The organism is Bradyrhizobium sp. ARR65 (assembly GCF_000472385.1).
Lineage (GTDB): Bacteria > Pseudomonadota > Alphaproteobacteria > Rhizobiales > Xanthobacteraceae > Bradyrhizobium.
The window spans coordinates 1-57671 of sequence record NZ_AWZU01000046.1; the positions used below are offsets into that span (position 1 = coordinate 1).

General features: G+C 57.0%; 46 protein-coding genes and 2 pseudogenes (1 of these 48 running past the window's edge). 27 read left to right on the plus strand and 21 right to left on the minus strand.

Annotated features, from left to right (window positions below; genetic code table 11):
• Together F758_RS52230 and F758_RS48445 are read left to right on the plus strand one after the other, a co-directional pair.
• Positions 1 to 153: pseudogene (locus F758_RS52230) on the plus strand (IS110 family transposase); the annotation flags it as partial.
• Between the two features lie 309 nt (positions 154 to 462).
• Positions 463 to 735 (plus strand): annotated as a pseudogene (locus tag F758_RS48445) (transposase); the annotation flags it as partial.
• Positions 736 to 839: 104 nt separating this feature from the next.
• On the opposite strand, the gene F758_RS0133760 reads toward F758_RS48445, so the two are convergent.
• On the minus strand, positions 840 to 1265 hold the full coding sequence (locus F758_RS0133760) for a GFA family protein (protein ID WP_024512013.1): 426 nt from the start codon (positions 1263 to 1265) through the stop codon (positions 840 to 842).
• A 384-nt stretch (positions 1266 to 1649) separates the two neighbouring features.
• Here F758_RS0133760 and F758_RS0133765 point away from each other — a divergent pair, with 384 nt between their 5' ends.
• Positions 1650 to 2081 carry a hypothetical protein gene (locus tag F758_RS0133765; RefSeq protein WP_024512014.1) on the plus strand — a complete coding sequence of 144 codons (432 nt, stop codon included), beginning with the start codon at positions 1650 to 1652 and terminating at the stop codon, positions 2079 to 2081.
• 285 nt (positions 2082 to 2366) lie between these two features.
• Here the strand turns inward: F758_RS0133765 and F758_RS0133770 are convergent, their stop codons facing one another.
• Positions 2367 to 3026, minus strand: a complete 660-nt coding sequence (locus tag F758_RS0133770; RefSeq protein WP_024512015.1) for a methyltransferase family protein — start codon at positions 3024 to 3026, stop codon at positions 2367 to 2369.
• A 144-nt stretch (positions 3027 to 3170) separates the two neighbouring features.
• Between F758_RS0133770 and F758_RS0133775 the strand changes: the two genes are divergently transcribed.
• From F758_RS0133775 to F758_RS50060, 9 genes are all read left to right on the plus strand, one after another.
• The gene (locus tag F758_RS0133775) at positions 3171 to 3563 is read left to right on the plus strand and encodes a GbsR/MarR family transcriptional regulator (protein ID WP_245286667.1); all 393 of its coding nucleotides are present in this window, start codon (positions 3171 to 3173) and stop codon (positions 3561 to 3563) included.
• A gap of 342 nt (positions 3564 to 3905) precedes the next feature.
• The gene (locus F758_RS0133780) at positions 3906 to 4766 is read left to right on the plus strand and encodes an aldo/keto reductase (protein ID WP_035724054.1); all 861 of its coding nucleotides are present in this window, start codon (positions 3906 to 3908) and stop codon (positions 4764 to 4766) included.
• Positions 4767 to 5385: 619 nt separating this feature from the next.
• Complete coding sequence (locus F758_RS48450; RefSeq protein WP_084305860.1) at positions 5386 to 5907, plus strand: thermonuclease family protein; 522 nt, start codon at positions 5386 to 5388, stop codon at positions 5905 to 5907.
• Between the two features lie 252 nt (positions 5908 to 6159).
• On the plus strand, positions 6160 to 9336 hold the full coding sequence (locus tag F758_RS0133790) for an AAA domain-containing protein (RefSeq protein ID WP_157450267.1): 3177 nt from the start codon (positions 6160 to 6162) through the stop codon (positions 9334 to 9336).
• Positions 9302 to 10675: a hypothetical protein gene (locus tag F758_RS0133795; protein WP_157450268.1), complete on the plus strand. Its 1374-nt coding sequence runs from the start codon at positions 9302 to 9304 to the stop codon at positions 10673 to 10675. The genes F758_RS0133790 and F758_RS0133795 overlap by 35 nt, the downstream gene beginning before the upstream one ends.
• Positions 10676 to 10688: 13 nt before the next feature.
• Positions 10689 to 12647 (plus strand): DUF8727 domain-containing protein, encoded by a 1959-nt coding sequence (locus F758_RS0133800; protein ID WP_024512021.1) that lies wholly within the window; start codon positions 10689 to 10691, stop codon positions 12645 to 12647.
• Positions 12648 to 13144: 497 nt separating this feature from the next.
• Positions 13145 to 14230: a DUF2357 domain-containing protein gene (locus F758_RS46780; protein WP_245286668.1), complete on the plus strand. Its 1086-nt coding sequence runs from the start codon at positions 13145 to 13147 to the stop codon at positions 14228 to 14230.
• Between the two features lie 80 nt (positions 14231 to 14310).
• Positions 14311 to 16638 (plus strand): hypothetical protein, encoded by a 2328-nt coding sequence (locus F758_RS0133810; protein WP_157450269.1) that lies wholly within the window; start codon positions 14311 to 14313, stop codon positions 16636 to 16638.
• Positions 16639 to 16795: 157 nt separating this feature from the next.
• Positions 16796 to 17269 carry a hypothetical protein gene (locus F758_RS50060; RefSeq protein ID WP_157450270.1) on the plus strand — a complete coding sequence of 158 codons (474 nt, stop codon included), beginning with the start codon at positions 16796 to 16798 and terminating at the stop codon, positions 17267 to 17269.
• A 103-nt stretch (positions 17270 to 17372) separates the two neighbouring features.
• Here F758_RS50060 and F758_RS0133820 read toward each other — a convergent pair whose 3' ends face one another.
• The 4 genes from F758_RS0133820 to F758_RS0133840 all read right to left on the minus strand — a co-directional run bounded on the left by F758_RS0133820 (position 17373) and on the right by F758_RS0133840 (position 24940).
• Positions 17373 to 18212: an HAD family hydrolase gene (locus tag F758_RS0133820; RefSeq protein ID WP_024512025.1), complete on the minus strand. Its 840-nt coding sequence runs from the start codon at positions 18210 to 18212 to the stop codon at positions 17373 to 17375.
• A 366-nt stretch (positions 18213 to 18578) separates the two neighbouring features.
• Positions 18579 to 21017 (minus strand): SNF2-related protein, encoded by a 2439-nt coding sequence (locus F758_RS51090; protein ID WP_198026626.1) that lies wholly within the window; start codon positions 21015 to 21017, stop codon positions 18579 to 18581.
• Positions 21004 to 23055, minus strand: a complete 2052-nt coding sequence (locus F758_RS0133835; RefSeq protein WP_024512028.1) for a phospholipase D family protein — start codon at positions 23053 to 23055, stop codon at positions 21004 to 21006. The genes F758_RS51090 and F758_RS0133835 overlap by 14 nt, the downstream gene beginning before the upstream one ends.
• Positions 23045 to 24940 carry a hypothetical protein gene (locus F758_RS0133840; RefSeq protein ID WP_051387121.1) on the minus strand — a complete coding sequence of 632 codons (1896 nt, stop codon included), beginning with the start codon at positions 24938 to 24940 and terminating at the stop codon, positions 23045 to 23047. Before F758_RS0133840 ends, F758_RS0133835 begins: the two co-directional genes overlap by 11 nt.
• A 305-nt stretch (positions 24941 to 25245) precedes the next feature.
• On the opposite strand from F758_RS0133840, the gene F758_RS0133850 reads away from it, so the two are divergent.
• The gene (locus F758_RS0133850) at positions 25246 to 25803 is read left to right on the plus strand and encodes an HD domain-containing protein (protein ID WP_024512030.1); all 558 of its coding nucleotides are present in this window, start codon (positions 25246 to 25248) and stop codon (positions 25801 to 25803) included.
• A 27-nt stretch (positions 25804 to 25830) separates the two neighbouring features.
• Here the strand turns inward: F758_RS0133850 and F758_RS50070 are convergent, their stop codons facing one another.
• The 5 genes from F758_RS50070 to F758_RS0133875 all read right to left on the minus strand — a co-directional run bounded on the left by F758_RS50070 (position 25831) and on the right by F758_RS0133875 (position 28655).
• Positions 25831 to 26004: a hypothetical protein gene (locus F758_RS50070; protein ID WP_157450271.1), complete on the minus strand. Its 174-nt coding sequence runs from the start codon at positions 26002 to 26004 to the stop codon at positions 25831 to 25833.
• Between the two features lie 113 nt (positions 26005 to 26117).
• Entirely contained in the window at positions 26118 to 26597 is a 480-nt protein-coding gene (locus F758_RS0133860) for a hypothetical protein (protein WP_157450272.1), read from the minus strand.
• Positions 26598 to 26667: 70 nt separating this feature from the next.
• The gene (locus F758_RS0133865; protein ID WP_157450273.1) at positions 26668 to 26949 is read right to left on the minus strand and encodes a hypothetical protein; all 282 of its coding nucleotides are present in this window, start codon (positions 26947 to 26949) and stop codon (positions 26668 to 26670) included.
• Between the two features lie 443 nt (positions 26950 to 27392).
• Positions 27393 to 27836: a hypothetical protein gene (locus F758_RS0133870; RefSeq protein WP_024512033.1), complete on the minus strand. Its 444-nt coding sequence runs from the start codon at positions 27834 to 27836 to the stop codon at positions 27393 to 27395.
• A 180-nt stretch (positions 27837 to 28016) separates the two neighbouring features.
• Entirely contained in the window at positions 28017 to 28655 is a 639-nt protein-coding gene (locus F758_RS0133875; RefSeq protein WP_024512034.1) for a hypothetical protein, read from the minus strand.
• Positions 28656 to 29573: 918 nt separating this feature from the next.
• Between F758_RS0133875 and F758_RS0133880 the strand changes: the two genes are divergently transcribed.
• The 6 genes from F758_RS0133880 to F758_RS0133905 all read left to right on the plus strand — a co-directional run bounded on the left by F758_RS0133880 (position 29574) and on the right by F758_RS0133905 (position 39390).
• Complete coding sequence (locus tag F758_RS0133880; RefSeq protein WP_024512035.1) at positions 29574 to 29945, plus strand: TIR domain-containing protein; 372 nt, start codon at positions 29574 to 29576, stop codon at positions 29943 to 29945.
• 257 nt (positions 29946 to 30202) lie between these two features.
• Complete coding sequence (locus F758_RS0133885) at positions 30203 to 31381, plus strand: toll/interleukin-1 receptor domain-containing protein (RefSeq protein ID WP_024512036.1); 1179 nt, start codon at positions 30203 to 30205, stop codon at positions 31379 to 31381.
• A 69-nt stretch (positions 31382 to 31450) separates the two neighbouring features.
• On the plus strand, positions 31451 to 33214 hold the full coding sequence (locus tag F758_RS0133890; protein ID WP_157450274.1) for a hypothetical protein: 1764 nt from the start codon (positions 31451 to 31453) through the stop codon (positions 33212 to 33214).
• A 70-nt stretch (positions 33215 to 33284) separates the two neighbouring features.
• Positions 33285 to 34703, plus strand: a complete 1419-nt coding sequence (locus F758_RS0133895) for a TIR domain-containing protein (RefSeq protein ID WP_157450275.1) — start codon at positions 33285 to 33287, stop codon at positions 34701 to 34703.
• A 183-nt stretch (positions 34704 to 34886) separates the two neighbouring features.
• Positions 34887 to 37997: a CHAT domain-containing protein gene (locus F758_RS46785; protein ID WP_198026629.1), complete on the plus strand. Its 3111-nt coding sequence runs from the start codon at positions 34887 to 34889 to the stop codon at positions 37995 to 37997.
• Between the two features lie 337 nt (positions 37998 to 38334).
• A complete protein-coding gene (locus F758_RS0133905) occupies positions 38335 to 39390 on the plus strand; it encodes a hypothetical protein (RefSeq protein ID WP_157450276.1) in 1056 nt (351 codons plus the stop codon).
• Positions 39391 to 39664: 274 nt separating this feature from the next.
• Here F758_RS0133905 and F758_RS0133915 read toward each other — a convergent pair whose 3' ends face one another.
• Positions 39665 to 40555 carry a ComEC/Rec2 family competence protein gene (locus tag F758_RS0133915; RefSeq protein ID WP_051387122.1) on the minus strand — a complete coding sequence of 297 codons (891 nt, stop codon included), beginning with the start codon at positions 40553 to 40555 and terminating at the stop codon, positions 39665 to 39667.
• A gap of 215 nt (positions 40556 to 40770) precedes the next feature.
• On the opposite strand from F758_RS0133915, the gene F758_RS0133920 reads away from it, so the two are divergent.
• The 3 genes from F758_RS0133920 (at position 40771) to F758_RS0133925 (ending at position 43107) form a co-directional block, all read left to right on the plus strand.
• Entirely contained in the window at positions 40771 to 41973 is a 1203-nt protein-coding gene (locus F758_RS0133920; RefSeq protein ID WP_024512042.1) for a CHAT domain-containing protein, read from the plus strand.
• Between the two features lie 226 nt (positions 41974 to 42199).
• On the plus strand, positions 42200 to 42673 hold the full coding sequence (locus F758_RS50075; RefSeq protein ID WP_157450277.1) for a hypothetical protein: 474 nt from the start codon (positions 42200 to 42202) through the stop codon (positions 42671 to 42673).
• Entirely contained in the window at positions 42631 to 43107 is a 477-nt protein-coding gene (locus F758_RS0133925; protein WP_157450278.1) for a hypothetical protein, read from the plus strand. The genes F758_RS50075 and F758_RS0133925 overlap by 43 nt, the downstream gene beginning before the upstream one ends.
• Here F758_RS0133925 and F758_RS0133930 read toward each other — a convergent pair.
• Together F758_RS0133930 and F758_RS50080 are read right to left on the minus strand one after the other, a co-directional pair.
• Positions 43104 to 43673 carry a hypothetical protein gene (locus F758_RS0133930; protein WP_024512044.1) on the minus strand — a complete coding sequence of 190 codons (570 nt, stop codon included), beginning with the start codon at positions 43671 to 43673 and terminating at the stop codon, positions 43104 to 43106. The two genes, F758_RS0133925 and F758_RS0133930, sit on opposite strands and share 4 nt — an antisense overlap.
• A gap of 898 nt (positions 43674 to 44571) precedes the next feature.
• Positions 44572 to 46023 carry a ComEC/Rec2 family competence protein gene (locus F758_RS50080; protein WP_157450279.1) on the minus strand — a complete coding sequence of 484 codons (1452 nt, stop codon included), beginning with the start codon at positions 46021 to 46023 and terminating at the stop codon, positions 44572 to 44574.
• A gap of 460 nt (positions 46024 to 46483) precedes the next feature.
• Here F758_RS50080 and F758_RS0133950 point away from each other — a divergent pair, with 460 nt between their 5' ends.
• The 3 genes from F758_RS0133950 to F758_RS0133960 all read left to right on the plus strand — a co-directional run bounded on the left by F758_RS0133950 (position 46484) and on the right by F758_RS0133960 (position 50966).
• The gene (locus F758_RS0133950; RefSeq protein ID WP_024512047.1) at positions 46484 to 48391 is read left to right on the plus strand and encodes a gluzincin family metallopeptidase; all 1908 of its coding nucleotides are present in this window, start codon (positions 46484 to 46486) and stop codon (positions 48389 to 48391) included.
• Entirely contained in the window at positions 48373 to 49707 is a 1335-nt protein-coding gene (locus tag F758_RS45185) for a ComEC/Rec2 family competence protein (protein WP_035724074.1), read from the plus strand. The genes F758_RS0133950 and F758_RS45185 overlap by 19 nt, the downstream gene beginning before the upstream one ends.
• A 104-nt stretch (positions 49708 to 49811) precedes the next feature.
• Positions 49812 to 50966 (plus strand): patatin-like phospholipase family protein, encoded by a 1155-nt coding sequence (locus tag F758_RS0133960; RefSeq protein ID WP_024512048.1) that lies wholly within the window; start codon positions 49812 to 49814, stop codon positions 50964 to 50966.
• Positions 50967 to 51050: 84 nt separating this feature from the next.
• Here F758_RS0133960 and F758_RS0133965 read toward each other — a convergent pair whose 3' ends face one another.
• Positions 51051 to 52190, minus strand: a complete 1140-nt coding sequence (locus F758_RS0133965; protein ID WP_024512049.1) for a hypothetical protein — start codon at positions 52188 to 52190, stop codon at positions 51051 to 51053.
• A gap of 623 nt (positions 52191 to 52813) precedes the next feature.
• Here F758_RS0133965 and F758_RS53500 point away from each other — a divergent pair.
• The gene (locus F758_RS53500; protein WP_157450284.1) at positions 52814 to 53152 is read left to right on the plus strand and encodes a helix-turn-helix domain-containing protein; all 339 of its coding nucleotides are present in this window, start codon (positions 52814 to 52816) and stop codon (positions 53150 to 53152) included.
• 60 nt (positions 53153 to 53212) lie between these two features.
• On the opposite strand, the gene F758_RS0133980 is transcribed toward F758_RS53500, so the two are convergent.
• From F758_RS0133980 to F758_RS0134005, 6 genes are all read right to left on the minus strand, one after another.
• On the minus strand, positions 53213 to 54109 hold the full coding sequence (locus F758_RS0133980) for a 3'-5' exonuclease (RefSeq protein ID WP_024512051.1): 897 nt from the start codon (positions 54107 to 54109) through the stop codon (positions 53213 to 53215).
• Between the two features lie 66 nt (positions 54110 to 54175).
• On the minus strand, positions 54176 to 55279 hold the full coding sequence (gene dinB / locus F758_RS0133985) for a DNA polymerase IV (protein WP_024512052.1): 1104 nt from the start codon (positions 55277 to 55279) through the stop codon (positions 54176 to 54178).
• 38 nt (positions 55280 to 55317) lie between these two features.
• A complete protein-coding gene (locus tag F758_RS0133990; RefSeq protein ID WP_024512053.1) occupies positions 55318 to 55590 on the minus strand; it encodes a hypothetical protein in 273 nt (90 codons plus the stop codon).
• 167 nt (positions 55591 to 55757) lie between these two features.
• A complete protein-coding gene (locus F758_RS0133995) occupies positions 55758 to 56486 on the minus strand; it encodes an SOS response-associated peptidase (protein WP_024512054.1) in 729 nt (242 codons plus the stop codon).
• Between the two features lie 2 nt (positions 56487 to 56488).
• Positions 56489 to 56938 (minus strand): hypothetical protein, encoded by a 450-nt coding sequence (locus F758_RS0134000; RefSeq protein WP_024512055.1) that lies wholly within the window; start codon positions 56936 to 56938, stop codon positions 56489 to 56491.
• Between the two features lie 28 nt (positions 56939 to 56966).
• Positions 56967 to 57365: a hypothetical protein gene (locus tag F758_RS0134005; protein WP_084305864.1), complete on the minus strand. Its 399-nt coding sequence runs from the start codon at positions 57363 to 57365 to the stop codon at positions 56967 to 56969.
• Between the two features lie 139 nt (positions 57366 to 57504).
• Between F758_RS0134005 and ku the strand changes: the two genes are divergently transcribed.
• On the plus strand, positions 57505 to 57671 hold the 5' portion of the coding sequence (gene ku, locus F758_RS0134010; protein WP_024512057.1) for a non-homologous end joining protein Ku. It continues 757 nt past the right edge of the window; 167 of the gene's 924 nt are visible here — the first part of the coding sequence; the start codon lies at positions 57505 to 57507; its stop codon lies off the right edge, out of view.

The window sequence follows — 57671 nt, forward strand, 5'->3', positions numbered from 1 at the left end:
CCGGTGATCAGGGCCTACTATCAACGCCTGATTGCCAGGGGCAAGCCGCCGCGGCTTGTCTTCATCGCCTGCATGCGCAAGCTGATCGTCATCCTCAACACGATGCTCGCCCGCGGCGAGACATGGNATCCCAGCCGCTACGCGCTCAGCTGAGGGAGCGCATCTGATCGCGCTCGGTCTGCGACCGAGCGCATGCCAAGCCGACAGACCGGTGAGCGGACGGGGTCAAGGCCGTCAGCCGCCGAAGGCGGTGGCGCGTCTCGCGCCAGCCTTGAGGCCGGCCGATCGCCGGGCTACTCACAGCATAGTTGCTCTCCATCGGCAGCGGAACGGGCGGAAGGATGCGACTGATTTGGGGTGTTCGCAAAGCGATTTATTTTTCGCCGGCTATCTGGACGATACTGATCAGCTTGATTCCGCTCGGCAAAATTCAGCTTTACGCGCACACGATTTCTGTATCCTGGCCCCCGCCGCATCCGCGGCCTGACCGCCGAGAAGGGCTACGCCGCCGACTGGCTGCGCACCGACCTGCGGGCCAAGCGCATCACGCCGATCATCCCGCAAGCGCGGCCGCAAGCGGACGATCCGCTACGACAGGTCCCGCTACCGCGAGCGCTGGCGCATCGAGGCCACCTTCTGCCGTCTGAAGGACCTCCGCCGCCTCGCTACGACAAGCTGGCACGGAACTACGCCTCGGCGGTCGCGCTGGCCGCCGTCATCGCCTTCTGGTGCTGACCGCGCACCGCCGTTCCACGGCATCAAAGTCTGCAACAGATGGTTGGAGACGGTCAGCTTCTAGGCGAGAGCATTGCCGAGCGGTCGTCGGCTGACAGCGATAGTTAGTCAGCCGGGATGAAGCAGAGCGTGCCTGCTCGACGCGTTGGCCTGCCGGTGTCGTTCGTGTGATTGACGCCATCCATGACAGGCACCTCAGAGAAATCGAACGGGCTTACCCCGTCCAGGCAAGCCACGTTGACGGCATAAAGATTCTGGTTAGATCGTCGTTGATGATGCGTGTATATTCCGCAGCGAGAACAGAAGAAGTGCTGCGCTGATCCGGTATGGAAGCGGTAGCTTGTTAACGCATCCTCGCCCTGCAGGACCTTGATCCCACCCAGTTCCGCCATGACAACGACGGCGCCTCGCATTCGGCAGTAAGAGCAAGTGCAGCGGCGGATCGAATTGAAGCCATCGCTGAGCGTCACCTCGAAACGCACCGCACCGCAATGGCACTGGCCAGCCCGAACGTTCGTGTCGCCCACCACGTTGCCTGTGTCTCCTGTTCAGATCACTTCTACGCCGGTCTTGGCGGGCGGACGAGAACGTCTTGGTGACGTCAACCGGCAGGTTCGCTTATAACCGTGCAGCTATCATTATATTTGCTGACCGAGACCGCTCTCAACACGGACGTATCTCTAAAATTTGAGCCGGACAATTCAAAAGAAATCGCGCATAACGTGAGAAAAACTCAAGCAACTCAAGCGAAGGCTCGGTGCAAACTTTCACCGGTGCTGTGTGCACGAGGTGGTGTCACCCGCCTCAGGGATGATGCGAGTCGCGAACGGGCGATAGTTTCGCTTGATATCTCGTGATCGGCCGGAAACGATCCGAGCGCCGCACGCCGACAGAAAGACTTGGGAGCGTTCGCAATGCCCGTCAACTTCAAGGAACTGCTCGACGCCTATGAACTCTTCGGCATGGCCGGCCCGCCTGGTACGTGCCAGATGGTTTTGTGCAAGGAGACGGGCAAGATCTACTACCGGTCCCATTTCGAGGAGATCGCCACGCCCGACGAGGAACTGCCCGACGACATCGACGACGAGGAAAAGTACATCACCCTGCCGGACCGGCGGGAGCTCGATCTGGGCAACCAACTGGCGTTCGACTTTGCGCGCGAGTACCTGCCGGATGATTTCGATGAGGTCAGATCTATCTTCGGCAGGAGGGGCGCCTATCAGAGCTTCAAGGCCCTGCTCAACCGCCGAGGCGTTCGCGAGAAGTGGTATGATTTCGAGGCGAAAGCGATCGAGGAAGCCTTGCGCGAATGGTGCGAGGTGAATGAAATCGCGCTGACGGAGTAGAGCATCGGCCGGACGAGCGCTGTCAACCAGCCCCGTCATTGCGAGGAGCGGAAGCGACGACCCGCCGTCGCTCGCTGCGCGAGCTATGGCGAGGCGTCGCTTGCGCTCGCAATGACGCCGGAGGTTGAGTGCACGTCCTCTCGATTCGCTCAGCTCGGCGACTCTAGCTGCGAACGTCCAATTATGGGCAGGCGAGGATTGCTTGGTCCTCGGCAGCACGACCGCCTATCTGCCGGCGGGCAAGCTCGGGTTGTGGCGAATGCCGCCAGCGGCGGGCGCATACCGTCAGTAAACGAACGGGACCAGCCGCCAGGTGCGTGCACGATAAGCATCGTATTCGGCGCCGAATTGGGATTGCAGCAGCCGCTCTTCCGAGAGGATGCGGGCGAGGAGCGGCACGAGCATGACAGCGGTGAGCAAGATGCCGACTCCCGAGCGGAAGACAAGCGCCCAGCCAATCATGAACACCAGCGCGCCTAGATAGCTCGGATGACGGATCCTGCTGTAGATGCCGGTGGTGACCAACGAATGTCCCGGCTGAATTGCGACCAGGCCGCTGAAGCGGCGGCCGAGCACAAAGACCGGCCATAAACGCAGGATGCCGCCCGCGACGAAGAGCACCAAGCCGAGCCAGCGAACGCCATCACCGCCGAATGTCCAAAAGCCGATCCGGTCCGTGTAGGCGGGAAGATAGCCATGGAGCAGGCCGATCACCGTGAAGACCGCAAGAACCCAGCGATTGCCGCGATCTTCGCGCATCCCGCGCCTGATGCCGGCTTGGCTGGCGAGCCCCGCGACCGCAAGGGCGAGGGTGACGACCGCGAGCGCCACGAATTGTGGACGTGCGAGAAAGACGCCTAGGCCGCCGGCGCCCACGACAGCAAGGGCGAGATAGAGCAGCGTGAGCACGATGACCAGAACTGCCATCACCAATGAGGTCTTCATCGCCGTCTCCTGTTCCTGCCGGCATCTCTGCCGGCGCGGCTTAGGATCGTTGCCTTTGATCAGAATATTCGATATGTACCGAATATGTCAAATAAGAAGCAAACGGAACTCAGGGCCCGCTTCATCGAGGATGTAGCCCGGCTCATGACAGCCTGGGGTGTGCCGCAGACGGCCGCGCGGCTCTATGGGTATCTGCTGCTGAGCGCCGAGCCGGTGGGACTCGATCGCATTGCCGCCGATCTCGAAATGAGCAAGAGCAGCGCCAGCGTGGCCGCGCGGCTCCTGGAAAAGTACCGCCTGGTTCGCTGCCAGGGCGAGCGGGGCAGTAAGCGGGTCTTGTACGATGCGTCCGATAATTACGAAGGCATGCTCGTCGAGCAGGAACGGATGCTCGAGGCGTTGTCGAAACTGCTGCAGACGGGGAGAGCCGTTGCCGACGCCGGACCAGCCCGCGCACGGCTGGAAGAGATGGCGGAGTTCTACCGTGTCATCCGCGAGTCCATGAAATCAGCTCTCGACAATTGGCGTGGCCGATAGACTGCCGGTAAGCGCCGATCTGGTGGAAGCGCTGATAGGCAGGGTTGAGAGCGCGTCGGGCGCGTTAGCGCGGCATAGCCCACCGGCCTCTCGAATGAGATGGCACATTGCGCTATGCTAATCCGCTTTACGGTCCTGCCGAGCCTCGCCCGACTGCGGCCGTATCGGCCCGACACCATCCGCGCGATCTCGGGGGTCCGGGGTCCTGGCCGCAGAAGGTGATGCGGCCAGAGTCGCTATGGCGTATTCTTGAAACGTCAGCGCCTCGCATCGACCAGCCAACGGCGCTTTCGCCTTGTGAAAGGTCCAGCGATGCCCGCAGATCATGAAATGCCCCATGATATGCGCCCCTTGGGTCGAACCGGCATCCATGTGCTGCCCCTGGGCATCGGCACGAACAAGTGGCGGCGTGCCGATCGTGGGGCGGTGTTAGAGACATACAGGACGATTGGTGAGGCCGGCCCGTGCATGATCGACACGGCCGAGATCTATTTCTCGGAGCGCGTCGTGGGTGACTGCTTGCGGGCCGGTCCCACCCGCGCGGTGATAGCATCGAAGTTCCTCCCCTTTCCGGGTCGAACTTCTCCCCGCCGCCTGATGCGCGCGCTTGACGGTTCGCTCGCACGCCTGGGCCTCAAGACGATCGATCTCTACTATGTCCATTATCCGCTGCCCTTTATCGACGTGGGAGTGTTCGCCGAAGGCCTCATCGAAGCGGTGAAGTCCGGCAAGGCACGCGCGATCGGCGTGGCCAATTTCAATGCGGACAAGATGCGCCGCATCGCCGATCACCTCGCAAGGGCCGGCGTCCCGCTCGCCGCCAATCAGGTTAACTACAGCCTGCTCCGACGAGCAGCGGAAACAAATGGCGTGCTCGAAGCCTGCCGTGAGCTCGATGTGGCGCTGGTCGCGTATTTTCCTCTTGCGTCCGGCCGCCTCACGCAGCCGTCGGACGACATGGGCACGAAAGCGATGGGCACGAAAGCGCTGCTGACATGCCTCGCCGACATTGCCCGCGCGCACGACGCCAGCATCAGCCAGGTCGCCCTGAACTGGCTGTTGGCGCGCGACAGTCACGTGATTCCCATCCCAGGCGCAACCAAGCCTCATCACGCCAGGGCCAATCTCGATGCACTCAGTTGGCGCTTGAGTAAGACCGAGTACGACGCGATCGACCAAGCATCAGCGCCTAGAATGGCTTGAACCACCGGATCGCGCGAACGCGCGCGTCCGAGCGTCGGACCCCCCGGCCAAAAGCGAGGCCGCACCAGTCAAAGCGTGAACGGAGCCGTATCCCACCGACGGGCCCGGTGGAACCTTTTGTCGACTTTATGCAGCGATTTCAAACGCTTGATTTTGGGTGGTGCCCAGGGGCGGACTGTGGTCCGCGCTCAACAACTATAGCAAAATCAATGGCTTAACGCCACCCTCAATGCAGTGCTTGTACCACTCAAATGTGCTCCTGTCGACGGCAAGGCATTGCACAGTGACAAAGCGTCTCGCCTTATCCGCCAGCCCTCGAAAGCCGACCCGAGGGAAGGAATGTTCGAGTCGCAAAAGCGGAATCGAAACAGCGGGAGCTCCAGGCGACTCATTCGGCCTTGCCCCGCCCGGCGAGGACGCCCATCCCTAGCTAGCGATCGGCGGATGATCAGGCGTACTAGCGGCTGGGTGAATTGCCGTGCTCGTGTCGGCGTCGATAGTCGACTTTAGACTTAGTTCGTGGGCCGGGATAATACACCAAACGGATTGTCTGGCACGTTGATCCCTTATCCCCGCAACCCGTAAATCTAGGGCGCTCATCACCGGATAATCCAAGTCCATGCGCCTCCCAGCCACCGTCGTCCTATGTTTCGGCGCAGCTGGCGCCGCCCTAGCAACCGACTTGATTGGGGAAGCCAGCATCATCGATGGCGACACGATCGAAGTCCACGGCACCCGTATCCGCCTCTGGGGCATTGATGCGCCGGAGACCACGCAGCTCTGCCGAGGCGAAGACAGCGAACTTTACCGGTGCGGCGCAAAAGCCGCGAACGATCTCGACGCCCTCATCGGGCGACGACCTGTGATTTGTGTGCCGATGTCGCTGGATCAGTATGGCCGCACGGTGGCGATCTGCTCGATAGATGGCGTTGAACTCGGCGAATGGCTTGTCCGCAATGGCGACGCGCTGGATTGGCCGCGCTATTCCAAGGGGAAATACGATGCGGCCCAGCGCGATGCCGAGCATGTGGGGCGAGGGGTATGGGCGGGCTCCTATGTAGAGCCGTGGCTATACCGGGCGTGCATCCGCGCAGGCGGAACTCCCGGCGCATGTTCGGATGACGCAAATGTCCACCCGTGATGGTGCTCACGCCGACACACTGGGAACTGCAGCGCGAAATGTCCCCAGCCAAAACCAGTTGACGGCCACGAGAATGGGGGCCCGTCGTTTACAGACAACCCGGAATTGTGTACGCCTTTCTGGTACTTAGGCCATTGGCGGGCTTGCGGGGACGGTATCGACGCTGACCTGGGAAGTTCGACTTCTTCCGGCCTGCACCAGCTAGTTGATTTACCCGTCGTTTGATTTTCGGATGCTGAGCGAGAGGTCATAGTGTTCGACCAGACAATTCGCCGGCTGCTTTCACTTTTTCCTAAGGGGGCGACGGATGATCAGCTTGTTTGGCGCCTCAGCGCATCCGGCATTCGGTTGAATGCGTCGGAACTGTTAGCTGGGCTTAGTACTCTGGCCCAGCGCGGAGAAATTGTTCGCGATTCAGCTGGACGGTGGCAAGTGTCTCGTTCGGAGGCCAAGCCAAAGCAAACGACAGCCGAAGGTAAGCCCAACAGAAATGCTGGAACAGCTTTCGCGACACTGACTGCGGTTGAGGCTACCTGGTATCCTCTGCGGCAATCTCTCCCAGACCTTGCTTCGGCCGGACCGGAGACCTCAGGTTCTCTGCCGGATTGGGGGCCGCTCCTGGGATACTACGCGGCGACCCAGCGTAAGGACCCTCGCGGGCGCATCGAAACGTTTGCAGATCGCCACGGGTCGATTTGGCAGCTCTTTCGACTCACAGGCACCTGGTGGTCCGGAGCCTCGATTCGTATCAGCACCGAGCTTCTGCCAGAGGCGTTTGTCCAGGCATTATCGAGGCGAAATCTCTCATCTCCGGCCATCGGTTGGCCTGTGTCGATTTTCCCTTCATCTCAAGGCCACTTATTCATACCGACCCTCATCCTGCCGGTAGACTTCCGCATAGAAGGGACCGAGCTCTTTCTCGATATCGAAGCCGCGGAGCCCGCACTCAATCCTGCGTGGACCCGGGAGATTTGCCGGCACACGTCGTGGAAAGCTGCAGAATTGACCGAGCAGCTTTTCCCGGAAGGAGAGGACAACACGATCGGTACTGTCAGCGATCGCATGCGTCACTCCCTTGCGACGGTCGGTGGCATGACGTTACGCCCCGGCGACTTGGCTTCCGAGATCTCATTGTCTGGCAGCGGCCTTAGAAACGCGGCCGCTTTGTTCCTTCCGGAAGAGGGAAGCTTCACCAAAGCCGTTGCGGAGGATCTCGAGTCAATTCGCGAGTGGCCCATGGACAAGCTGGCGAACACCGCCCTTGCAACGGTCCTGTCCAACACCGCGCCCAGTTTCGGAGCCGACGACAATGTCAACGTGGTCCCTCTCGCCCAGAACGGGACCTTGACCGATCACCAGCTGGATGCGGCGGAGGCCGCGCTTGAACATGGTCTGACGGTTATTCAGGGACCACCGGGGTCAGGCAAGAGCGAAGTCATCTTCGCGTTGCTTGTTTCGGCAGTGATGGCCGGAAAATCCGTTCTCTTCTCAGCGCGGAACCATCAAGCTGTCGATGAAGTCGAGAAGCGTCTAAAGGCGGTCGTTCCTGATCTTCCTCTTCTGACCCGAGCCCGAGATGCTGATGGCGAGCGTGACATCAGCTTTTTGGATGCACTTCGTGAAATTGCTCACGCAGATGCGCGCAATTCGGCCGAACGGCGAGATATAGACACGGTAACGAGCTCACTTCGCACCAGAGCGCGTGAACATCACGCTTGGCGTCGAAAAGGCAGGGATGAAACTGCTCTGCATCTTGCGCTTTCTGAACTGGTAGAGCGTCGCGACTTGATAGGCGGGTACAAAACGCCTTCGGCCCGCAAAGGTGCACGAGCGAGCTTACTTCATCGACTCCGCACGGCGCTCAGGCGTCTCACCAGAAGATCCGGCGCCGCACGAGATCCCTTGCCGGAGAATGCATCACTTCGACAGATCGAAAACCGCATCGCGGACCTAAAGTATCAACTGCAACAGGCCGCTGGCTCTTCCCAGGGTACGGCTCCAACCGATTCTGACTACACGTCGCTAGGTAAGGATGTCGCAGCATTTCTGCCTAAACTTGCGGAGAGTCTGACGAAGCCAGCACACGAAGAACGTCTGCAAATTGCTACGAGAGTAAAGGAGCTCGAATTCAACAATGTAAAGAGCGCGCGCCGCATGCCCCTGGAGGATGCGCAAGTGGTGCTGCGCCACCGTCCGATCTGGGCAGTGAGCACCCTTTCTGTGCCCTCACGCATTCCCCCTGCGCCTGGGCTTTTTGATTACGTCATTTTCGACGAAACGAGCCAAAGCGATATTGCGTCCGCTCTGCCGGTGTTGGCTCGAGCAAAAAGGGCAGTTGTTGTCGGGGATCCGATGCAGCTCAACTTCGTTCGACCGCTCGGCTCCGGTACCGAACATGCGCTCATGGATGCTGCCGGGCTTCCCAAACAGGGGCGATCGTCATTCGCTCAAAGCATCAACTCCCTCTTCGATTTCTGCGCCAGTCGCCCGGCTGCGAAGCGCTTCCTGCTAGCCGATCAATTTCGCTCGGCACCAGCCATTGTCGATTATCTCAATGAGGACTTCTATAACGGCCAACTCATTGGCCGAAGGTGGGAAGAACAGTACCGGCCTCCAAAGGGCTACCGCCCTGGTCTCGCCTGGGAGGATGTGATTGGACACGAGACAAGAGGAGAAGGTGGTCCAATTAATAAGGCAGAGGCCGAGCGTATTTCGCAATTGCTCAAGAAGTTTGCGGTCGACGAGTCCTTCGACGGATCCGTCGGCGTGATCTCACCATTTAACGCTCAAGTGGGGGCAATTCAGAAAACCGTCGCATCGCACCTGTCTCAAGCCGAGCGCGATCGACTTTCGTTACGAATTTCGACCGTCGACAAGTTTCAGGGCGGAGAGGCCGACATCGTTCTTCTGTCTCTCGTGGTAGCGGCAAACTCTTCTCAATCGACTCTGGCGTTTCTGAAGAAAGAACGACGTCGGCTTAACGTGGCTGTAAGCCGTGCGAGGGCACTCTGCATCGTGTTGGGTGACCTGTCCAACGCCAAGACATGCCGAATTCGGCACATCGAATTTCTGGCAGACCGTGCGAGCAGGCCATGGTCGCCCCCCAAACCGCAGCAATTCGACAGTAGTTGGGAACGTAGGCTTTACAGCGCGATGCGGGCGCGTGGTCTTAAGCCACATCCTCAGTATCCCCTGGGTACACGCTATCTAGATTTCGCGCTCTTTGCCGGGAAGACAAGACTCGACGTCGAAGTTGATGGAGTGCGTTGGCACACGGATGTGACCGGAAATCGAAAGACCGCCGATCGGTTGAGGGACAAAGAAGTCTTTGCCCGCGGCTGGAAAGTGCTGCGCTTCTGGGTCCATCAGCTCGCAGAAGACATGGAGGGATGCCTTGACGACATTGAACGAGAGCTCGCCGGTCAGTAACGGACCGGCACTTCAGATCCCCCCAGCTTCATGGAAGTGGATAGGCCTGATCGGCGGCCTGAGCTTTCTCGTTATCTGCCTCAACGCAATGCTGTTCCTCCTTGTACAACAACAAGAGCGCGGAATTGCGAGACGGGAGGACGAGGTACGTCGAAAAGTTGTCGAAGCAGAAGCCAAAGAAGCTCAGTTGGGCGCGATCAACCTCGAGCTAGCCTCACTTGAGGGAAAACGCACTATAGCGGTGCGCCGAAAAGATGATGCAGAGAAGGCGGCCGCTGACGCTGAGCAAGTTCAGGCCGAACGCAACCGGCTCTTTGCCGACAAGCGCACCGCCGAAGCTGATTTGTCCAAGCTCGCTGCTGAACTCGACCGTCAAAAACGAGAGAATGACGCTCTCAAATCAGAAAATGCGGCCGCAATCAAAACGGTTGCGGCCCGATCTGACGAAATTGAGGCACTAGAGACCAGGCGCGACGCATTAGCGGCTGACGTAAAGAAGCTGGGAGATCAAAAGGTCGCGGCTGATCGGGACGCAGACAGCGCCCGCAAGGACGCTTCCGACGCAGCGAAGCTAAAAGCCGACCGAGACAATGCATATCGGGAACGGCAGGAACAATCGGCCGAGGTCCAGCGCTTAGGAGTTCAGGTCGAACGTCTGAAAGCGATGCAAACTACTATCGCCGTAAACGAGGCCGCTGCCAAAAAAGCAGATGAGTTGCGGGCGGCAGCAGAACAATCTCTGGCCAAAACACAGGACGACGTCCAATCCGCACAACAACGGCTGGTCCAGATCAAAGCTGACGTCTCCCGATACGAGCAGCTTCGAACTACTCAGGCCGTTGATGAAGCCGCGGCTCAACGGGCTGCGTCCGCCCGCAAAGAGGCAGAGACATCTCTTGCTGTTAAACGCGACGAATTAACCACCGCAGAGAAGAGATTGGCGGCGATCCAGACGGAGCTCGGTGCGCTGGAACAACGAAGACAGCAAATCGCAATTGACGAGACAGCCGCGAGACGCGCCGAGGAGGATCGGTCAGAAAAAGAAAAAAGCCTCTCTGTTGTACAGGTACAGCTCGCCGATCTTGAGCAGCGCCGCGACAACACTTCAGCGCAACTCGATGACTTGAGACGTCAATTGAATGACGAAAACCGGCATCTTCAGGAGCTGTGCGTAGCAAGCGATACACCGGCCGCCCCTGCGTCCGGTCAACCAACCCCGCCTTTGCGACGTCCAGCACCAGCGCTAACGAATTCGGGTCAACACCCGATCGCGAGCCCGACCCGACTAGTTCCGCGACAGCCTGTCAACACCGCTCCAAGAGCCTCGACACAGCCGTAAGAAAGAAACCACCGTGGAAGCCTCGCAACTCGTCCTTCCTGCAATCATCATGGTAACGGCATTGGCGCTCGTCATGAGCGGCATAGCAATCATGTTTCAGATCCGGCGAGATCGCCTCCCAGATGCGACGCGCTACGAACATATACGTGAGCTGAGAGCCCAGGAAGAAGGCCTTCTTGCCGAGAGGCGGGCGGAACTGAGTCTTGTCGAACAGAAGATCCAGCAGCGGGACCGGCTGATCGCCGAAGTTGCCAGCCTCGAAGAGCGATTGGCGGCGATCAAAGCTGAGCTTGCAACCTTGCAGGATGCGCGGCACGAAATTGAGGAGGTCAAATCTCAAGCGGCGGAGGCAGCTGGCGAACTCGCCAAGGTGTCGCAACAGCTGAATGAAAAGAAGGGCGAGCTTGAACGGATCACCGAGGAATGCCGCCCCGAGAGGCTCGACTCTTTGAGACGGGAGCTGGACCAGGTCAAAAAAGAATACGATTCCATTTCATCGCAACTACCCGCACTTCGTACCGAACGCGACGTTGCTCTTAAGCACATCGAGGAGGCCAAAACGATCATTGCGCTCGAGGCATTGCGGAACGAGGAACTGCACAAGTTAGAGGAAGAGATTGAGGATCTGAAGCGCCAAAAGGAGCCCCTTGAGGCTCAAAAAAAGGAGGCTGAGCGTATCAGAACGGCCCGCGACGCGCTCGCGGAGGAGATAGCGCAACTGGAAGCTCGCAAGGCACGACTGGAGATCGACACAGGCGGCGGAATCACGGAAATCGACAAGGACAAGCTGCTTGATGATTTGATCAAGGTGCCCGTCAGCCTCGGGTTTCCTGCAATCAAGCAAGGAGCGCCTCGCACGGAGATCGAAGCACTGCACTCCGTCGATGAGTACCTCAAAGCCTATAATCTTAAATACAGCACTCGAACAGTTCGCGCTTTTCATACTGCGCTCAAAATCAATGATCACTCGCAGCTCACGGTCCTTGCGGGCGTTTCCGGTACAGGCAAGAGCCTCTTGCCGAGACGGTATGCCGAAGCGATGGGCATTCACTTCCTGCAAATCGCAGTCGAGCCGCGTTGGGATAGCCCGCAGGATCTTCTAGGGTTCTACAACTATATCGAGAAGAATTATCGAGCCACCGATCTAGCGCGTCTTTTGGTCCACATGGATCCGTACGAGTCTGTCCCGGTAGCTACGCCGAATATGGACCGCCACGATCACATATCGCTGGTCCTTTTGGACGAAATGAATCTGGCTCGCGTCGAGTATTACTTCTCCGAATTTTTGAGCCGTCTTGAAGCACGGCCCCGCTTTGATGACGCGGGCGACGAACGCAAACGGGCAGACGCGATGATCCCGATCGATATTCGGGGACTGAAGGAGCCAATCTCGCTATTTCCCGCGCACAATGTGCTGTTTGTGGGTACCATGAACGATGATGAAAGCACTCAGTCGCTATCGGACAAGGTGCTGGACAGGAGCAATATCCTGCAGTTTGCGGCTCCTCATGAGTTCCACAACCTGAAGAGCATGAACGGGGGCGGTCGTCCCATACACGCCCAGTCGTTCAAGTCCTGGCGGACCTGGGTTCGGCCAGCAGCCGGATTCAATGGCGCTGCGCGAAACGCTGTTGACGCTGCGATCAACAAGCTGGCCGAGATCATGGAAGACTGTGGCCGCCCGTTTGGTCATCGCCTGCGGGATTCAATAATCGCATATGTCGCTAACTATCCTAAACCTCAGGGCGATGACTACCGGCTCCCTCTCGCCGATCAGATCGAGTTTCGCATTCTGCCGAAACTTCGGGGCCTCGAGATCGACAGCCACCGCGCGGCTTTCGATCAACTCGATCGACTGGTGCGTGACGAGCTAAACGACGTGCTGATGGCGGAACGAGTCGCAGAACTGCGCGAGCGGCAAGCCAGAGGGACCGGTCTATTCGTCTGGCGCGGCCTAACGCGTGAAGGATGAGCGCCGCCGTGCTGGAAATCTGGCTGAGACCTTGGGCCCTTGTTCAACCTGAGCGGTCTCACCGAATTGTATTGCGCGGTCAGGACCTTGAAATCCGAGACGACCACGCAGCCGCGCTCTGGCTCTACGAGGCCAACGGCGAACGAGCGACCGTAAATGGGAAGCAGGATGCGACCGAACCCGTTTCCGGCTTTGAGTCTGCAGATGAACAGCGGCGTCTCTCGCTGATCCCACTGCCGATCAGGAGCGCGCCAGGCATATCCGCCTCGACCTCCAGCCTTAACATCAGGATTCACTGGCCGAGCGCACCGGAACGTCCGCCCACCAAATTCGACCCTCAGACGGAAAAAGAAAAAGAGGCGCACCGTCTTATGCTAAGAGCCCAGGCCGTCTGGGGGCGGCTCAGAGACGTAGAGACCGCTCTGGGCGACCCAGCAAGGCTTTGGCAGGAATTGCGCCGACGATGGACCGAAGAGGGTGATAGCGTCCCCCCAAGCATGGATGTCATAGCCCAGCACGCTTTCGTGCTCTGGCGAACGCTCGAGGAGCTTGCCCGATCACCTCGGCGTATCTTGCGACGAACCCACCGGCAAATCCCAATATCAAGGGTCCAAGAGCTCGACCGTCGAGCGATGACGTGGCTCGTCCGCCAGCCGGGGGAAACCCTCGCCGAGCGGGCTGGTGACCAGCAGCGAATATTGGCGGTTGCGCGAGAGGAAAATTTCGACACCCTCGAGAACCGAGTGCTTCGTGCCTATTGCGAGCTGGCTTCCCACGCCGCAAGAGACTACCTCGAACTGAACAGAGCGAAGAGTCTAACGACCCGTGCACGCAAGGTCGATTCCTTCGGCCGGTCAAGTCGTCGGCTGGCGCGATACCTGGCCGATCATGGGGTAAGACTTGCCGAACCCGGCGTGACGCCGAATTTCGTGCTTCAGCACAATGTCAATTACCACCGGATCTGGACCTCTTGGCAGGAATTGCTCGACCGCGACCGGGTTCTTGACGAACTCTGGCGCTGGCAAGCTCGGTCGTGGGAAGAGTTCTGTACGCTGGGGGTGGTGGTTGCATTGGCGGGCATCCCAGGAGCTGAGCTGGTAGCTGCGGCCCCGCTCGAATTCCTCAGCGAACAGAAGCGCGGGTCCTGGATCTCTCATGACAATCCACTCGCCACCTTCTACTTGCCGCAGCAAAAGCTGATTGTGGAGGTCCGCTACAGGATGCGCAAACCAGATAGGTATCTGGCGGACTTCGCGGCTCCCATATGGATACGGTTCGGACGAGTTGGCGACACGACGGGATTTCTGGGGAACGTCGTTGTCTGGCCGATTTGGGCTATCCAGGGCGGCCTGGTCGATGGAGAACTGGCTGAACTGGAGCGGGTTCTGGCAATCGGAGCGAGAGCAAATATTGTTGCCGCCGCCGTTCTCCGACCCTCGCGCAGCGATGAAGATTCAAACTGCGAAAGGAGCAAGAGCGTGCTCTGCCTTACGCTCGGAAGCCAAGGCGCAGCGTTGTGGGGTAGCCTAAGCAAGTTAACGCTCTTGTTCACTTCGACGTTGACGCCGGGGGATCGTCGATGAGACGTGTTTCAGGGCTCGACGTCAACGGATGGAGAGATATTGCTGCGCGCGACTGGGACACGGAGGAGCCTGACGTCCAATTGGAAGCAGCTCGAATTGTCAACGGTGGTCTCGGTGCCGTTACGGTCAAGCAAAATTCAGGCGATTGGATGGGGGGACCACAGGCGCTGCTTGCACCTCATGGCCGAGGACAAGGCTGGGGCGAGATTGGAAGCCCAGAACGCCGACTCTCGCTCGCTCCGATGCTCGACGATTTACGGCCCGACAACACCCTAGTGGTCAATGAGATCTATGGCGCAACGGTGAACGCGCTCGCACGAGGGACCGACGAAGTCATCCTAAGCGTGCCTGACGTGCCGAATTACGACGAAGCAGCCCAGTTTCGGACGCTGTCAATCTTCCATCGCGATCGGAGACAGTTTCGGCTTCTTTGGAAGCCGGTCGCAGCATTTCTTCACGCACTCGATTGCCATGCGATCCCGCCGAACGCCGATGGAGCATTGTTCTGCTTTCTGATTCATTCCGGGACGGGCATTGAAGTCCAGACGCTTCGACTTCGTCGCGATTCAGAACATCCCTACCATGTCGCTCCCGAACGTGACGGTTACGGCTCTCGGATACTGCGCAATCTAGGCCTGAAGCAGCTTACGAATCGGGCTCATGCCAGCGTTTTAGGAGCCAATCCGATCCTAGCCGAGGGCTTTTGTGAGAAAAGCACTCTTGCTCTGAAACTGATCTGCGGCGAGCGCAGAACGGGCGATGTCGAAATACTTCGACTGAACAATGGGAACTGGATCGAGATTATCGCGCCCGAAATAGCTGAGGGCGCCATTTTTTCAAACACCGACTTCACCAAAGATCTGGATTTTGCGACATCGGAAACGATCACCGCTACCTTCCTGCTGACGCCCTTGGCTGCCCCTTTCGCTTCTATCCTCTCCAGGCGGCTTCAGGCTTTTTTTCCGAATATGAGGACCCTAGATTGGGACGCCACGGCGCGCGGCAGCCTGCGCGCCGGCCGACTAATTGAGAGGGGATTGCCCCATTACTTTGATCGGCTCACCCCAATAAGCCTTGCTGTCATGAGGAAGGACGAACCGCAATTTGATGACCTCATCGGAAGCAACGCCACCTTGCCAGCAAACAGGGAGTACGTCTCGCCTCCTTATCGCGATTTGAAGTGGATCGCCGGAAAACACGATATCGAATTTTACGTAGTCAAAGGAGACGATGAAATTCGCTTCTGGAGTGTGCATCTGGACGAGGCTCCGAAAAGCGACGTTGCCGTCGAGTTGCGCATTCGACAGACGCCCGGTCAAAGCTGGGCAAAGCTTTCTCTGACCTCGCCGGAATGGGAGCCGCTCCAGAGAGCTCCAATCTTTCTCGACTGGACTACTCTCGATCCAATTGAGGCCTCACCTGAAGAAATACTCGAGAAGCTGAGAACACCACCACCAACGATACCGCTCCGTATTGTCGAGCTCCCCTCGATCGAGTTTTGGACAGGGAGCGACCGCCTGAAGGGCATGAATTCGGTGCTGGCGCAAATGCATCGTGTGGCAAGCTATAATCCTGCCGTCCTCGCGCCACTCCTCTCCCGAACGCTGCGAGACCCCTCGTCTCAGGTCCTGGTCCGACCTGTGGGGACCGACGGTGTATTGCCCAACGAACTATCAGAAGAGGCCCAGAGGTACCTAACCGCTGCCCTAGAGCGATGCGCCAAACAAATTGCTGATGCCTCTCGACGTCCTCTATCCGACAACGGTCCTCTCCGATGCCTGACCTGGACTTTCACTCGATGTCCAGAAAACATACAGGAGATGATCGTGGAAGCCCTGGAGGCAGATTTAAATCAAAGAGAACACCCGCTTCTAGCGCCTCGATCCGCCAGAAAGGTTTTGATACAGGGTGCCGGTCGTGCGGTAACGAGTGTACCGCGATTGCGTCGCGTATTGCAGTCCCTAGTTTCGCGCCCCGCAAACGTAGACACGATGAATGCTTTCGCAATGATCCTTGCGCGGAGAGAGGAGGGACCGCGGGCACTGACGGCGGCGCTGGTCGACAAGATCGTTGATCTCGCATCGAACGAGCTCGTCTATCTTACTGAGACACTCTCCTTCCAAACTCGATTCAAGAATGCGCTATCTGCAACGGCGGGATTGTTTCGATATCGCGAAGTCGAGCCGTTTGCTCTTCTCGCGGGACGAGACGCGGCGGCTCAGATACTTCGCGACAATCTCGAAAGGGCACAGACCATCCTAAAACGTGATCGAAACAGAGTTCCACGATTCGACGAAAAGCTCGGTCTCATTTCAAGCATCAGAGATTTTCTCGATGGCGCTGGCGATCCTGCTATCCTTGTCCGGATCGAAGATCTGGGGGACGGCGAAGCTAACGGCGAAGATTAGCTCCCCCATACCGAGCATCAGACGGCAATATGCGCTCACCGGAATATCAGACTAGGTTCATGCTCAGGCTGAAGAGGATCTCCTTGGCTGTCCCGATGAATTTATCCTAAGTATTCGTAGAGACGTTTCCGTTAGACGAAGAAAGGACGAGCTTCGAATGAGCGCAAGCCAGAATTCTCAACACAAGGACGAGGTATATATCCTCAGATGCGAATTTGGTCAGGAAGAGACCCAGAGGATTTGCATCGGGCACTTACACGAAAAAAGGTCTAATGACGGCGAACTCATCGAGATGTTCATCGAGCCATTCCAGGGTGAGCAGGACAATCTCGTTGGAGACAACCTTCAGTATGTCAAGAAAATCGCTTCCGAACGCTATCGTTTTTCGAACTTTCAAATGTATCCGGACTGCGAGGAGATCGTGGTAGAACCAGATGATTCTCGCAATGATCAGCGGGTATTGGAGCTCAAAGCCACTCTGAAAGAGGCTGAAGAGACAATCCGTCTCGTCCGAGAAAGAAAGCCCATTCAAAAGATAGATCGTAGGGGCACCACCTCTGGACCTAAGATTCAGAATCTAACTAAACCCCTGAGGTCTTTACCTTTTGGTTTCAGGCCGCATTGGAAATAGGAAAGCACGTCAAAGCACCAGCCCGCGGGGAGTGCCGAGCGCCTAGTACCCGCCGTACCTCACGTGGAGGGCGAATGATGTCGAGCGTCACATCATGTTAAGGTCACGCGCGCGCGCTTGCTCGGACGGTGTCATTTGCGACCACCTTGTCGACAATCGCACACACGATCTCGTCAAGGCGCCCGCCTTCTCGATAGTCTGCAGGCGCAATGAAATCAGCGCGTTTGTCTGTAATGAGTTTCTCGGCCCGCGCTTTCTTTTTTGGGCTGCCAGGCTGATAAACAGCAACCGAGTGACCGCCCTGGTCTCTGACCAATCGCATACAGGGAATATCTGTTTCCCCATCGCCGACAAAGATCATGTTGGTAAAGTGAACTGGACGATCTTCGTGTGGCACGAAATCGTTAATCAATCCGTTATCATTTACGCTAAGCGCGCCCTTGTTGATGCGAAAAAGATACTGGGTCTTTGTGGTGTAATTGATCGCGAGTGCGGGCCATCTGGCCGCGCCATTCGCATCATAGGCAAACGATGAGGCGAATACCTTGACGAATTTCTTGCCGATCTCAGTTGCCTCGATCATTTCTCTTATACCCGATGAAATGATGAAGTGCTTCACGTTCACATTTTGCTTTCTTGCGTAGGCATTGACGCGTTCGAACCATTCATCGGCACCCGGAAACAGCTTTACAGACCGACCGTGCGCCGCAAAGTCCTGTCTGCGAACTGGAACATCCGCAGCTGCGGCGCGCTCCAACATGAGCGTCATGTACGAAAGTATCTCGTCTGCCTCATGCTTCTCAGCACGTGCTGTATTTTGCTTCCAGAACGCAGCCTTCGTCATTCCGATAGAGGGAATGAAGCTGTTTTCCTGTATATTTCCCGGCGCTAAGATACCGTCGAAATCATACGCGATAGCCATCGGGATCAGTTTTCTAGGCATCGATCAGCACCGGGTTTTCCTGGCAGACGCACTTCAAATACCATGAGCGCACTAGCGTTCGCGCAAGCCTGCCAGCCCCCATAAGCTTATACGCAAGCCGTTAAGAAATGATCGCGATCCCCTGGCGATCCGAAGATTGCTTGCGGTTAACGCCGCCGGGATGAGTGGTCTCAGCACCGATAGCCGGTCGAGTATGATCGTTGCCGCCAAAACAGCATCAATTGAATTGGTCATGCTCTGCGTGAGAATGGTGATGGCCGGATCACCCAGGTCGACGATCTCCTTGGCAACACCGCTCTGCTTCCAGCACGAGGCAAACGAGGCCAGAGACTGATAGTGCTCGGGAGATGCGCCTCCTAGCACCCGTCAGCCGGCCTGAGGTCGCAAATCCATCATAACAGCAGCCTTCTCCTGAGGCGAAAGTTGGCCGGCGTTGCCATCGATATCAACCGGCTCTTCATCAACGTCACCGGCTCTGTCGGCCGCCTCATCATCATCCGCGCGTCCAAGTTCGTTCCGTTTGGCTCCAATAAGCACCTGAAACCATTGGTCACGTTGCATGACCGCATGGAATATCCGTTCCTCGTATGTGCCTTTGAGAAGCATAAACCGGACATCGATGTAACCCTCATCGGATCGGCCCCAACCGACACGATCCACGCGGCCCTCGCGCTGCTCCATCTTCGCCGGATTCCACTCCAGATCATAGTGTACTATATACCGGCACTGCTGCTGCAGATCGATCCCTTCCTCCCCCACGCGGCTCACGAGCAGCACAAACGGATTGAACAGCTGATTGAAATTTCGTCGGTGCGCTTCTCGGTACCGAACGTTGTCCCCATCATAGCGGCCGACAATGTCGACGGCGCTACACTCTTGAAGCAGCACTAGGCAGGCGTGCTCGGCCATATCGAGAAGCTCGTAATTCGGGCCATCTTCAGAATCCGCTGCGCCAGCGTATGACACCACTATCCGGCGCACGGTCTCCTCAAAGGGGCCGACCACCTCCGAGAACAGCCAACGATCAATCGACTCGTCGTCGGGCTTGTCACACTGATTGATTGCGCGGAGGAGAAACAGAGGCTGCTCTATGCGTCGAAGCAGAGTGCCTTGATAGGCATCAACTATCGGTTTGCCTCTATAGTCTCTGAAATCCTCGTGCTGAAATTCATAGGGGATAGTGCAAAGCATTTCGCCACAGGACTTCTTGAGGCGCTTCTTGACGTCGGACAACATACTCCTCATGCGCGAACGTACGACGGCGGCGAATGAGGCCCGCGACTCGATCCCGGCACTCCGCAGCACAGCTTCGAGATGATTGACAAAAATAGGGGTCAATCGTTTCGTTAATACATCCCGTAGATGGGGGGCTGTACCGCCGATGAGTTTATTGAATACGAGGATTTTGGAGAACCAGCTGCCCGGCGTGGTACTAACCTTCTCAATTTCGTGCAGAGCGATTGCCTCTACCAAATCAGCGAGCGCGTCTACCTTTGGATGCAATTTTACATGCTTGCCGCTATTCCAAGCGTCGACAAGGCGCTTCAGGCGTTTTGCACTGTCAAGGTTCCGATTCAGAAGCTTCGATCGCGCGAGCTGTGGATAGGACGACAGCCCCTGCCGCAGATCCGTAGTTACGAAAGTCCTGTTGTCATTTCCTTCTCGGGCTTGTTCGATCGTTTCATCGATAAGCTCTCGGAGCTCCAAGTAGAACAGCGCGTCGGGCCCTTCGAATGGGAGCAGCGGCGCATCCTTGATCGTGCGCCGGAGATCATCCAACTTGTTGAACCGCTGCATTCTGAACTGTCCAGCTGCTCGGTTTACGAAATAGTACCGCCGTTCGTTTTCCGACTTGGTGTTCCGAATCATATAGCGCCGCAGCAACGCTTGGAGCCCCGCCGAACATGTGCCATCTCCGACGGCGTCATGATCGCGGAGGCGATTTAGCCTTCGTACAGCCTGCAGGCGAAGCGGATCTGTAACGCTGCGCTCTCTGAGGGCAAAGAATGCATCCAGCTCCCGCACATACTGGTCCAGCCCAGCTCGAATTGCTTGCAAGTCACCTTTGTCCGCTCGTATCAGCGCAAGAAGTTGAACTATTTCATGCGGGGTCAGCTCAAATGGTGTTGCTGTGAGAGCCAAAATATTTGCAAATCTTCCACCCGAAAGGCCTTGGTTGTAGTCCGTCATATCTCCGTTGGGGGCGAAGATGTATGCCGGCCTTGTCCACCTGGCGTAGTGGTGCGCCTCATCAATGATGACCAGGTCCCATTCGGTCTCGTAGAGCCGCTTCAGAAACCATCGACTGTTCCGATTTGCTTCGGTGAGCACGTGGTGATTTACGATATAAATCCCCGGCGCAGCTTGCAGCTTACCCCCTTCGCGTATCGATCGGTGATCATCGGCCGCTGCGCGTCGGCCGATGACGTGCACGGCATCGAGCAGCCGGAATACCGGATGATGTTCGGGCCACGCTTCTCCCATTAGATAGCGGGCGAACCCACGGTCGGGTCGCACGCGGCTCAATTCTTCCTGCCACTTTTCTAGAAGCGTCGACTTGCAAAGGATCAGGACGCGTTCGAAGGGATTTTGTGCAGCACGGGAGTGCTCGCAAAGCAGCGCCATAATTGCGAGGGCTTCGTATGTCTTACCGAAGCCGACTTCATCGGCTAACACCACGCCTTTGCGCTGATCGACCAGAATGCCTGAGATGGCGCTGCGGACAGCGTGTTCCTGCAGCTCGTGCCCCGTCCCGAGGCGTAGGCGCGCGCACAGTTTGCGAACTGCTTCTTCAGTGACCGGCATCAGATGCCCCAGCATCCTCAATACTTTTGATTACGACTGCCAGTCGGCCACTCGTATCTGCAATGTAAGGCCCGACCCGCGGATCAGGACACGATTTGAGCCATTCCAATGCCGAACGCAGCGATTTCGAAAGCTGAAATTCCGTCGCTATGTCCTTCAAACGCTGTGTTAGCGGCGCGTTGTTTGCGAACGACTGCAGAGCGCCATCCAGCTCTCTTGCGAGCCTGTCAATCAAGAAGATTCGACACTCGGTTGAAAGATCGATTTGCTCCTGATGAATCGTCTCCCAGCACCACCGCGCTAAATCCTTAATGGTGCGACGAATCGTGTATTCGGAGCTCGGCATGCTACGAACGCGGGTCTTGATACCACGAAATCCTGTCTGTAGATTTCGAAAAAACCTATCAAGGTCGGCCTGATGGGCCAACGCTTTGGGAGCCATCTTCGAAGAAAGTTCGGATGCGCGCTGTCTCTCGATGAAATCTAGCTGCTGGCGATACGTGTATGATGTGCCCCAACCAGCGAATGCGATCCGTTCATCCAGCGTGGACATGGCCGCGCCGACAAGAACAGCTCCACAAAATTGCTCCGGACAGTCGACATTTATGGGTGCTGTTGAGGAAGCAATCACCCCTCCTTCAGAATCCACCAACTGAACCTGCACACGCGTCGACTTGAGGGATAGCAGCTTGGGCCGATCAATCTGAACCAAATCAGGCACGTTCAAAATCAAAAATTTCTCCGCCGCTGCCACCGTTCCGGAGGCAATAGGCATCCACGCGGCGCCTGTCTCAATAAGCACCTGCGCGGCCGAGGCACTCGGCGTGTTTCCCTCCCAGGAGATATCGAGCTTCCGTTCGTGTACATGCAATGTTGCGTCAGTTACCCGAAACGAATCGGGGGCCTGAGGTGGGTCGCGGACGGGCGCTACATGAGTGAGCGTTGTCCAATCGTTCACAACGCCGAATAGCTGGGGCAGCCCCAATGCGGATCGGATCCGCGCTGACGCGTTTCGCTTTGCCGGCAATCGTGTCAATACCGCAATTTCTGAATTTCCCACCGGCGGACAGGTTAGAAATGCCGCGCTCGTGAAATTCGGAGAGCCGTGGATAGCAAACAGATACGGCTCGCGATCCTTCCCGGGCGCCCCCTCTATGGCCAAGAACTTTCCATGCAGCGGGCGGGGCTCATCACTAGTGACCAACCGCTGAAATAGAGAGATCTCGCCTTTCCGGCGACGCAGCTTGTCGACGGGCAGCAGCGTCTTTCCTTCAGATTGCTGGAAAAAGATGCTTACCGGCTTCTCCCCATTGGCTGGATGGAATACTAGGTCCGTGAACATCCGGTCGAACAGTCCGTCGTCTGATCCGATACCCGGGTCTTCCTGCTCGACCACATTGGGTTCAAAGAACGGGCTAAGGACGGTTATGCGTGCGATATGCCGGTGTGGAAGGGAGCCGAGCACTTGCTCCCACAAGGGTTTGTCGTAGCTATGAAGAAAAGAGAAAGGGGTGTCCGGAGCGTCTGGGACAGCGGCGAGGACTTCCCGCAGCGCGACCGCAGCATCTCGGAGCGACGCAGCCGCACTTCCGCCGCTCTTCAGCTCCTTTGCAAGCGGTCCTTCGATGTAGCTTAGGATACCTTCAAAGAGCTGGCGGGGGCCACCCTCGCGGCTAATTTCAAACACCGACCCGAGCTCCAAGTTGCGCTCGAGGCCTCCGCGAGTCAAATTTGCGCTCCCAATAATTGCCAGTGCTCGATCTTCCGCGACCAATAGAGAAAGCTTAGGGTGAAACACGCGTGTGCTGAATGCCGCATTGACTCGATGATAGCGGACCGTGGGGGCTTCCGTGATTATGCGGTTCGCGTCTCGGATTACTAATGCCGCCGCGATCGGCCGCTCAAAGAGATCGGGAACGAATGCTTCCTCGAGCCACTTCCCATCAAAACTGTAAGTGAGAAGAAGCGCAGCCCTCAGCGCCTGGCCCGGAGCAAAGCTACCGATCGCGTCCCGAACGAGAACACGCTCAACTAACATCTAGATCACCCATGGCCAATTGCAGGTCGCGACACAGGGAAAATAGCTGCGGAAACCGCATAGCATGCCACCCAACGCCCAACGGCCGGAGATCATCCTTGACGAGCTCCCGACCGTTGTTGTCGAGATAGCACCAGCGCTGACGATTTTTGTTTAAAGAAACATGTTCATGGCGGGTTACCATGGATTCCATCAGGCCTTCAAACGAATCAGCAAGCGGCTTCTCCGACGCCACACCTTCCAGGAGCAGAGAGGGCGGAGTTCCGATCAGATCTGGCGCGTTTGCCCGGAATGCCATGTCCTGTTGCATTCTTCGCAAGAGGACACCGCCCGCCGCCGCCATTTCGACTGACCCATCCGCCACGAACAACGCGTCATGCAGCTCGCGCGCCGCCGGCAACCGGCCCGATTGACCAAATGGGCTCAACCAGAACTTTCCAAAGCGTTTGTTGGCAACAATGGCTTCGAGCAACCGAGAGATCTTATACCGGCCTGAGTTTCCCAACGCGTCTATCGCGTTCTTAAAAATGGCCGAAAACGCAAGGCTCAGCAGCTCATAGACTGCCGCTCTCTGCAACAGCGCGATCTCTGAACTCGGAGCTTCTTCGTAAAAGTGAAGGAGTACTGAAGCGTTGCTAAGCCCACCACTTTCAACTTCCTCCTCAGCGATGTTTGCCGCCTCCTCTGGCAGTGTCTCATGGCCATTGAAGCGCTTCGCTCTGTAGTCCTCGCTAGTCAGTTTTCGAGCCAATAGCAGGCTGACGGTATGAAACCGCGCCTCCGCGGCTTTGCTGTTGCCGAGCAAGAATCCCTCTAAAAAGAGGGACCGGTATTTAAGCTTACCGAACCTCGACATACAAAAAGTTCGACCCCATTCCCGCAGGACTTCGCGCCGAACGAATTTGTCCGATACAGCGAAATCGATGAAACGATCTGGTATTTGCTTTGCAAACTCATTGGCCAAGCGATTGCCAAGTTCGGTCAATGAGAGTGGAAGAAGGCCGTCAGCAGCTAATTCAGGTCGTAGCTCCGCAAACCCCATGCTCGCCAGGGATGTTGTGTAGAGGCGAAGCGAGCCGGCGGAGTCCTGGTTCTTCATGATACGAGGTGGCGGTCGGAATCGATCTTGCACCGCCTGCTGGAGCACTTCGCTCTTGCTCCGCTGCCCGATAATCTGACAGCCGTTTGTTTCGCTGCCGTGATAGATAAATTCACAAAGTACGTAAGCGCGCTCAATCTTGTGGAATAGCTCGCGGCGGACAGGGCCGCTTGACCATCGCTGCTGGTTGAGCTCTCGAACAGCCCAGGCGATCAGCCCGTAGTACGCTATTCGAGTAGTAAAGACCGTCAAACCTGGTAGAAACTCATTTGCAAGCCGCTCTGCCGAGCCCTGGAAGCCGAGAGGATCACGCGATCCGGGTGGCAACCGCTGTGGCTCTAACCATCTAGGCAACAGCGCTTCGAAGGCACGATCGGATGCGGATATTCCGGACGAAACCCGACTATCGTCCGGCCAGATTTGGATCCGTGTGCTTGCGCTCCACTCTTCAGGCTGAAATCGTAGACCATGCGAGCGCAAGAAGCGACGCATCTGCTCGGCGCGGGTACCGCGCAACCGAGTAAGGGGCAGCCTATAAAACGCTTCGCAAAGCTTCTCGCGAGTCAGTGATAGCACTCTCTCGCGGTTACGGAGGTGAGATGTGAGGTTCTCAACCTTTTCGACAGGGACGCTCTCTCGCTCACCGTCGAGGTACTGAATCTCGATCTCAGCAAGCCCGATCTTTCGGACAACCGCGATAAACCAGCGGTACGCTGTCTGGTTGTAACGAACTGCGGACCCCACCGTTAGAGAATCGGCGAGCTTTTCGGAGCGCGAGTCGAGCATATTGAAACAAACTTCTCGAATATTATGTGCGACGATTCGCGGGCCATATTCGGATGGAAAATACCTACCGAGAAAACTCTTTTGATGATTCGTGAGACACGTCGCAATTCGACTTTGGCCGAAATCAAACGGAAATCTTGCTCGATCTATCCCACGCTAAGCGGCGAGGTAGCAGACCAAAGAAGAGTATATGCGGGCACAGCAGCCAAGGGCAAGCGCTTGCCGAAGGCGCTAATCAAGTAGGCGCAGCTTGATCATGCCAATGAAGGACCCCACAATGCCGAGTAAAGACAGAGGATGATTTGATGCCCCTATCCCGACTGTATGATGAGGCCCTAGTCTACGCGTCCGAACTTCACCGAACCCAGGTCCGGAAAGGAAGTGGGATACCTTATATTGCTCACCTTTTGAGTGTCTCCAGTCGCGTGCTGTCCGCAGGCGGCACCGAGGTTCAAGCCATCGCCGGTCTCTTGCATGACGCACCGGAAGATCAGGGCGGCCGAGCCACACTAAATACGATCACCGAACGGTTCGGCAACGAGGTGGCGCGAATAGTTGCCGATTGCACTGACTCCTGGGTCGAGCCCAAACCCGCTTGGCGCCCTCGAAAGGAGGCCTACCTTTCGACCTTGCCAAAAAAGCAGACTTCGTCACTCCTTGTCTCTCTTGCCGATAAGGTAGATAACGCCGAGGCAATTCTGAACGACTACCGCAATATCGGGGACGATATCTGGGCCCGCTTCACTGGCGGACGCGACGGAACGATTTGGTATTATCGGAAGCTGAGCGAAATCTTCAACGCAGTCCTGCCGGGCATGCTGGCTCGGCACCTCACAGACGCGGTTTCTCACTTCCCCGGCTGAACGGATCACCCGCCATCAGAAGAGATACTAGGCTGATTTGCGCTGCAGTTCGACCGTGGTCTTCTTAGTGGCCGCTTCCTTTGGCTTCTTGGCTTCGATCGGCGGAAGCATTTCCTTCTGGTAAGCGGAATCATCCGAGACATTCGCTAATATCGGGCGATCCCCGAGCCTGTCCATCCTGGCAAGGGATTGTGCGTCCACTTGCGCGCCATCTTCCGAATCTGAGAAGGCCCGAAAGCTGACCTATGCCAGCTTGCAAACCTTCTCACACGGAGGAGCAGGTCCGGACCAGGCGCTCCAGTCCAACCAGCACCTTACAGCCTGATCGCGGCGGCTGCCGAGGTAATGGTGGCCGCAGGGCTCGGTCCGAAAATAGCTCGCGCGATCCGCTCGGCTGTGCGGCTTTCCTTGCTCGCCGCGCGCGCCAGCAAGCCGACGATGAAGATCGCGGGATCCAGCCCTGCTTCTATTGCGGCGGCTTCGATATCAGGCCGCGCCGCTGCTAAGCGGATGGTCCCGGCAATGCTGTCCGAAAGTGATGAAAGATCGCCATTCCGCAGCGCGTCCGGCGCAGCATCCCAACGAATCAACTTGACGACCCGTTCGAGCGAAGCGGTAATGGATGCGCGCCAAATGGCATCACCGACCTCGTCCAAATCCATGTCATCGAGTGATTGTTCGAAACTGCCTTCGCGCAAGCCTGGCGCGGAAGATCTCAACGCAAGACTCGTGGAAATGCTTGCCGCCTCGCTTAAACGACTCGTGGCTTCTGACAGCGAGGCGCTGGCGAGCATCGCGGTGCGCGGCCTGCTCATCGCCACCTTGCGTGTCGCGGGCACGCTGTCCCTTGTCTCAGCCGCATCGTCAACCAGCACGAGGCTGGTCAGATGACAGACGATGCACCTCGGCGGCAACTGCGGCGGCCTCATCTTCCTTCATCGAGGGAAGCGAAAGATAGGCGCCCAGCGCGCCGACCCAGCAATCGTACTCAGTTGCGTTTCCGTTCTCGGGTTTCCCTATCAACTCTATCTCGATGCGTGCGCCGCGGCGGATCAAGGCGAGCTTCTCCGGACGTTTGTCCGATGCTGGCACCGAGGCGAACGGCATTCGCGCGGCATTCATCGCTGCGGCAATTGCCGCCGGCACGTCAGACCCTAGTGGCACGAACACCTGCCCGCCTGTGAGGCCTGCGAGATGCGACAGCTCGCCTTCGAGAGCATCCTCGCCGATCAGAACCGCGGTAATGCGAATGCCAGACCGGGCTTATTTCTGCGGATCGAATTCCCACGTCTTACCGCCGGTCACCAGGACGACGTTACGTGAAGCCTCACGAGCCTGGAAGAGCATCAGGCGCCACGCCGAGCTCGGTGCCACCGGACGGGGATTGCAGTTTTCGGATCACGATAGTCCCTCACTGCGATCGATGAACGCTCCTACGAGTGGGCCGTAGGTGAAGCGCCCACGCTCCTGCACCCCGACAAGATCGCCGATCGTCATTTCATTGGTCAGCTTTGACAGCGACTATGCGGCGATGTTGGACTCGCTCTTATGTGTTTCTACTGCGGTGCGGCAGGCTCACTCAGGCGCACTCACACACTATCACATAACAAGAAACAAATTTTAGCTCTGGTAATTTCAGCATATGCCCGTTCCGGGACCAGTGACGCCATTTGACTGAGAGCGCTGCTGACCGAAGCCGGCACGATTTCCCGCAGAGCTTCAATACTTCTGACGAGCCTCTTCCGATATGTGTCAGGTTCCTCATCGTCGTCGAACATCTGCTTCCATCCGTCCTCGTTCCCCTCGGCCAGCTCCAAGAGAATCATACCCATCTGAAGGGCAGCCAGTCCCCATAAATATTGGTTGAGGTCCTGATAGAAAGCTTCCTGATAAGCCTCGTACGAATCTCGCAGCGACTTGTCCATGGCAGCTGTACGACGGTCCTGGAGGGTGAGTTTGCCCTCAAATTTAGTGAGCCATCTCGCTTTGAAGTTTCTCCCTTTGAGCGCGAGCGCTTCGACCCGTTGACTCAATTAGTTAGCGGGTTCGCCAAAATACGATCGATAGCTCGGTCCGACATGGTGACGAGTTCTCCCCCACTTCCTTGGCCGGCCCGCCCGTGTTCGACAGTGCAAGGCTGGCTTCGACATCGTCTGGCCGCATATCGCAGGTCCTCTTCCAACTCGTTCGAGAGCCTTCGTAGGCCATGAGGTCTAGCTGCGCTTTGGCAATTCGCCGAAGTCCTTCCCTTTCAACAGGTCGATCGCGTATATCCTTAGCGAGGAGTCTGAGCCATCCCCAACCGTGCTGCTTACTCGCGCGCGCTCTTTCACAATTTCTTCCAGGAGGTCGACCGACACCCTTTGCACAGCAAAGGGATCTGCTTCTTGAAGGTTTGGCAGCAATTGCAAGATCGGACTGTCAGTTCCTCGCACACTCGTTAGCGCCCCTTTTATCGCGGAGACAAGGCCATCTAGCGATGTTCGAGGGTTGTGAATGTCGTAAGCGAGATAACGATCGGTAAGAAGATCAAATGGCGTCCCGTCCGCGGTTTGGTTGCCGCGGATCATAATTGTGCTCTTCTTTCGGAGGGCATGCCGGATTCCCAACTCATAAAATACGTTGGTGTCATGAATCGTGATGTCGCAGATTACTATGTCGGCCTGTAGAAGTCGGGAGAACATGTCCTCGCGAATATTCCCCACTTCAACTATCTCTCCGATAGTCGTTGCCAACACTGCTGCCTGCTCGATCGCCGGAACGATGAGTTCTGCCTGAACCCGGTCGAAGTCCAGCGTCTCCCCGGAGGTATCTTTCTTGAGGCCGAATGGTCGAATTATAAAGGCATGCATAGCGCTCCTGCCGTGATCAATGTCGCGGTGTTGTCGGACAAATCAATTAACGACCGCGGGGCAGCCTCTGTCTTCGGCGATTGCCGCTTGCGCATGATAGCAGGTTCTGATGCGTCTGAGCCTGAATTTAGGACCATAGGCCGGCCGACCTCGGTAAAGTCCAGTAGAAACACGCTTCAAGTTTGGAATGGAGGAGTCAGTGGCAAAACGGTACGGTGCAATCCTCGCTCGCGTCGATGAATTACTGCATTGGAACTGGAGCCATCAGCGCGTCGCTCACGTGGCGTGAGCGACGCCAGCTATCCGCCCCTCCCTCTCCGGGAGCATCCAAGATCTTCTAGCTGCTCCCCGCGCCTTTCCAATTTCCCAATCTTTGAGCTGCCGTAACACGCTTCAGACAGCCGCAAGGATCGCGGCACCCGCCTGCAGCAAAGCAGAGTCCCGCGCCGGAATTCGTCGACAGTCCCTTGATAGCCCTCCGCCTGGACCCTGCCGGCAAATTACCGTCGTTGTGAATGGGCTCCTTCAGAATCTTATCTTCTCTTACCTTCTTTTCTGCGGAGACCGGCCTAAGCGACGCCAAACGGAACGGTTCAAAGACTACCTCGCTCTGGAATGGCGCGTTCACGAACTAAGCGATTGACTTTCCAAGGCTTCCTTGGTCGCAGCGCCACTGACTATCGCTAATCGAAGTCACGATCGCAGGACGCCGACACCATGATAATTTGCAGAGGGATCGCCCACGGCAGGATAAGCGACCGAACCCAAGGGTAGCTCAACTCGGGGTAGCATAGCTCGCCTCCTTAGGTATATGCTGCGATTTTGGGCGACCGCGTTAAATTGCGCGCGCGATATCTTTGCATCTGCACCCACTTGAAATTTTTTCGCTGCGATTCTGGTTTTCGGCGAGACTCAACCATGAATGAGAAGAAACTCGTATTTATAGCGTTTGCAATCGAGGACGAGCGACAAAGGGATTTCCTCAAGGGTCAATCGCTGCATCCGCGAATGCCGTACGAATTCATCGATATGTCCGTAAAAGAAGCCTACGAAAGCGGCTGGAAAGAAAAAGTGAGATCGCGTATCCGACGATCCCACGGCGTGATTGTTCTAGTGAGCAAGAATTCACTCAAATCGAGCGGACAGATTTGGGAGATCGAATGCGCGAGAGCGGAAGGCAAGAAGATGAGAGGTGTTTGGGCTTATTCTGCGGATCGAACGATAATGCCAGGCGTATTAACTGTTTCCTGGAGTGACGCAAACATCAGCAACTTCATCGATTCGTTGTGAGTAATTCGACCGTGCCAAACTACACACTGTAGTCGCGTTCGAATTGAAGGACGGCCTTATCCCATGCGCATGAACTTAAATGCTGAACCTTTTGAACAAATTGAACTTATCACAATCAAACGACATTGTCGGATCAGCTGGAGCGGAGCACCTGTAGAGACCAGAAACAACGTTTGCGTTTTTCTAGCTCGGAGCATTTTGTGGCGCTCGCTTTTGGTAGCTGGGACCCGACAAAGCCTCCCTTCTAGGAGTCAAAGATGCCCGGGAATGGACCGCTAATCTTCGTGAGTCACGCCGACGAGGATAGAGAGGTTGCTATCCTACTGAAATCTCTGATTACTAGGGCGTCCGGGGGCCGTGCTCGAGTGTATGTCTCATCTGACATCAGCGCCAAACGGTTTGGCGAGAATTGGTTTCGGCGAATTAGAGAGAATTTGTCCGAAGCGAAGGCGGTCATATTTCTGGCATCGCCGAATTCACTAAAGGCGAGTTGGGCCCTGCTTGAGATTGGCGGAGCGCTTTTCAACACGGACCGACCGAAGATCATCCCAATCTGTATTGCGGGGCTAACTATTCCCGAACTAATTGATCCTTTGACAGGATTGGATGCATCGGAGCCATCAGATGTTGTCAGGCTCCAGTCAGTCGTGCGTTCCGTGCTCGAAAGGTGTCGCATCCCAGCGAAACTGCGTCCGACATTGGATTGGGCCAGTGAGTACATCGCTTTTCGCGACGCTCAAGAAGAATGGGTGACGATTGACCACAGGATTTATTCGGCGTGCTCGGTAAATACGCTGAGGCATCTCGAGCCCGTCCTGCAACTGGCTCGATCGGGACAGAACGACGAAAGCCGTTATCAGGAATTGATTGGTCACCTCCTCCAGAAGATGACTTTCCATGGGAGTCCCATAGACGATCGCTTTTGGGCCGTGCACGGAAACGATATTCGAGAAAGGAGGGATTGGGTATTGCAAAGGAAGCTCGCGTATCTCGTCTCTGCCGCGAAGGAAGGAAAGATCGTGACAGCCCGCAAGGACTCCTATGCTGTGATGGACGTACTTAGACAGCAAGTTTCGGAGTATCGCGCTACGGCAACAGACGAGGAGCTTCAACGACCGGAGTCCCAGAAATTTCTGTTTGGGTCGGCATCACCATCTATCTTTAGACTGTTCATTCTCCGCAAGGGAGCAGAAGCGATGTCGGGATTTACCAAAGAGCAAAAGAAGGCCTTAGATGATCAAGTCTTAAGCGGCGTCGAAGTGCGCTTCCTCAGGTGGGAGGAAGAAGCGGCGCCCCCCAACTTCGGATTATACGGCAACGTGGCGGTCGGACAGCTTGCACCAAACGGCGTGAACGAGATCCTGTTTAGTGCAGATGCGGTAAAAAATCGTAGAAACCAGTTCGAGACTCTTTGGCAACGAGGAGACAAGTTGTGATCAATCTCTTCGTCGCAGCTTCCAGGTAAAACAATGCGGATCCTGTGCCTATCGAGCCCAGCTACCGAATTGCTCGAAGCGAAATTTCCCGGAGAAATCGAACGCGCCAGTGCTAACAGTCTTTCATCTCAACTCTGCGCCTCACGCACTCCTGCGATCGTTGTCGCTGATGTGGCATCGATCAACAACATTCTAGCCGACAGCATTCATTCCGCCGAGTCCAAAGGCATATCTATCGGCGTCGTTCCATTTGAGCCCCGTTACACCGAATCGCTTTGGCGGCTCATTGGAAGAAGTGTTGCCGTAGCACAAAGTGAGTCGGTGATCGGCTTATATTCGAGCCGTGGCCTTAGGTACGACTACCGAGAGCCGGAACATGCGCCACCTGGTCGTTTCATTCGCCTTTCTCGCAAGTTCGACGACAAAGGGCGCAGACTTCCTAGCGATGCATCTTACCAAATAACGTCCTATGACTTCACTGCGCTCGCTGTCATTACCGAAGGACGACAGACCTATTGCTTGATAGGGATGGGATGCCTGCATCCAACCATCAGCGAGCCCGAAATCGGGCGGCTGGCGCCTTCGGACATCAAGGCAAAGCACTGGCTGATTCAATCGTGTCACAGCCCCTTCATGTGGCCTGAATTGGGATCCTACCTCACTGTTCCTCTTTCAATCGCCTTGACCAGCGACGCCGAGACGGTCATTTGCAGCACCCACGTTCAAACGTATATCCCCAATCTGCTGAACGTCTTTGTCGAACAGCTCTCGCGCGGATGTGCAATGGGCGACATACTGCGCACTCTCAACAATCACGCAGCATCTGAGGGCGTCGACCACAGGCCGTTTCTGCTTTTGGGCAACCCCGAGTCGAACGCAATAGCTCCTGCCCCTTCGGCAGTCCAAATTCCAGCCTTGGCTAGGCCCTCACTTTCGCAAACGAAGGTAAGGACGAAGCTAGTCCGCCGATTAATCGCAAATGTCGAGTTTTTGTTCGACGAAGGCCATTTCGGCTTTGATATGAAGGACAACTATCTTTTCGAATTTCGTCGAGACATGGCCTGGCTGCCGAGATTGGATATGCGCACGTTATCAAACTTCTTGGGTTCGACAGAAGATGTCGGGGTTTTTTTAGACGGAATCCGCCCGCCAAACGTAACGGTTCCCTTGATCCGCGCGACTGGACATCTAAGCAGAGCCTTCGAACGACAGGGAGGATTCTATAGAGTTGGAGAGCAGCTGGACGAAAACTACAGCGCAACGGGCGCTTCGCAAACGAAAGATCGGTGCGTTGTGTGCGGCGAGCACCTCATCCAGCGGCGACTGGATTATTTCGGGCAAAGTCCTTCGGAAGAATATGCCACAAGATCGATAAAGCTCTGCCCCCGATGCCTCGTGGTGGAGCATGCCAGCCCTATTCACCGGGCCTCCACGCAGTTGCGCGCGGAGCGTGCTTTGGACGAAATGCTGATCACCCTGTCCTACACCAACAACTCGCCAGAGCCTCAGTGGGTGTTTGTCTTCGCGTTTTTGTCTGACCCAAACAACATTTCGCGGTCAACGGCACCCCAGGCCTACAAGGATCTATTGAGAACGATCAAATTCAGAAGGGGGCAGGAACGGCCGCGGTCGTTAGAGCCGGGCCAGACATATAACTTCAGCTTCCGAACGGGGCCAATTCCGACAGAATTTTGGTATCTTTTGATCGAGGTGAACCTGCTGGTCGACTTTTGCTGGAATTGGTACTCTTTCACTTATAGAGCCAAACAGATCGAGGGATGGCTTTCGGATCCTCGGTATCGCCCAACTCTCCCGCCACGGAATGAAAACTGAACATACTCCCTTCTGCGTTCTGAGAGCTCCCGCCACACTAGGCGAATGACTGCCACGAGCTGAGTCATTGATGATGAATACCGCAATCGAAAACGGTAGCAAGGTTCTCTTCATCAGCCATAACGCCGCGGACAGACCTTACGCTGTGGCAATTGAAGCGGCAATCCACGAACTGCTTGATGATGACACTCTGATCGACGTGCGTTACTCAACCAGCGATGAGGCCGGACCGCAGGGCGGTGAAAAGTGGCGTGACTGGATTTACTGCCAAATAATTGAGGCTCGCACTGCGCTATTTGTGGTTACGCCACACGCTCTGGGCAAGCCTTGGCTCCTTTGGGAGGCAGGCGCATGTTCTGGCGCGACGCTCGCTCAGCAGGCGCGGCGGAGAACGACCGAGGGGACAACCGCGCGGCTGAATGTCAGCATCGCCTATGGGCTTACGGAGAACGAATGCCCAGATCCGCTTCGCAATGACCAGATTATTCTCGGCGCGAATCCAGATCGGGTGAAATTTCTTCTGCAGCGCATTCTCCAAACGCACAACGTTCCCAGCAACGTCCTCTTCAAGGCCGGCGAACGGATGCAAGAGGTGCTGCAACGGTACCTGAAAGCAGTTCGCAACGCGCTTCTGCAGGCGCCATCACTGGTGACCGAGGCCAATGTGCAAGATTGGCTTGCGCGGCTCGAGCAGTTGGTGCGGTCCAATCGTTTGTCGGAGCTTGAGGGCTTTCAGCGCTGGATGACACTGGCCTTTGGTCGCGATGGTGAGGCGGCCGGAGTGCCGATCGACGTGCGGCTACACCGGCGGCTTGGTGAGCTGTATCTCGCGCAGAAGGACTTTTCACGCGCTGCCGAGCAACTGCGCCTCGCCCGGCGGGCTGCCCCCCGCGACGTATACGTGCTGCGTCCACTCGTCGAAGTAACAATGAAGCGGCTTCTCGCGGAGAAGGACGAGTCGGTCGAGGCTTCGGTGCGGGAGGATATCGAGTCGTTACTCGCGGCGTTAAAGGAGCTTGACCAGAGTGCGTTCGTGTCCTCTCCGGATGCGGCCGCACTTTACGGTAAGTATCTGCGGCGCGTGGTTGGCGATCCGAGGCGCGCGGCCGGCGTCTATACTGAGTCGCTACGGGTAAACACCAACTCGTATTACCTTGCCGACCTCCTGGCTCAGACCCAGCTTGAGCTAGGCGACGACGACGGGGCGAAAGCGACGTATCGGCACGCAATCGATATCATCGACCGGCTCGAGGAGAACAACGTGTGGAGCCAAGCGACCGCCGCTACCGCGTGTCTCGCGCTGGGCGACATCGATGGCGCACGGAAACACGCGGTCGCCATATCCGCGCTCGGCCCAGTAACTCAGTCCGAGCTCGATGTCATCCGCTCTGGGCTGCGTGAAGTTGCCCAACGCTCGGCGATTTCGAAGAGCGCGATGAGCGAAGTCCTGGCCGACCTCTGCCCCCGAGACAGAGATCGGAGGCTGTGATTATTTCTCGACGTCGGGACCGCGATGGAGTGGAGGCGGATGATCAACATACGAACCGTGACGGTAGAGTTGCTTAGGGCCGGTCCAAGACACAATCAGCTCCTATCACCGCTGACCCAATACCTTGGGGTCTGCGGAGATGCTCCCGCAGCCACGGTGACATTACCCTATGAGCATCGCGACATGGAGCAGTGGCTCCAGGACTTGAACTATCAGGTCATAGCCGACAACGACCAATCCCGCCGCGAGAAGATGCTCGACCGGAGGGGGGACGAGATTGCTGCGATACTGTCGCTCGTGCCGGGATTATCCGGAGCGCTCAACTCCGAGACCGAGCGGCCTCAAACGCTGACCCAACTACGCGTTGTCCTGTCAGCCTCGGAACTCGCAATGCTGCCATTCGAGCTGTCGAAAGTGCCTGCGGGCGCGGGCTCATCGGGTGGCTGGTTAGCACTCCAGGCTCGCATGCCCGTTTGCATAACGCGACATATCCGGTCGGTATCCGCCGAGGGGATGCGATGGCCGAGCAACCCCAGGATCCTGTTCGTTGCCGGGCCCGACACCCCTTTTAATGAGCATAAGTGCGCTCTGGTCCGCGCTATTGAACCGTGGTGCGATGTTGACGAGTCAGTAGGCGATCGACTTCTCGTTCTCGAGCAAGCAACCCTTGCAGATATCTCCCGCGCGATGAAGAAGGCGGCTCAGGCTGGCGCTCCATTTACCCACGTGCATATTTTGGCTCATGGCGGCCGGCTGCACGATTCGGATCCGTACTCGCCGGTTGGGGTTACTCTGCATGACGAGGTGATTTGCGGACGGCGCCTCGCGACTGCGTTAGCTTCAGTTACCGACCAGGGTGTCGGCCGACCAGCCGTGGTGATGATTGCGACCTGCGAGAGCGCGCGGGTGGCCGATGTGCGATCGCCGGACGCGAGCGTAGCGCATGATCTACACGACCAAGGTATCCCGCTCGTAGTGGCCTCGCAATTTCCACTCAGTGTGGAAGGCTCGGTGCCATTAGTTGAACGCTTCTTTACAGGTCAGCTTCAGGGGGAACATCCGCTGGTGTCGCTCTATGACGCTCGACTTCTGCTGCACAGTCGCTTCGGACAAAAGACCCATGATTGGGCTTCCATTGTCGTCTACGAGGCGTTTCCGACGGACTTGCCCGAGCAACTCGAGGAGCTCCGGTATTGGCAGACACAGCGCGCGCAGGAAGGAGCGTTGAAACGCGTCGAGGCGGTGGTTGCCGAATTCGGTTCCGAAGCTGCGGCCTCCTCGAGCAACGAGGGTCCAGGCGCGCCCGATTCGATGACTCCAGAATTGGGTTCGAACCGAGAGCGCTATGAAGGACTGGTCGCGAACGCACGCGAAGCGGGTAAGCAGTTGCCGGACAGCGGGCCCTATGCGCTCGAGTGTGCTGGGCTGCGGGCGGCGGGACGTAAGCGTCTCGCCGAAGGGGCGCTGAGGATTGCAGTCAAGCCAGGTGTCTCCGAGGCTTGGCGTCAGAAATTGTTCTCCCAATGTTTGCGTCTTCTGGACGAGGCGCGGACGGAATATTGGCACGCGACAAAGTCCTTTCTCGGCCCGACGTCGGAGCTCACGAGGAGGAAGGCGAATCTGCATTGGCTTCTCGGCCAGGTGCTGTCGCTTGACGCCATCCTCGGTCGACCGTTCGACTTAGCAGCATGGACAGCAGCACACTTTTCAGCCCAGATCGATGCGGAGAGCCCGAGCGACGACATCCGAGCTTGGGCTTACGTCAGCATCTCGGAACTGGCCTTACTTCGCCTCGCGGATGCAACGATATCGGCGAGCGAACGGGCTGGATACGCGGCGAAGGCGCTCAGCGCCACCAGCCGCATAGTGGATATACTCGGCCGGAGCTCCGAACAGGCGGTAAACACCGCCCGCCAGTTCGAACGCTACAGCAAGCTGTGGGGAAATCCCGAACTCGCTCAAATTTTCGAAGGCTTGGGGATGCCCACACGGGCGCATTGGTACGACGAGAACGGTTTAGTGCCGACAGCGAAGCTACTCCTCCAGGCGCTGCAAGGCCCGCATTCGCCGGCCGCCCAGTCGACAAGCCCCAATCCCGGAGCGGTCTCTGAGTTGAAGGCGGTTTCGAGCGCGTGCAAACCACCATCGGTAGCGCTGACGCTAACGCCAATCGAGACGCCGCTGTCGCACCCGGCAACGATCATGAACTCCGCGACCGTCTTCCACGTCGAGATGCTACCGGCCGAAAATGGCGATTGCCTGTGGATCGAGTATGGAGACCCGAAGGATCCGCGCCGCATCGTGGTTGACTGCGGCGCTGCATCGACAGCGGATATTCTCGCATCACGCTTAAAGGTCGTAGAGGCTCCCTTGGAGCTGTTCGTTTTGACCCATATCGATGCCGACCACATCAATGGCGTCTTACCGCTTTTCGCGGACCGGTCTTTGGACTTGCGCTACAGGGACATATGGTTCAACGGCTGGCGGCAGGTCAACCAGTTCCTAAGCATTGAGCAGGGGGAGCAGTTCTCGGACCTGATTGGCGATCCAGGGCGCAAGCTGCCATGGAATCGCGCCATGAGTTCATCCGACGACAAATATCCCGCGCCGGTCGTCATCCCCAGCGACGGGCCCCTGCCCACGTTTGATCTACCAGACGGCATGCGACTAACGCTCCTCTCGCCGGGACCACATCAGCTTGAGCTTCTTGGACGCGGGTGGAAGAAGGTCTTGCGTGAACTGCGGCCGGAGAAGCTCATGCTGGGTACCAAGCGACCAATCCGACCGGTTACAGACCTCGCCGCGTTCGATCTTAGGTCTCTTGCCGATGCGCCAGTGCGGAAGGACACGAGTGCGGCCAACGGCAGCAGCATCGCGTTGCTAGCTGAATTTGACAGCCGCTCGGTGCTCCTGGCTGGCGACGCCCATGCTGAGGTACTCGAGAAGTCAATCAAGCAACTGCAGCGTGAGCGGGGGAAGCTAGGCCAGAAGCTAAAGCTCAATGCACTGAAGCTTTCGCATCACGGCAGCGCAAATGCAACAACCATCCAGCTACTCGAGCTGCTCGATTGCCCGCGCTATCTCGTATCGACAAACGGCAACATCTTTAGTCACCCGGATCGCGAGGCGATCGCGCGAATCATACTGCACGGCGGCGATCGGCCGACCCTTTGCTTCAACTACCGAACCCCAGTGAACGCACTCTGGGATGAGCAGATCTTGCGCGCGCGTTACGGGTACAATGCTGTGTATCCGAGGAGTGATGACGCGGGGCTTCGCGTCGATTGCGTGTAGCTCAAATCTATGATTCAGGCGCCGACGACGTCGTTGCGTGGACCTCAGTTAGCCACGAGGCAAAGGTGCAGCCAGACTGTAAAATTTCTTCAAAGCACCAGCTCGATGTGATCTCATTCACACCGCGACCGCGTTGAGGTGCCTTAAAGATTTAAGGTTCGAGGAGCGGAGGCGGCGACGACCGGACCGCGGCAGGGCCGAATCTGCAACTGAAGCGGCGCCCACTCTCTAATGCGTGATTTTGAGCCGTCACGATAAAGGAGACCGGCGATCAGAGGCGATCGACAAGTTCGCAGCGCTTGCCGAGGCGGATAGGGGGAGAGCCATGGCATCGAGAATGACCTCTTATGGCGGCGGCTGCCTATGCCAAGTATTTTATATGTTGGCAACCTTCTTTGTCATAAAGCAGATTAGCTTGGACCGGTCCCACGTCGGTCTCGATGGTCTATTGTCAAACATGGCAGGCGCGATTGTTTGCATTACCATTGGGGCTCTGCTGAACGAATTTGAGCGAAAGACGGGAGAACGGAGCCGAACTGAGCGTGCTAGGGAGCTATATGAAAGCTCCATTGAAGCAGCTAAGAAAGGCCAGAAAGTTGACGCACATCTTTATTTGAGGCCATTCGAACTCACTGACAAACTGCATATTGATCAGGCGAAGGTTCTAGCACCAATTTTTCCCTCCTTTTTCGAATCGAGCCAACGCGAATATGAGCAACTCCTTGCGGAATCGCTTGAGCAAATCGCTCCCCTCATTGCGCTTGGTAAACCTGGAGAACATGAAGGTGCTGGACGCATCATGTCGAGCGAATCAGAATGGCACGATGCAGTCGCGATACTCAGCCGCGCATGCCGCACAATTTTTGTCCTACCTAGCCATCATGCAGGAACGATATGGGAAATCACATTCCTCCGCGACTCCGGTTTATTGAGTAAGACAGTTTTTTTAATGCCTAGTTCTAGCTTTGCTAAGGCTTTCGACCTGAAAGGTCATTGGGAGCAAGCATCTATCGCAATTTCCTCGCGATGTGGTCTTAAGCTTCCTCCGTACGACCCGGCTGGCGTATGGTTTCGGCTGAGGGAGGATGGCAGCCTTGCGGCAAGAGTTAAAGATGATGTCATAGGCCTAGCGGCCACGAAGGAGGATCGTGAACCTGCAAAGCCCGACCAAGTAGGTAGGCAATTGGACACAGTTCTAGGCCGCACGTTCGACGAACCGCCCCCGCTCCCACCGCCCATAAAAGGGACTCCGAGGTTCAGTTTTTATTCACTGCTGGGTATGGTGTTTGTCCTTATATGTGCGCTCTCGCTGATGCCTCCGCCAATGGTCATATTGCTGGGAGGTTCGTTTGTAACCATACTTGGTATTTGGGCCGTCCGAAACTTGCGCTAAATCCGTTCAGCGTTTCAGCGGCAGGGATCCAACGATGCACAGACCGCGCCAATGGCGTCCTGGGCGACGGTTGCCTCCGTCGGCAGTCCGTCCTCGATCAACCGGGCCGGCGCCTCGGACTGCAGGACGCCATTTTCGCAGACTGGCAGGCGCATTTGGGGGCGTCGGGTGACGACAATGCGGAACTGCGCCGGCACGAACCTACTGACCTCCCCATCATCCACCTGCTACACTGCATGATCTTCGCCTGCCGACTAGAGGTGTCCCAGTGGCATTACTCGCGCGGCGCCAGTTCTACGGATAGATATCCGTCTGTTCCTGTCTGAACTTCGTATTTGTGTTTGGCCCTGAGGGCGGGCGCTAACCACGGCTTAACGCGGCTGGAGCTGTAGTTGCAGTGGATTGTGCAGTGGGGACTAGCCTTAATTATTCGGGCGAGCGCCACGGCGTCTGGATGGCCATGCACCGCTCCGTTCGTAGAGACGGCGAAATCATTGCATATGACTTGGTCAAACAGGTCGCTCGAGGTATTTCGACCGCTGGCGTGGTGAGACACCTTTAATAGATCAAGCTGTATCTTTTCTTTCCCCGATTGTATGCGCTTTAAACTTCTGAGGATCTGATCTTCATGCGCGTCTGCAGCCATCAAAATGCTTCTTCCACGCCACTTGAGCAGCACCGCTATGCTGGATCCATTAGCTGCGGCATCATCAGGATCGAACGGCATTGCAGAGAGCCTATCGATGTCTAACTTCCCGATTCGACGCTCAGTATAGCCGCCACGCTGCCGAAGATCGCCGCCTCCTGGGAGCAGTCCGGCTCTTCTGCATTCGAGTACCCATTGCCTTTCCAGTTTACGCAGCTTGCTGACATCAGGTGAAAGGACTTCTACCACCATCCCTCCCGGCAATTCGGCCGACTTCAATCGGCCACTGATCACCGGCCGTCCCCCAAAAGCCGCGTTGTGTGGGATGGACAGCTCCCGGATGAGATCTGACAGCCTTTCGCCCTGCGATGCTCCCCTCAGCCCTAAGGCCTCCTCCAACTGCCGATAGCCATTAAACCAGATTTCTTTAATCTGCGGACGCTCTGGGCTTTTAAGAAGCTCCAGTACGCCTTCGATGTGATCCCGGTCGACATGCGTTACGACCAGAAGATCGATCAATGCATTTCGCTCGCTTTGCAATCGGCGCAAGAGTGCGGACCAAGTGCCCCTTCTTCCGCCGTCGAACAGAATGCGAACTGTTCGATCGCCGTTCGGGTATGAAATCAGTATACAATCTCCCTCCCGCGCTGGTAGCATCTCGAACCGAAGGTTGCATTTTCGTTTCATCTTGCCCCCTTTAAATTACCTCTCCGCCGCTTGTGGAGTTTTGAATCGTGAGGATTTTATATCTCGCCTCCAATCCTACGGAGCAGGTCTCTCTTGCGCTCGAACGTGAGATGACCGAATTGCAGCGGCGACTGATGGCCGTCGATCGGCTCGGGACAATCGTGTTCAAGCCCCTGCCCCATCTGAAAATAGACGAATTGTCGACCGTGATCACCGAGTTTCGGCCCGATGTCGTGCATCTGTCGGTTCACGGACGTCGTGGTGGCGTTGTATTTGCCGACGGCGACGACGAAAAGTTCGTCGCAATTCCCCATTTCGTCGCCCATTTCAAGGCGGTGAGAGTGAAACCAAAGCTCGTTTACCTGAGCGCCTGCGATGGGGGCAAACTGGCGAAGGCTCTCTCCGAAGAGGTTCCGTTCGTGCTCGCAATGACCGACAAGGTCACCAACGAGGCAGCCATCAGATCGGCCGTCAAGTTCTACGAGTGGCTCGGGGGCGGAAGCACCATACAGGAAGCTTACGATATCTCCAGGCCGTTACTCGAGACGGTCGAGGAAGGGGCGGTTTCATCAAACCTTTATGCCGGCAAGGATTCCAGCGCCGATAGCAAACTGGTGGACGTCTTCCGGATGATGGCGTGCTTCACGAAGCTTGAGAATACCCGGAGGAAGAAGAAGCCTCCACTGCTTAAAGTTCGCGACCTTTGCGACCGATCTGGCAACTTCGAGATCGAGGCTGGCTTCGTTGGTTGTCCGAGGGACACCCAGCAGCTGATAATGTTCTCAACGGACGACACTTTCGTAGATCAGGAGGCGATCGACGCGGGCGACGACTGGATCGAGAGCCAGATGACCTGGCTTCTCAGGGAGCCTCCCGTTGGCGGAGAGATTTGGTTCGAACATCAGACGATCGAGTCGGAGGGAGATTGTCGAATGTACGGCATTGCTGTCACTTCCACCGAGGAATGCATTACCGTCTCATCAACATTGACTGAAGCGCTCCAACGTTACTATTTCGACGAGAAATACCATCCCCTCGGAGAAAAGCAGCAGGCAATCGTCATGGAATGTATCAAGTCGTTGGTCCTGAATCAGGGACCAAGGGCGCGCAGGGCTTTTCAGGCGGCCACGCAATCCGGAGCACCGCGCGCGAACAAAGGCACGAAAGAAAGCGCGAGGAAGACCGCAAAGAAAGGCGCGCGCAAAAGGATAAGGAAGAGCAACAAAAAGAGCGCGCGTAGGCGTTCGTGATCGGCAATGATAATGGTCGTTCAGATGAGCACGTCGGATCGCCCGAGCTCGAATTCGTACGACCGATACGCGCGCCCCAAGTTCGTCTTGTCTAAGCTCACTGGAAGACACTGCCTAGTAGGCAAGGGGTTCGGGGCTATGGCCGCCCCCGCAAGAGCCTCTAGACTTCAGTCCGGCTGGGTGGACTAAGCGACTAAACCACTTTGTCTTGTAAAGGAACTGTGGCGTGGCAATCGACATTACAAAGGCGCTATCTAAATCGGCTAACGCCTCAACGTTCGGTACGGCGTTTGTTGATGGCTACCTCTCGCCTGCATTTGGTGCGCGCTCAAAATCCGAAATTGATCTCCTTGTCTTTAGTTGTCTGATTGCGGCGGGTGCGATTGATCCGGCGTTGCCAACTTATGAGATTGCGCGGGCATTGAACATCACGCAGTCCCGAGTTCGCAGCCTGGTGTTGAACTGGCAATTGCGCAATACGGCGCGGGATAGCGACTTGCGTCCAGCTGTTGTTGCAGCATTACGCAAGACGCGCTTTAGCAGCGATGGTACATTATTGTCGTTTGGGTCGAGAGTCCGCTCCTGGAGGACATTGCTGCACGTTTGCGAAAAAAGGGGGTCTTCTCGGACGCGTCTTTTTCAAAAGAGATTGTGCGTATGCCGGTCGATGCCTTCGTCGAGTTTCTCGATGAAATCGTAGATGAGGAAACTAAAAACAATGTCCGGCAAACCTTAATCAAGGACAAGCAGCTTCCTGACAAGAGCTTTAAAGCTATAGCGACGGGCGTCCTTTCAAAGCTGGGCGAGAAGGTCGCCGGCGAAGCAGGCAAAGCGATAGCGGGCGAGCTTGTGGGAGAGGTAGCAAGGCTCGTCACGAAGAAGGTTGTCGCTTTCGTCACATCCTTGGTTGCCGGCGACGCAAAGGGAGCCGCAAAGAGCATTTCAAAGGACGATTTTGATAGATGTTTGACGATACGAGAAGCCAAGGGATTACCATCCGAAACGAATGCCAATCACACCGCACGGATCTGGATTAGGCCTGTTCGACTGAGTTTGTGGCATCGGGACGCATGCACCGTTTCTAGGACGCGCCGTTTTTGGACCAACAGATCATCGCTATACCACTGGAGCTAGGTTGGCCGCATTGCTCGCGCGCACATGAAGTGAAATTCAGTCTCCGCCCGATCGTCTACGACCTTGTATTGCTTTCCGGCAGCCTGGACCTGGCTCAGGGTGTCTTCCAAACCGGCGACACGATTACGATCCCGAATTGTGGTAGCTACCGCAAGCGCAATGCCGTCGAAATTTAGCACTTCCTCATGGAAATCCTTCGACGAACCGTGATGCGGCAGCGATAGAACGCATATCTGTTTGGAAAAGGGCTTGAAGAACGAGTGCCAAGGCTGACGCCTTGAGCTTTGTTTGAGTTTAGAGTCGCCGGTCTCTAACCAAGCTGCCGGCGACGGCCTCATAGTGTACCCGATCGGAGTGTCACCGGCAGGAACGAGCCAATCCGAACCAGATTGAGATCCAAACGATCTTGCGGGACCTGAATAGAGCGACATCGATATCGCGTTCTGGCCTACTTCGAAATGATCATTGTATACCGTGACGAGTCTTTTCCCATTTGAACCCGGCTTGTCGAGCAGGGCGCTCGCGAACGTCTCGTTGTCAAAGGAATTGAGACCCAATTCATTCATGATCGATTGACGAAAAGCCCTCCTCGTTTCGCTTTCAACAGGATGCACATAGGGTAGAAGAATCCAGTCTCCTAAACGCCAACGGTCACTCGCATCTTTTCGCCATTCAAGACGAAAATGCGGCCAACAACGACCCTCTTGATAGTTCGCGGTCCACATCGCGCGGCGGTGTAAGGCACGGGGACAAAGTCTTTTGGAGGCGCCTTCCGCGGCTTATTTACGATGAGGGTGAGCCGTGCCTGAAGTCCCTCCTCGGAGCCCGGAGAAATCGGAAGCGGTCCTTCCGGATCAATCGGCTTGTCTGGCACACCACCACCAGGTGGCTGGTCTTCTCCGTCTCCTCGTTCTACGAAGACGACGATATCTGCTCCATGCCGGACGCCACCATCCGCCCGGGTCACGAATATAGTCGCGGATGGACGCGGTGGCGCTCCCGCCATCTACTTCGCGCATCATTAGTTCGGACAAATCTTCGGGCTCCAAATAAGGAAGCACCACTATCTTGGCGGGTGTCGTGCCCATAAGCCGATCAATCTTGTTTACATGATCGGAATCGAGATGTGATATGAAAAGCAGATCGGTGCGACCTCCCGTCATTCGTTCATGATTTCGGAGAGACCGATCAAAGGACTGAGGACTCCGACCCACAATCGTACACGTAGAATTTTTCAAGGACCGTGGACGACTTGCCCGTGGCATCCTTGGTGTCAAGCAGCATCAATTCCGGTATGTGAAGCTCGTCCTTGCGGACCGTAATCTTACCCGCATGAAACCCTCCATGACCTACAGCATATTGCTTCCTGACAACCGAAGCTGTGAACATTTTTGCCTTCCCTACGGGTGGGGTGGACTAGACTGCGCCAAGTGCACCTTCCGGCCGGACACGATTTCAAGGGGATCAAGCTTGCTTCACTGCTCCAGTGCATCCGATTGGCGCCCCGGGTGCTGCGCATGGCAATGACGTGAACGGTGTGGTGGGCGAAGCCGTCCAGCCTATGGTCGCCCCATCTAAATGCGTTCCTGGATGTTGCGCTGTTGCAAGAACATCCCTCGTTGCCACGCTGGTGCCGGGAGTACTGCCAGCCCAAGTACCATGATCCCAAGACTGAGTTCGGTGTGCATTCATGGCGCCAACTGTCGGATGCTGCACCCCAGGCTTTCGCCCATGTTGGTTCCCAGGTCCAAATGAGTAGAGTAGACGCGCATATGCGATAGGTCTGCTAGGAGGGATGCTGCTGCTTCCCATGTCAGCACCGTGATGAGGCACAACGATTGCGCTTGGGTTCGAAGGGAGCGTCCCTATCTCGTGATAGCCTGCATCTCCGGTCAGCAACCACTGCTTGCCCGAACTTGCGTCCTCCACAATGGCGGCGATCCCCGACCCGTTTCGGAGAGCAGCGGGGCCCGTGCATCGCCGCAATTCGATAGACTGCCGACCACTTGCGAGCGAAATGCGAAGCGTCGTCGGGGCTGTACCCCAAATCAATAGAGTTGCCCCGGCCTTTAGGATACGATTGGCGAATGCAAGATGCTTCTTGGTAATAGATTGACGCGGGGCGATCCACGTCCTCGATCTCGCTTGCGGGTCCGTCAACTCTCCCGACCAATGATCCGAATCCCAGTGGCTTAGCACGATCGCGGCATCCACTCTCCAGCAGAATCGCAGCGGCTTCGGTCTGGTGGGCGCATTCCTGTAAACGCCCCCGCCCAGATCGAAATATAGATGAACATCCTCATTAGCATCGGCCAGACCTACCGCCGCACCCTGACCGACATCAAAGCCAATGAGATAGTCGAAAGAGGGGGCTGAGATCGCCCCCGAGATCTCCGACGAAGTGGCGTCCGGAAAAGAGTCCATCGAAAACGCTGCATCGAGTGCTGCCGCCTCAGGTATGAATCTCTGGACGTCCTTAAGTGATGCGGTTACCGCTGCAGCGAGCAACCCACCAAAGACATCGACTTCGAAGTGCCCGGAATCATCCAGTTCAATAGTCACCCACTCGTCCTCACCTATGGCAACGAGTGCGTCGAACCAGGCATCGCCAGGACTAGCCGTAATCTCCACTCGATAGATCGGAAGCTGATCGTATGGATCAGGCCCGACGATTGGATTATGTTTGAAGAGTCCTTGCCAGTACTTGGTATGGTCAATTTTCAGACGCGGCACGCTTCCAAGGTCGAATAGACCGCCATCGCCGAACCCTGACCAATCAGCATCGACCACGTCAAAGCAAAATACGGCAACCGATGCACCCTTGGGCGCAATCGGCTCGCTCTGGTCTAGCTTGCCATAGGAGCGTCTCGGAAAGCTTGGCCATCCCTCGCCAATTGGTGAGAAGATAGGATTCATTGCTATGTCCTGCCCGCCCCGATTACGGACACTTTCAGCCTTGCTCTCAGCCTCTCAGCCGTTGTGAACGTTCGCGCTCGACTTCGCGAAGGCGCGCCGACCCATTAGAGCGCGGAGATTAGTGGCGCACCGATCCTTCTCAAATCTTTCCCGGTCACAAACCCGACAACGACCACGTTTACTCTGCTTGGGGACGATCACTCAGGATCTGCCCGCCTACAATGTCATAGCGCCATCAAACACCTTTCGCGATTTACGTGCAACCTCCCTGCCGCACATTTCTCAGGCAAGAACCTTTCCGCGTGTGCGTTGCCGGTAGCCATCCTAGGGATGGGACCGGTTGAAAAATCTTGCTCGAATTTTACCAACATGACGACTATACTACCCGAGATTGTGCGCTTCTTGACTAGAGTCTCGATCAGGCAGAGGAGGAGCGGCGCACCTTCGCGAGGGAGCGAACATGGGGGCCAAGAAGACTAAGGCACCTGCTGAAGCTAAGGCAAACGGCTCGGCGGGGAAATCCGATCGGAAACTGACGCGCGCCACCTTGATTGAGCTGTATGCGGCCCGACGTTACCTGGGACTCGCTGCCCTAAAGGAGACCGGGCTGCGTTTGCCAATCGAGGTCTACTTCAAGGATCCGGCTGTAGCCAACGCATCTGAGGGCGCGGGCTTCGACACCGAGTTCACTGCGCCCTGGGAGCCCGGTCTTCGCGACGGTCCGACCAGCGCGCGCTTTGCCGTCGTGGACTATGACGCCACAAGCAACACGCTCACTCCCCCCGCGGTCTGGGACCGCAAGTGTAACTGCTATCGCGCGCCCGACGGTTCCCTCCTTAACAGCAAGACGAAGGATCGCTTCCAGTATCACCAGCTCAGTGTCTGGGCCAACCTGCAAAATACTCTTGAGTTTTTTGAGAGCGGCTTTGCACTCGGGCGCAGGATCAGCTGGGCATTTGAAGGTAATCGGCTGATAGTCGTGCCTCACGCCGGATATGGCGAAAACGCTTACTACGACCGGACCAGCAAGTCGCTGCAATTCTATTGGTTCGGCGATGACAAAAGCCGAGTCTACACTTGCTTGTCGAGCGACATCGTCAACCACGAATTTGGTCATGCACTGCTCGACGGTCTGCGGCCACACTTCTACGAATCGGTCGACGCGCAGACTGCCGCATTTCACGAATTTTTCGGCGACCTCACCGCCATTGTGATGGCATTCAGAAACAATGCTTTCCGCAAGGTCGTGCTCGAGGAAAGTAGCGGCGATCTCAACACCGCCCAATTGCTTGCAGGACTTGCTCGACAGTTCGGCGAGGCAACATCTAACTCGCCCTATTTGCGCAGCGCGCTCAACGATCAGACGATGGATAAACTCAAAGGCAAGCTCGAACCGCACGCGCTGTCAGAGGTCATGACCGCCACGATGTTCGACATTCTCAAGGGCGTTTTCGCCCAGCATCGTGAGCGCGAGTTAGAGCGTCACAAGGAGGGCCGAAGCAGTAGACCGAGCGATGTGAGGGCGCTGGCCGACACGGTCCCACGGATGCAGATGCTCGCTTTTCAACCACTTGACTTCTTACCCCCTTGCGCTGTGACCTTTCGTGACTATGCGTTGGCAGTACTGCGCTCCGAGCAGGTTGCGAATCCGACAGATCCTTCCGGTTATCGTGCGCTCATGCTCGATTGCTTCATCAGGCGCGGCATTCTCACCGAAGGCGACAGGACGGAGTTGCTTGAACCGGCGCCAGTGTTTCAACGGCCGCCCCTGGACGTATTTCATCCAATCGACACTATGGCCGCTTCGCGAGGTGGCGCCTATCGCTTCCTCGATGACAACCGTGCCAAACTATTTATTCCGCCCAACGCAGATCTGGTCGTCACCGAAATCATTCGCGCCAGCAAGTTAGCGCGAGATGGTCGATCGTTACCCGAGCAGATCATCGTGCAATATATCTGGCGCGAGGATCTTATTCTCGCAGGTAAGAAATTCGGCCGCTTCGACAACGAGCGGACGGCGATGCTTTGCGGCGCAACCATGGTACTCGACCAGAATGGCAATCTGATCCACTGGGCGCGCAAGCCGGGCAGCGTTAGCGTCGGCACCAATGCCGCAGCCACTGCAGAGCAAGTCAAGGGCGCGGCTCGACGTGCTGAGCTTCTGGAGACCATTGCAGCGCGGGTCGCGGCAGGAGCTATCGGCGAGACGATCGGCAGTGCGTTTGGCCTGGTTGAGCGAGCTACGCCGCCGTTTGGTTTTCAGAAGATCGACGGAGCAATCCGCTTTCAGTTGGCACCTCATTTTTCACTTCGTGGCGACGTCGAACTCGACGAAACAGGGGATCGGCAATGGCAGATAAGCTTCTGATCCGGATGTTCGATGTCGGCCTGGGCGATTGCATTTATTGTCGAATTCCCAAGGCTCATGAAGAGGGTCGTGACTTCCACATCCTCATCGATTGCGGAACGCTGAGCAGCACGGATTATCTCTCGGCGGCGGTCGAAAACCTCAAGACTTTATTGCCGTTGATCAAAGGCAAGCGCCGCATCGATCTCTTAGTCGTCACCCACGAACACAAGGATCATATGACCGGCTTCGGGATGGACCTCTGGGATGATTTCTCGTTTGGGGCTATTTGGATGAACGCCGCGATGGATCCCAGTCATCCTGAGGCGAAAAAGGCCAAGAAGCTACATAGTTTCGCCGCCGGCGCAATGGCCCAAGCGCTGCGACTCAACCTAGCACTTGGACCGGAATTGAAGGAGCTTGCGAATGTGATGGCTCTCAACGCGGACGCCATGCAAACGCTTCGCGTGAAGTTGCCGAAGGCCAGCGGTATTAAGCCCACCTATGTTCATGCGGATTCGAACAAGTCCGATCTTTCCTTGCCGCTTAAGAGCGCAACCATTAGCGTGCTCGGACCGGAGCGCGACATCGACTTTTACTATCTTGGGGATGAGGGAGACCCTTCGCTCCGTCATGCTCTGGCGTTCATCGACTCGGGGCTACCACCGGTGGAGGCGGCAGTTCCGGAAGTGCCCGTATCAGCTCCTGACAATCTTGATCCTGCCGACTTCCGCCAGTTGCGCTCGCGCATGCTATCGACGGCACTCGCCTTTGCAGACCTCGACGGGAAAGTCTGTAACAACACGAGCGTTGTGCTTTTGCTTGAATGGAAGGGCAAGCGACTTCTTTTTGGCGGCGATGCCGAGTGGGACGGAGCGTACAAGAAGGGGACCAAGGCAAATTGTTCATGGAACGTGATGTGGAACTTGCGGAAAAACAAGCTCAAGGGGGCGCTTAATTTCTACAAGGTCGGACATCACGGGAGTGTCAATGCGACGCCCTGGGGACAGACCGACGCCGCCAGCAAGGGGGAGCCGCTGGCCATCCTCAATGCAATCCTTCCTGAGGCGTCAAAAGCGAGCGCTAACGCAATCGTTTCAACTCATAGGGCCAACTATCCAACGATTCCCCGCACGGACCTTCTCGCCGAAATTGGCAAACGAGTATCGAATACCAGAAATTACGCCGCTCTTTTCAAAAAGGCCAAGATGACGACCTCGGAAGTACCGCGTTTCGCCGAATACGAGAAGGAGTCATTCGCTGCGCCCCAGCCGGTTCGCACGGACCTTGAGCGGATGCTCGGCTCGCAAGGCTTCATCGACCTGGAGGTCGAATAGATCGCGACGAGATCGAAGAGGTCGAAAGGAACGTCACTACCACCAGAGCAAACCTTTGCGTCCCGCTGATCACGTCGACAAACGACGCAAGATTGGAGCATCAAATGTCATTGGACGAATTCATTGACGAGCGACCTGCTCAGCCTGAAGACGGAATCGGCCTTGCGCTTTCGGGGGGAGGGTATCGCGCTATGGTCTTCCACGCTGGTGGACTGATCCGCCTCAATGAGGTTGGACTTCTGCGCAAGGTCAAGCGGATCTCCAGCGTCTCGGGCGGATCGATCACGGCCGGCGTACTCGGAACGAGTTGGAAGGATTTGCAATTTGCCGATGACGTCGCCGTAAACTTCGAACTCGTCGTCGAACGGGTCAGGCAACTCGCGGACACCACAGTTGATTCGGGCGCAATCATCGGCGGCATCTTGCTCCCTGGCTCGATCAGCGACAGGGTTGCCAAGGCGTACGACAAGGTACTCTTCAAGGGCGCGAGGCTGAATGATCTGCCAGACGATTCTCAGCCAGGGAACCCCCGTTTTGTCATCAACGCCACAAACATTCAAACGGCTGCGCTTTGGCGTTTCTCGCGTAACTACATGGGCGACTACCGCGTCGGTTTGATCGAACGGCCTGATGTCCCTCTTGCCATCGCAGTCGCGGCATCTTCTGCATTTCCGCCGGTGCTTTCGCCCTCCGAACTCGACATCGAGCAGCCAGTTGTCAACACGCCGGGAGCGGATCTGCACAAGGAGCCTTACATAGAAAAGGCAATCCTGAGCGACGGTGGCGTGTACGACAATTTAGGGCTTGAGACGATAACGAAGCGCTACGTCACACTTCTGGTCAGCGACGCCGGCCAGAAGATTGCCCCAGATCCAGATCCTCATCGCGACTGGGCGAGACATTCGCTGCGAGTCCTGGACACCGTGGACAATCAAGTCAGGAGTTTGCGCAAGCGTCATTTAATAGATTCCTTTGAGCGCAAGGACCACAATGGTACTTATTGGGGTATCCGCACATCTTTCGCAGACTATAAGTTGGCCGACGATCCTCTGAAGTGCTTGACGAGAAATCCGGTCCCGCTCGCCGAAATTCAGACCCGGCTCGAGGCTATGCCTCGCAACGTCCAAGATCGTCTCATGAACTGGGGATACGCCATTTGCGACGCCGCACTGCGTGCTCACATTGACGACGCCCTGCAGGCCAAATTGGGCGTCAAAATCGGCCTGCCGACGAAATTTCCCTTTGATGGAGGCTATTGAGCAGCGCGCGCGACCGGCGCTCCGTCACTGTGCACAACACGCCTGGTACGGATGGTGCGTTCGACTGGGAAGCTTGGTGAATTCCTACTCTTTGAGAACGGCGACTGGCGGCACTGTCTTCGGCAAATCACCTTCTTGCGTAGCCGCCTGCACTGTCTGGAGCACGAGATCCAAGGTCTGGAGCGACCGCTCCTCAGTCGGAGATCCGAAATTGGGTCGGGGAATGTACCAACTTGTTCCGTTGTGTCGAATGATGACGGCAGCACCAGCCAACGGTTCACCGTGGATTACAACAAAAAGAGGCACATCGACGAAGGCCCGAGTCGGACCAATAGAACGTCCATACAGAACCAGCGGTGTAAAGGGCTCCTCGATATAGTTTTGAGCCGCAATCAACTCGCCCAAGTAGCCAATCATTTCAAGAGGCGACCGCTCCTTCGCAAGAAGACACTGCGGACCGGGTCTTTCGCTGCAAACTGGATAGTTGGTAAGCCTGACCTCCTCGAGGAAAATTCTGAATCGAGTGTAGTGACAATAGTTGACCGCCGTATTGTAGTATATTCCGTGATCATCGTTAAACTCACCAATGCGAGCGCTTAAGTCGACAAAATGTGAGTTACAGCGTGATGTGAATTCTGCAATTTGCTCGTTCATCCTTTCGCAGCGTGACGCTGCGCCGGTAGTTGTTGGCGCGAGGCATTGGGATCTGCGTCTCGCATCAACAGCTCTGAGGATCTGCTCTGTTGGCTTAAACTCTTGGAAATAGACGAGGTCCAATAGCTGGCGGGGCCATCCCGTGCTTTCGCGAAAGGCTGCCGTTATTTCTTTCCTAACGGGAGCTCTCATGGCCAACATGAACTTCTGAGCATTCAGATTTCCGAGAGAAAACTGACTGTAACCAGCGCCGGCGCTAGCCGAGGGATTGAGAGAATACGTTTGCAATCCAGCGAGAGAGGTGAAGTTCAACGTGCTAGCAAGACTCCCCGATACTGGTGGGCTGGCAGCAAGTTGACCGACGGAGGTGAAGGACTTTGGATAGTGCTGGCTTGCTCTCACGGCATTCAAAAGGAGGAGCTGATTGGCCGTGTCAGCAATTGCGTTGTCATAGGTCAAAACGTTGTAGCCCATCTGTACTTCGGCGCAGCCACCTAAAAAGCAAGAAGCAAGTGCGATATACAGAGATTGAACTACGATTCCACTCACATTCCGGAGCAAGCTGAGCATTGCAAGCCTTCAGCGTTCGATTCAGGATGAACACGTTAAGACAAAAGGCGCCGATGAAGAGCCTCAAGCCAAAACGATGATTGGCTGCTCGGCTAAACGCGATGTGGCGGAATGGGCGGCCGAAGGCCGTCCAATCGCCAACGCAATTTGGCGACGAATAGGAATTTTAGTGCGGGTCCATGCGCGCTCTGAGGATTCAATAATCCCCATCGGCACACGCTCCCCAAAACAAGCTGTTGCCATGCCGAGCCCCCTTGGTGAATTATAATCTCGCATGAGTTCGAGGCGCAACTGGTGGTTTTTAGTCCGAATGCACCGACTTCGGGTTGAATGGCTGACAGCATCATGTCTGGGCGTCCGCGACTGGCATCAATCGATCATCGGCAAAGTTGGCCTCGCGAGCCGCACCTGGACGGAAGGTTGGTTTGACGGCTTCGTAAGGTCGCTTGATTCGTGATCAAAGCGGCCGCAAAGTAGCTGACAGTCCACCGCCCTGTTGCTTCAGTCGTCCTGCGACGAGCAGACGGAGAGCCGAAGGCCCAGCGCCTCCAAGGGAGTTTCGCTTTCACTTGAACTCTTTGTGCAGATTAACGATAAGCTCGCGATTTCCAGGAGCGTGAATGATGCCCGGCAAATCCGACCGGAGGGTGGGCGAGCTGTTCCATCACGTGCGCCACGCAGTGAATATCCTGGAGGACCTCCTAACCCGCCCGGCCGCTACGACAGAAACGCCGCCGAGGGCTGAACCGAAGCGACCCCAAAGGGAGCTTCCCGCACCGGCAATTCCGGACAAGCTTGCGTATTCTATCAAGGAGGTCATCAAACTGGCCGAGGTGAGCCGGACTATGTTGTACCGGGAGATCAGCGTGGGCAGGCTCCGTGCCGTGAAACGAGGCAATCGGACTCTTATCCTGTCGGCTGATCTGCGAGACTGGATCGCCAGGTGGCCGACATCTCGATAGGAGAATTCGGCTCCGGGACGACATTCGCCAGCGCCGCAATCGACGACGGCCTATCGCACCTCACGCTCGGACCGAAAACCGGTCGAACGCCGTAAGGATTTGCAAGCGGGGCTCCACTTCTCGAAGGTAAATCTCGGACTTGAGAAACGCGATTTCATCGTCCAGCTTGCTTTCGTCGACGTCGACGTACCATGACCTCGATCTGCCATCGCTGCCGTCGCTCCAACGATAGCCGCGCGGTTTGAGCGTGTCTTTGAGCTCGAACGGCGACTGCTCGGCCCACACTCGCATCGTCTTCTTGCGAGCCTGCTCAAGCAGGATGCCAAGCGCCGGCGCGCCGGCTGTCGGCAGTTCCAACGCAAGGATCTCGAGGAGAGCGTGGCAATCGTCAACCGCCCTGTGAGCCTGGTGAAAGAAACCGGCATCGTTCAGCAGGTACCCGAGCCGCGAGCCCTCGAAACCGTGCTTTCGCCATTCGATCTCAGTCGCCGAACACCCCCAAGCTTTGCGCTGAAATACCGGCCAGTAGCGTTCGGCAAATTTGCGGTCGAATCCGGCATTGTGGGCGATGACGATCACGGCATCGTCCGCAAAGTCTGATACCATCGTCTCGTCTATCCGATGGCCTGCGACCATCTCGTTCGTGATCCCGGTGAGTGCGATTACATCGGACGGTATTGGCTCGGAAGGTTCATTGAAGGACGAGAAGACATCCCGGAGCCCCGCGATACGACCATCGGGTAGGTAGTCGAACTTGACCATTCCGAGCTCGATGATCTCGTCCTTCTGCTGATCTAGGCCGGTCGTCTCCACGTCGAGCAGGATGGCTGTCTTGCTGCTTTGACCTGTGATCCGAGTGGAAGTCTCGCGGTGAACCAAGCGCCGAAGGACGCGGTAGTCAGCGGACTTGGCCAACCTTTCGGCCATCGCGGCCAAAGTTAAATCAGCTTCGAGCATTCGATTCTTACCGCTCCTCGGATACCTGCGCTGCAGGTTTGGCGTCCGCCGTGAACCTACTCCGGATCAAAGCCCGAAATCCAGCTGCGGCTCCGCACCATTCCCGACCTGCAAGGACGACAATGACACCCCCAAAAGCCGAACTGGCTTCGGAAAAGGCATCTTGTCCTGCAGCAGGCCGACGGCCAATTCGGCGAGGCCATCGCGGTTGGCCACAGCCGAAGAGACGGATCGGCTGCGCGTGATGATCTCGAAGTCGGCAAACTTCACTTTGAGCGTCACCGTTCGCCCACGCGTGCCGGCCAATTCGCAATGTCGCCAGACCTTGTCGATCAGCGGTTCAAGCTCGGAGATCATGGCCTCGATTTCGGTAAGGTCGGTCGAGAAGGTATTCTCCGCGCCGACGGATTTCCGGGGCCGGTTGGATCGAACAGGCCGTTCGTCGACGCCGCGCGAAATCCAATAATAGTAGACGCCCGACTTGCCGAAGTTCGCGTTCATGAACTGCAGCGTCTGGTTGCGCATGTCGAGACCGGTGAATATGCCCAAGGCGTTCATCTTGGCGCTCGTTGCGGGGCCTATCCCGTGGAATTTGCCTACAGGAAGCGTCTCCACGAAGGCCGGCCCCATCTCAGGCGAGATGACGAACTGCCCATTGGGCTTGCGATGATCGGAGGCGAGCTTCGCCAGAAATTTGTTGTAGGAGATGCCGGCCGAAGCGTTGAGGCCAGTTTCCGCCTTGATCTTCTCGCGGATGCGCAACGCGATGTCCCTGGCGAGCGGGATGCCTTGAAGGTTTTCGGTCACGTCGAGATAGGCCTCGTCGAGCGACAGAGGCTCGATAATCATTGTGTGCTCGGCGAAGATCTCGCGGATTTGGCGGCTGATCACCTTGTAGACCTCGAAGCGCGGCTTGACGAAGATCAGGTCGGGACACTGTCGCTTCGCGGTCACCGACGGCATTGCAGAGCGAACACCGAATTTTCGGGCTTCGTAGCTCGCGGCCGCCACGACCCCCCGCTCCGCCGAGCCGCCCACCGCGACCGGCTTTCCGCGCAAGTCGAGATTATCGCGCTGTTCCACCGACGCATAGAACGCATCCATGTCGATATGGATGATCTTGCGGTGGGGCGCGTTGGAGTCGCCTTGCACTGAATCGGTCCGGACCATCCCTAGATCATAGACGTTCGCCGTCCAGCTGTCGCAGCTTAGACCTGGTCTTTGGGCGAACACTCAGGGCAGGTATCGCCGACGGAACCCAAGATCTCTGTGATTGCACCTGTCGCTTCGTCGGGAGAAACGCCTGCCGGTCGATCCCGACGAGCGATATCATAGGCGCGATCGCGCGCGTGCGGGTCGGCGCGATCCTGCATCCAACCGTGCTCCTCGCATTCGCGGATAGCGCCGGCTTCCTGCAGCACGGAGGTTGCCCAGCCGCGCAGCGTCCAGATTGCCAATCTTCTCTGTTTCGTCATCAGCATCGAGATCGCTCCCGCCGGACGAATCCTCGCGCCGCCCGCGTCGTTCCCGGCGGTTAGCACAGGGCAGGGATTCGAAATCGCTGGAGCTGCCGCTTGTCCACGTGTTCCGGCGCCAGGTGCACAGCCGCGAACTCCAATTGGAAGCAGCTTGCTGCAAAATGCCTTACTCACGCTGCCATCGCCGGGTCTTCCTTCTCGCCCGTGGCGACGATCCGCAGCGAGCCGTCCGGGAGGGGCCGCTGCAGCGACTGCGCCTCGTCCCAAGGGGCGCGGAGCCAGACCTCGAATTCCTCCGCAGTCGCGAGGATCACCGGCATCGCCTTGGGATGGACGCGCTTGACCTCCGCGTTCGGCTCGCAGGTGAGGAATCCGAAGAGATCGGCGGTGATCTCGCCTTCCTTCGCCTTGCGCACACTGGTCCAATTGGTCCACAGCCCGGCAAATGCGATCAGAGGCCGCGTCTCGTCCAGAGCGAACCAGACTGGCACTTTCTTGCCGTCGATCGTGTCGTACTCGGAAAACGACGTGAATGGAACCAGGCAGCGATGCTCCGGACCTAGCCACCGCTTCCAATGAGTGCTGCTGACGTTCCTGATGTTCGTCGTGCCGCCGTCCGGCTCCATCCGGAGCAACTCCTTGAAGTCGACGGTCTGGCCCTTGGCCTGCAGCTTCTCCGCGCGCTTCTTCGTCGCGTCCATCAGGGCCCGCTGCGAGCTCGGCATGCCCCAGCGTGCCATGACGATCTCGCCTCCCTCGGCACCGTTGCGCACGATCGGTGCAGGGTAGTCGGGAAAAATGCCTGGCATCGATGGCAGGTTGCCGACATTGCTGTTCAGCGCGCCGAACAGGCGACGGATCGCGTCGACGTTTTTTGTCATCGAGTAGAGATTGCACACGATCAAGTCTCCGGAACGGCCAGGCGGGGGCGCGACATCAGTTGCAGCAGCGTGGCCGAGGGCCGAGGCCCGGCCTTAGCACATTTGCTGCAGCGGAGCCGGCCGGCCAAGTCGTGGACAAACGTGGTCGGCGGATGCCGCAGCGCCGCCAAATCGACGTCCCGTCGGGTCTTGCATCGCGAACATTCGATCTCAAGCGAGGCGAAGCCGCCGTTGATCGCTTGGTCGACAGTCGGCGATGGATCAATGGGGCCGCCATTCGCCCACATGCGCTCGTTCCAGGATTCGCAGAGCAACTTGTCGGCCTGACGAATGAGAGCTTCGCCTTTGGCCCGGGCTTCGGCAGCCTGTCCCGCGAGGATCGTCGTCATCGCGCGTGCCCGGCCGAGCTCCTTGGTGAGCGCCTTGCGGTCTCCTCCGGAGAGGGGTGTCGGGTGATGCTTCGGTGCCATTGCAGCATCCAGTTCCGGTCGCCGGCGACTACTCGAACACAGGCCAGCAGCCGTCTTCCTCATAGCGCCCGGTCCGCTGGGTGCAGGTATTGTCCAACAGCCGCTGGCCCACATCCTTCCAGAGCGCGTCCGGACCATAGAGGCGAGCGGCATCTAGCTTCTGGATCTCAACCACTCTGGCGCAGCGGCGGCAGCCCACCCTCAGAACATGTCGAGGAATTTGGCTCAGCCGTAGCGTGCCGCCGGAGAGGCTTGCCGGCCTGGCTTCGGCGCGGGGGTCGTCCAGAAGCGCCTGCCAGTACTCCGACGGCAGATCATCATCCGGAGCCAATCCGGGCTTCGGGTGCACGATTCTGCGGACGCCAGGGGCCATCTTTTCCATTTGCTTGGGGGTCGGCATGCGCCAGCTCGCGGGTCGATCGGTCATGTCTAATTAGAACATAACAAGAACATTGGAGTCGAGTCCCGGTCAGAAAAAATGGTCTTGCATCCTGGTCGGGCTGTCGGAACCATGCCCTGCCGTTCGTCTTGAATCCGGCCGCCCTCGTTTCGGAGTACCGCGTTTCATGGCCCCCCGTGCCAACTGGAAAGGCTTTCTGCGTCTGTCCCTGGTGACCTGTCCGGTCGCGCTCTATCCCGCGACTTCTGAGAGCGAGAAAATCTCTTTCAACCAGCTCAACCGCCAGACCGGACACCGCATCAAGTACCTGAAAGTGGACGCCGAGACGGGCGA

What these genes read in the sequence shown, in the direction of transcription:
- F758_RS0133765 (WP_024512014.1), top strand. Translation starts at nt 1,650, where the DNA reads ATGCCCGTCAACTTCAAGGAACTGCTCGACGCCTATGAACTCTTCGGC.
- F758_RS0133770 (WP_024512015.1), bottom strand. Translation starts at nt 3,026, where the DNA reads ATGAAGACCTCATTGGTGATGGCAGTTCTGGTCATCGTGCTCACGCTG.
- F758_RS0133775 (WP_245286667.1), top strand. Translation starts at nt 3,171, where the DNA reads ATGACAGCCTGGGGTGTGCCGCAGACGGCCGCGCGGCTCTATGGGTAT.
- F758_RS0133780 (WP_035724054.1), top strand. Translation starts at nt 3,906, where the DNA reads ATGCGCCCCTTGGGTCGAACCGGCATCCATGTGCTGCCCCTGGGCATC.
- F758_RS48450 (WP_084305860.1), top strand. Translation starts at nt 5,386, where the DNA reads ATGCGCCTCCCAGCCACCGTCGTCCTATGTTTCGGCGCAGCTGGCGCC.
- F758_RS46780 (WP_245286668.1), top strand. Translation starts at nt 13,145, where the DNA reads ATGGATGTCATAGCCCAGCACGCTTTCGTGCTCTGGCGAACGCTCGAG.
- F758_RS50060 (WP_157450270.1), top strand. Translation starts at nt 16,796, where the DNA reads ATGAGCGCAAGCCAGAATTCTCAACACAAGGACGAGGTATATATCCTC.
- F758_RS0133820 (WP_024512025.1), bottom strand. Translation starts at nt 18,212, where the DNA reads ATGCCTAGAAAACTGATCCCGATGGCTATCGCGTATGATTTCGACGGT.
- F758_RS51090 (WP_198026626.1), bottom strand. Translation starts at nt 21,017, where the DNA reads ATGCCGGTCACTGAAGAAGCAGTTCGCAAACTGTGCGCGCGCCTACGC.
- F758_RS0133835 (WP_024512028.1), bottom strand. Translation starts at nt 23,055, where the DNA reads ATGTTAGTTGAGCGTGTTCTCGTTCGGGACGCGATCGGTAGCTTTGCT.
- F758_RS0133840 (WP_051387121.1), bottom strand. Translation starts at nt 24,940, where the DNA reads ATGCTCGACTCGCGCTCCGAAAAGCTCGCCGATTCTCTAACGGTGGGG.
- F758_RS0133850 (WP_024512030.1), top strand. Translation starts at nt 25,246, where the DNA reads ATGCCCCTATCCCGACTGTATGATGAGGCCCTAGTCTACGCGTCCGAA.
- F758_RS0133860 (WP_157450272.1), bottom strand. Translation starts at nt 26,597, where the DNA reads ATGCTCGCCAGCGCCTCGCTGTCAGAAGCCACGAGTCGTTTAAGCGAG.
- F758_RS0133875 (WP_024512034.1), bottom strand. Translation starts at nt 28,655, where the DNA reads ATGCATGCCTTTATAATTCGACCATTCGGCCTCAAGAAAGATACCTCC.
- F758_RS0133880 (WP_024512035.1), top strand. Translation starts at nt 29,574, where the DNA reads ATGAATGAGAAGAAACTCGTATTTATAGCGTTTGCAATCGAGGACGAG.
- F758_RS0133885 (WP_024512036.1), top strand. Translation starts at nt 30,203, where the DNA reads ATGCCCGGGAATGGACCGCTAATCTTCGTGAGTCACGCCGACGAGGAT.
- F758_RS0133895 (WP_157450275.1), top strand. Translation starts at nt 33,285, where the DNA reads ATGATGAATACCGCAATCGAAAACGGTAGCAAGGTTCTCTTCATCAGC.
- F758_RS46785 (WP_198026629.1), top strand. Translation starts at nt 34,887, where the DNA reads ATGGAGCAGTGGCTCCAGGACTTGAACTATCAGGTCATAGCCGACAAC.
- F758_RS0133905 (WP_157450276.1), top strand. Translation starts at nt 38,335, where the DNA reads ATGACCTCTTATGGCGGCGGCTGCCTATGCCAAGTATTTTATATGTTG.
- F758_RS0133925 (WP_157450278.1), top strand. Translation starts at nt 42,631, where the DNA reads ATGCCGGTCGATGCCTTCGTCGAGTTTCTCGATGAAATCGTAGATGAG.
- F758_RS0133930 (WP_024512044.1), bottom strand. Translation starts at nt 43,673, where the DNA reads ATGAATGAATTGGGTCTCAATTCCTTTGACAACGAGACGTTCGCGAGC.
- F758_RS50080 (WP_157450279.1), bottom strand. Translation starts at nt 46,023, where the DNA reads ATGAATCCTATCTTCTCACCAATTGGCGAGGGATGGCCAAGCTTTCCG.
- F758_RS0133950 (WP_024512047.1), top strand. Translation starts at nt 46,484, where the DNA reads ATGGGGGCCAAGAAGACTAAGGCACCTGCTGAAGCTAAGGCAAACGGC.
- F758_RS45185 (WP_035724074.1), top strand. Translation starts at nt 48,373, where the DNA reads ATGGCAGATAAGCTTCTGATCCGGATGTTCGATGTCGGCCTGGGCGAT.
- F758_RS0133960 (WP_024512048.1), top strand. Translation starts at nt 49,812, where the DNA reads ATGTCATTGGACGAATTCATTGACGAGCGACCTGCTCAGCCTGAAGAC.
- F758_RS0133965 (WP_024512049.1), bottom strand. Translation starts at nt 52,190, where the DNA reads ATGCTCAGCTTGCTCCGGAATGTGAGTGGAATCGTAGTTCAATCTCTG.
- F758_RS53500 (WP_157450284.1), top strand. Translation starts at nt 52,814, where the DNA reads ATGCCCGGCAAATCCGACCGGAGGGTGGGCGAGCTGTTCCATCACGTG.
- F758_RS0133980 (WP_024512051.1), bottom strand. Translation starts at nt 54,109, where the DNA reads ATGCTCGAAGCTGATTTAACTTTGGCCGCGATGGCCGAAAGGTTGGCC.
- dinB (WP_024512052.1), bottom strand. Translation starts at nt 55,279, where the DNA reads ATGGTCCGGACCGATTCAGTGCAAGGCGACTCCAACGCGCCCCACCGC.
- F758_RS0133990 (WP_024512053.1), bottom strand. Translation starts at nt 55,590, where the DNA reads ATGCTGATGACGAAACAGAGAAGATTGGCAATCTGGACGCTGCGCGGC.
- F758_RS0134000 (WP_024512055.1), bottom strand. Translation starts at nt 56,938, where the DNA reads ATGGCACCGAAGCATCACCCGACACCCCTCTCCGGAGGAGACCGCAAG.
- F758_RS0134005 (WP_084305864.1), bottom strand. Translation starts at nt 57,365, where the DNA reads ATGACCGATCGACCCGCGAGCTGGCGCATGCCGACCCCCAAGCAAATG.